The 57671-nt window shown below is 49.2% G+C and carries 53 protein-coding genes and 3 pseudogenes (1 of these 56 running past the window's edge); 14 read left to right on the top strand and 42 right to left on the bottom strand.

What is annotated here, in order from left to right; translation table 11 throughout:
- The 5 genes from QN379_RS13415 to QN379_RS13395 form a co-directional block, all read right to left on the bottom strand.
- On the bottom strand, positions 1–189 hold the 5' portion of the coding sequence (locus QN379_RS13415) for a chromate transporter (protein ID WP_322236863.1). It extends 339 nt beyond the left edge of the window; only the first 189 of its 528 coding nucleotides appear in the window; the start codon lies at positions 187–189; the stop codon falls past the left edge of the window.
- Positions 186–818 carry a chromate transporter gene (locus QN379_RS13410; RefSeq protein ID WP_323506845.1) on the bottom strand — a complete coding sequence of 211 codons (633 nt, stop codon included), beginning with the start codon at positions 816–818 and terminating at the stop codon, positions 186–188. Before QN379_RS13410 ends, QN379_RS13415 begins: the two co-directional genes overlap by 4 nt.
- Before the next feature lie 455 nt (positions 819–1273).
- Positions 1274–1852 (bottom strand): YceI family protein, encoded by a 579-nt coding sequence (locus QN379_RS13405; protein ID WP_323506844.1) that lies wholly within the window; start codon positions 1850–1852, stop codon positions 1274–1276.
- 134 nt (positions 1853–1986) lie between these two features.
- On the bottom strand, positions 1987–2496 hold the full coding sequence (locus QN379_RS13400; protein WP_416348549.1) for a YceI family protein: 510 nt from the start codon (positions 2494–2496) through the stop codon (positions 1987–1989).
- 150 nt (positions 2497–2646) lie between these two features.
- Complete coding sequence (locus QN379_RS13395; RefSeq protein ID WP_322236855.1) at positions 2647–3198, bottom strand: cytochrome b; 552 nt, start codon at positions 3196–3198, stop codon at positions 2647–2649.
- Positions 3199–3511: 313 nt separating this feature from the next.
- Here QN379_RS13395 and QN379_RS13390 point away from each other — a divergent pair, with 313 nt between their 5' ends.
- Entirely contained in the window at positions 3512–4513 is a 1002-nt protein-coding gene (locus tag QN379_RS13390; RefSeq protein WP_323506842.1) for an NAD(P)H-quinone oxidoreductase, read from the top strand.
- A gap of 132 nt (positions 4514–4645) precedes the next feature.
- On the opposite strand, the gene QN379_RS13385 is transcribed toward QN379_RS13390, so the two are convergent.
- The 5 genes from QN379_RS13385 to QN379_RS13365 all read right to left on the bottom strand — a co-directional run bounded on the left by QN379_RS13385 (position 4646) and on the right by QN379_RS13365 (position 9248).
- A complete protein-coding gene (locus QN379_RS13385; RefSeq protein WP_322236851.1) occupies positions 4646–5971 on the bottom strand; it encodes a c-type cytochrome in 1326 nt (441 codons plus the stop codon).
- 12 nt (positions 5972–5983) lie between these two features.
- Entirely contained in the window at positions 5984–6763 is a 780-nt protein-coding gene (locus QN379_RS13380) for a c-type cytochrome (RefSeq protein WP_322236849.1), read from the bottom strand.
- A 486-nt stretch (positions 6764–7249) separates the two neighbouring features.
- Complete coding sequence (locus QN379_RS13375) at positions 7250–7477, bottom strand: hypothetical protein (protein ID WP_322236847.1); 228 nt, start codon at positions 7475–7477, stop codon at positions 7250–7252.
- A gap of 425 nt (positions 7478–7902) precedes the next feature.
- Positions 7903–8331 carry a glycine zipper 2TM domain-containing protein gene (locus tag QN379_RS13370; protein ID WP_322236845.1) on the bottom strand — a complete coding sequence of 143 codons (429 nt, stop codon included), beginning with the start codon at positions 8329–8331 and terminating at the stop codon, positions 7903–7905.
- A 344-nt stretch (positions 8332–8675) separates the two neighbouring features.
- A complete protein-coding gene (locus tag QN379_RS13365) occupies positions 8676–9248 on the bottom strand; it encodes a DUF4142 domain-containing protein (RefSeq protein ID WP_323506841.1) in 573 nt (190 codons plus the stop codon).
- A 331-nt stretch (positions 9249–9579) separates the two neighbouring features.
- Between QN379_RS13365 and QN379_RS13360 the strand changes: the two genes are divergently transcribed.
- Positions 9580–9795, top strand: a complete 216-nt coding sequence (locus QN379_RS13360; protein ID WP_322236841.1) for a glycine zipper 2TM domain-containing protein — start codon at positions 9580–9582, stop codon at positions 9793–9795.
- Between the two features lie 135 nt (positions 9796–9930).
- Here QN379_RS13360 and QN379_RS13355 read toward each other — a convergent pair whose 3' ends face one another.
- Positions 9931–11286, bottom strand: coding sequence for an NAD(P)/FAD-dependent oxidoreductase (locus tag QN379_RS13355; protein WP_322236839.1), 1356 nt, complete (start codon positions 11284–11286; stop codon positions 9931–9933).
- Positions 11287–11625: 339 nt separating this feature from the next.
- Between QN379_RS13355 and QN379_RS13350 the strand changes: the two genes are divergently transcribed.
- Positions 11626–12057 (top strand): universal stress protein, encoded by a 432-nt coding sequence (locus tag QN379_RS13350; RefSeq protein ID WP_322236837.1) that lies wholly within the window; start codon positions 11626–11628, stop codon positions 12055–12057.
- A gap of 234 nt (positions 12058–12291) precedes the next feature.
- Here the strand turns inward: QN379_RS13350 and QN379_RS13345 are convergent, their stop codons facing one another.
- The 16 genes from QN379_RS13345 to dusA form a co-directional block, all read right to left on the bottom strand.
- Positions 12292–12477, bottom strand: coding sequence for a CsbD family protein (locus tag QN379_RS13345; RefSeq protein ID WP_323506840.1), 186 nt, complete (start codon positions 12475–12477; stop codon positions 12292–12294).
- A gap of 250 nt (positions 12478–12727) precedes the next feature.
- A complete protein-coding gene (locus QN379_RS13340; protein ID WP_323506839.1) occupies positions 12728–14821 on the bottom strand; it encodes a PAS domain-containing sensor histidine kinase in 2094 nt (697 codons plus the stop codon).
- Positions 14822–15099: 278 nt separating this feature from the next.
- Positions 15100–15552, bottom strand: coding sequence for a response regulator (locus tag QN379_RS13335; RefSeq protein WP_323506838.1), 453 nt, complete (start codon positions 15550–15552; stop codon positions 15100–15102).
- Positions 15553–15737: 185 nt separating this feature from the next.
- On the bottom strand, positions 15738–16370 hold the full coding sequence (locus QN379_RS13330) for a response regulator transcription factor (RefSeq protein WP_322236830.1): 633 nt from the start codon (positions 16368–16370) through the stop codon (positions 15738–15740).
- A 297-nt stretch (positions 16371–16667) separates the two neighbouring features.
- On the bottom strand, positions 16668–16982 hold the full coding sequence (locus tag QN379_RS13325) for a BON domain-containing protein (RefSeq protein ID WP_322236828.1): 315 nt from the start codon (positions 16980–16982) through the stop codon (positions 16668–16670).
- A gap of 159 nt (positions 16983–17141) precedes the next feature.
- A complete protein-coding gene (locus tag QN379_RS13320; protein ID WP_323506837.1) occupies positions 17142–17354 on the bottom strand; it encodes a CsbD family protein in 213 nt (70 codons plus the stop codon).
- A gap of 129 nt (positions 17355–17483) precedes the next feature.
- Positions 17484–18044 carry a ferritin-like domain-containing protein gene (locus tag QN379_RS13315; protein WP_322236824.1) on the bottom strand — a complete coding sequence of 187 codons (561 nt, stop codon included), beginning with the start codon at positions 18042–18044 and terminating at the stop codon, positions 17484–17486.
- 153 nt (positions 18045–18197) lie between these two features.
- Positions 18198–18500 (bottom strand): DUF883 family protein, encoded by a 303-nt coding sequence (locus tag QN379_RS13310; RefSeq protein ID WP_322236822.1) that lies wholly within the window; start codon positions 18498–18500, stop codon positions 18198–18200.
- 696 nt (positions 18501–19196) lie between these two features.
- Positions 19197–21053, bottom strand: coding sequence for an ABC transporter ATP-binding protein (locus tag QN379_RS13305; protein ID WP_323506836.1), 1857 nt, complete (start codon positions 21051–21053; stop codon positions 19197–19199).
- Positions 21054–21308: 255 nt separating this feature from the next.
- A complete protein-coding gene (gene maiA, locus QN379_RS13300; protein WP_322236818.1) occupies positions 21309–21971 on the bottom strand; it encodes a maleylacetoacetate isomerase in 663 nt (220 codons plus the stop codon).
- 327 nt (positions 21972–22298) lie between these two features.
- Positions 22299–22991 carry a fumarylacetoacetate hydrolase family protein gene (locus QN379_RS13295; protein ID WP_323506835.1) on the bottom strand — a complete coding sequence of 231 codons (693 nt, stop codon included), beginning with the start codon at positions 22989–22991 and terminating at the stop codon, positions 22299–22301.
- Between the two features lie 204 nt (positions 22992–23195).
- The gene (locus QN379_RS13290) at positions 23196–24362 is read right to left on the bottom strand and encodes a pyridoxal phosphate-dependent aminotransferase (protein WP_323506834.1); all 1167 of its coding nucleotides are present in this window, start codon (positions 24360–24362) and stop codon (positions 23196–23198) included.
- A gap of 293 nt (positions 24363–24655) precedes the next feature.
- Positions 24656–25138 (bottom strand): transcription antitermination factor NusB, encoded by a 483-nt coding sequence (gene nusB, locus QN379_RS13285; protein WP_322236812.1) that lies wholly within the window; start codon positions 25136–25138, stop codon positions 24656–24658.
- Between the two features lie 251 nt (positions 25139–25389).
- Entirely contained in the window at positions 25390–25878 is a 489-nt protein-coding gene (ribH, locus tag QN379_RS13280; protein WP_322236810.1) for a 6,7-dimethyl-8-ribityllumazine synthase, read from the bottom strand.
- Positions 25879–26070: 192 nt separating this feature from the next.
- Positions 26071–27180, bottom strand: a complete 1110-nt coding sequence (gene ribBA / locus QN379_RS13275; protein WP_322236808.1) for a bifunctional 3,4-dihydroxy-2-butanone-4-phosphate synthase/GTP cyclohydrolase II — start codon at positions 27178–27180, stop codon at positions 26071–26073.
- A 284-nt stretch (positions 27181–27464) separates the two neighbouring features.
- Entirely contained in the window at positions 27465–28496 is a 1032-nt protein-coding gene (gene dusA, locus QN379_RS13270; RefSeq protein ID WP_323506865.1) for a tRNA dihydrouridine(20/20a) synthase DusA, read from the bottom strand.
- A gap of 94 nt (positions 28497–28590) precedes the next feature.
- Here dusA and QN379_RS13265 point away from each other — a divergent pair, with 94 nt between their 5' ends.
- From QN379_RS13265 to QN379_RS13255, 3 genes and pseudogenes are all read left to right on the top strand, one after another.
- Positions 28591–28770, top strand: coding sequence for a hypothetical protein (locus QN379_RS13265; protein ID WP_322236710.1), 180 nt, complete (start codon positions 28591–28593; stop codon positions 28768–28770).
- A 678-nt stretch (positions 28771–29448) separates the two neighbouring features.
- Entirely contained in the window at positions 29449–29931 is a 483-nt protein-coding gene (locus QN379_RS13260; protein ID WP_323506864.1) for a DUF4082 domain-containing protein, read from the top strand.
- 423 nt (positions 29932–30354) lie between these two features.
- Positions 30355–30570: pseudogene (locus tag QN379_RS13255) on the top strand (hypothetical protein); the annotation flags it as partial.
- On the opposite strand, the gene QN379_RS13250 reads toward QN379_RS13255, so the two are convergent.
- Positions 30521–30856 carry a type II toxin-antitoxin system death-on-curing family toxin gene (locus QN379_RS13250; protein WP_323506833.1) on the bottom strand — a complete coding sequence of 112 codons (336 nt, stop codon included), beginning with the start codon at positions 30854–30856 and terminating at the stop codon, positions 30521–30523. The pseudogene QN379_RS13255 and the gene QN379_RS13250 sit on opposite strands and share 50 nt — an antisense overlap.
- A 195-nt stretch (positions 30857–31051) precedes the next feature.
- Between QN379_RS13250 and QN379_RS13245 the strand changes: the two genes are divergently transcribed.
- Positions 31052–32449 carry a DUF945 family protein gene (locus QN379_RS13245; RefSeq protein WP_323506832.1) on the top strand — a complete coding sequence of 466 codons (1398 nt, stop codon included), beginning with the start codon at positions 31052–31054 and terminating at the stop codon, positions 32447–32449.
- Between the two features lie 45 nt (positions 32450–32494).
- Here the strand turns inward: QN379_RS13245 and QN379_RS13240 are convergent, their stop codons facing one another.
- Together QN379_RS13240 and QN379_RS13235 are read right to left on the bottom strand one after the other, a co-directional pair.
- Positions 32495–32779, bottom strand: a complete 285-nt coding sequence (locus tag QN379_RS13240) for a cupin (protein WP_322236702.1) — start codon at positions 32777–32779, stop codon at positions 32495–32497.
- 311 nt (positions 32780–33090) lie between these two features.
- Positions 33091–33546 (bottom strand): hypothetical protein, encoded by a 456-nt coding sequence (locus tag QN379_RS13235; protein WP_322236700.1) that lies wholly within the window; start codon positions 33544–33546, stop codon positions 33091–33093.
- Positions 33547–33580: 34 nt separating this feature from the next.
- Here QN379_RS13235 and QN379_RS13230 point away from each other — a divergent pair, with 34 nt between their 5' ends.
- Entirely contained in the window at positions 33581–33817 is a 237-nt protein-coding gene (locus QN379_RS13230; protein ID WP_323506831.1) for a hypothetical protein, read from the top strand.
- A gap of 576 nt (positions 33818–34393) precedes the next feature.
- On the opposite strand, the gene QN379_RS13220 is transcribed toward QN379_RS13230, so the two are convergent.
- The gene (locus tag QN379_RS13220; RefSeq protein WP_416186868.1) at positions 34394–35884 is read right to left on the bottom strand and encodes a PLP-dependent aminotransferase family protein; all 1491 of its coding nucleotides are present in this window, start codon (positions 35882–35884) and stop codon (positions 34394–34396) included.
- Between the two features lie 209 nt (positions 35885–36093).
- Here QN379_RS13220 and QN379_RS13215 point away from each other — a divergent pair, with 209 nt between their 5' ends.
- The 5 genes and pseudogenes from QN379_RS13215 to QN379_RS13195 all read left to right on the top strand — a co-directional run.
- Positions 36094–37224: an ABC transporter ATP-binding protein gene (locus QN379_RS13215; RefSeq protein ID WP_323506830.1), complete on the top strand. Its 1131-nt coding sequence runs from the start codon at positions 36094–36096 to the stop codon at positions 37222–37224.
- A 257-nt stretch (positions 37225–37481) separates the two neighbouring features.
- Positions 37482–38462, top strand: a complete 981-nt coding sequence (locus tag QN379_RS13210; RefSeq protein ID WP_416348548.1) for an ABC transporter substrate-binding protein — start codon at positions 37482–37484, stop codon at positions 38460–38462.
- 323 nt (positions 38463–38785) lie between these two features.
- A complete protein-coding gene (locus tag QN379_RS13205) occupies positions 38786–40045 on the top strand; it encodes an ABC transporter permease (RefSeq protein ID WP_322240517.1) in 1260 nt (419 codons plus the stop codon).
- A gap of 3 nt (positions 40046–40048) precedes the next feature.
- On the top strand, positions 40049–40882 hold the full coding sequence (locus QN379_RS13200) for an ABC transporter permease (protein WP_323506863.1): 834 nt from the start codon (positions 40049–40051) through the stop codon (positions 40880–40882).
- Between the two features lie 127 nt (positions 40883–41009).
- Positions 41010–41258 (top strand): annotated as a pseudogene (locus QN379_RS13195) (Tn3 family transposase); the annotation flags it as partial.
- Between the two features lie 46 nt (positions 41259–41304).
- Here QN379_RS13195 and QN379_RS13190 read toward each other — a convergent pair.
- The 10 genes and pseudogenes from QN379_RS13190 to uraH all read right to left on the bottom strand — a co-directional run bounded on the left by QN379_RS13190 (position 41305) and on the right by uraH (position 55575).
- A pseudogene (locus QN379_RS13190) lies at positions 41305–41967 on the bottom strand (aldo/keto reductase).
- A 265-nt stretch (positions 41968–42232) separates the two neighbouring features.
- Positions 42233–44068, bottom strand: a complete 1836-nt coding sequence (gene typA, locus QN379_RS13185; RefSeq protein ID WP_322236692.1) for a translational GTPase TypA — start codon at positions 44066–44068, stop codon at positions 42233–42235.
- Between the two features lie 251 nt (positions 44069–44319).
- On the bottom strand, positions 44320–45288 hold the full coding sequence (gene truB / locus QN379_RS13180) for a tRNA pseudouridine(55) synthase TruB (RefSeq protein ID WP_322236690.1): 969 nt from the start codon (positions 45286–45288) through the stop codon (positions 44320–44322).
- Between the two features lie 216 nt (positions 45289–45504).
- A complete protein-coding gene (gene rbfA, locus QN379_RS13175; protein WP_205319526.1) occupies positions 45505–45894 on the bottom strand; it encodes a 30S ribosome-binding factor RbfA in 390 nt (129 codons plus the stop codon).
- A 171-nt stretch (positions 45895–46065) separates the two neighbouring features.
- Positions 46066–48939 (bottom strand): translation initiation factor IF-2, encoded by a 2874-nt coding sequence (infB, locus tag QN379_RS13170; RefSeq protein WP_323506827.1) that lies wholly within the window; start codon positions 48937–48939, stop codon positions 46066–46068.
- Between the two features lie 50 nt (positions 48940–48989).
- On the bottom strand, positions 48990–50549 hold the full coding sequence (nusA, locus tag QN379_RS13165) for a transcription termination factor NusA (protein WP_322236686.1): 1560 nt from the start codon (positions 50547–50549) through the stop codon (positions 48990–48992).
- Positions 50546–51034, bottom strand: coding sequence for a ribosome maturation factor RimP (gene rimP / locus QN379_RS13160; protein WP_322236684.1), 489 nt, complete (start codon positions 51032–51034; stop codon positions 50546–50548). The genes nusA and rimP overlap by 4 nt, the downstream gene beginning before the upstream one ends.
- Before the next feature lie 344 nt (positions 51035–51378).
- The gene (gene rluB / locus QN379_RS13155; RefSeq protein WP_322236682.1) at positions 51379–53790 is read right to left on the bottom strand and encodes a 23S rRNA pseudouridine(2605) synthase RluB; all 2412 of its coding nucleotides are present in this window, start codon (positions 53788–53790) and stop codon (positions 51379–51381) included.
- The gene (gene scpB, locus QN379_RS13150) at positions 53777–54781 is read right to left on the bottom strand and encodes an SMC-Scp complex subunit ScpB (RefSeq protein ID WP_322236680.1); all 1005 of its coding nucleotides are present in this window, start codon (positions 54779–54781) and stop codon (positions 53777–53779) included. Before scpB ends, rluB begins: the two co-directional genes overlap by 14 nt.
- Before the next feature lie 440 nt (positions 54782–55221).
- Positions 55222–55575, bottom strand: a complete 354-nt coding sequence (gene uraH, locus QN379_RS13145; protein ID WP_322236678.1) for a hydroxyisourate hydrolase — start codon at positions 55573–55575, stop codon at positions 55222–55224.
- A gap of 250 nt (positions 55576–55825) precedes the next feature.
- On the opposite strand from uraH, the gene puuE reads away from it, so the two are divergent.
- Positions 55826–56773 (top strand): allantoinase PuuE, encoded by a 948-nt coding sequence (gene puuE / locus QN379_RS13140; protein ID WP_323506826.1) that lies wholly within the window; start codon positions 55826–55828, stop codon positions 56771–56773.
- A gap of 165 nt (positions 56774–56938) precedes the next feature.
- Here puuE and QN379_RS13135 read toward each other — a convergent pair.
- Positions 56939–57671 (bottom strand): aromatic amino acid ammonia-lyase (locus QN379_RS13135; protein ID WP_323506825.1); only part of this gene is annotated, 733 nt, incomplete at its 5' end.

Below are 57671 nucleotides of genomic sequence, written 5' to 3'. Positions count from 1 at the left end.
CACCATCATGTTTGGCCCCGGTGCGGCCTGCGCCAGCGCGAACATGGCACTGAACTCCTGCGCCGACATCCAGTGATGAATATGGACAACCTGACGCTGCATCTCTGGCAGTATGGTATTGCCACCGCCAAAGGCAAGCAATGAAAGTTCTGAAAAAATGGCAGCAAGGGAAAGAAGAACTGCAATCATGCCGCCCACCGCCATGTAACAAGAATACTGACAGGAACCAAGACCAACATTGTTGGTAATAACGGCAAACGCAACAACGCAATCGCGACGAAGAAGGTGGCTGCTATCAAGATCCCTAACGGTTTGCGGCGTAGCGGTGTTGCCATCTTTAAAGCGGTCGATATAAGTAACCCCGCCGCCGCCGCCGCGAGACCGGCAAACATATGCGCGATATGGGTATCATTCTGAAAGCGCTCGTAAATAACCCCAAGGGCAATCACAATGGCAGTCGGCGCCGCGATCAATCCCAGCAGAGCGGCAAGCGCACCTCGGATACCACGAAACTGCAATCCGATCGCTACCGAGAGATTAATGATATTGCCACCGGGCAGAAACTGACACAGACCAAGAAGATCAGTGAACTCCGCATCGGTTAGCCACCGACGCTGCTCAACCAACATACGGCGTGCCAGAGGTAGCACTCCACCAAATCCGATCAATCCCAACCCGAGAAACCCTAAAAATAATGCCCGCACCGATGGCGGTTCCTGTGCGGGATGATTATTGTGCGCAGGGTCAGATTGTTGTGCCGCCCGTTCGGTTTGCACCTTCGTTGGTATCACCGCCTGCATTTCCGTTTGCGTCACCACTCGTATCACCATTTGTTTCACCACTTTTTTTGATCGGAGTATGGGAGATTTTTGGATCACCCTAATCGCTAAGCACAACCAGCTACCCAGTTGGCAACGGTTGGCGATTTAGTCGACATCTCATTTTTTTAAAATCTAAAAGTTGCAGCGGTCCTCTAATCCATCGGATAGCGATTATTCACATTCTGACGATATAGATGAGTTTTGCTGGTTAGCCGTATTTTATATTGATACAAACTCTGCCGCACGGCACTTAAAAGGACGTCAGAAGGAACAGGAAGCGCTTAATGGGGAGTGCGAGTGCAAGCCGGTCTGACGTCAACAAAATAGGGCACGACCACCATTGCCTCGCCTCGCGGGTCGACAACATTACTGGTGAAGCCTGGATTCAACATTAGAGGAAATAAAAAAACCGCTGCAATAGATGGCAACGGTTTTTTTAGAAAAATACAGCATTAGTTCTGATTGATACCTTCAACCTGAATCTTCAATTTTACTTCCTGTTTGAAACCCATTTTTTTGCCGTAGTCGATGCCAAAATCATCACGATTAAATTTACCGTCAACGTCGGCACCGCACACTTCACGCTTCAACATTGGGTTGATCTTGCAAAGAAAATCGTCAATCTTAAGATTCACTTTCTTAGTGACGCCGTGCATCGTCAGTTCGCCCTCAACTTCTTTCGGGACGTCGCCGTCAAACTTGATAAACTTTCCTTTATAGGTAACCTCAGGAAATTTAGCGACGTCAAACATATCGGCGCTTTTAGCGTGATCGTTCAGCTTGGCATTACCAAAGTCGATTGATGCAGGATCAATTTTGATCTCGATTGATCCTGTTTTGGCAGCACGATCGAGCAACACGGTACCGCTACTTTTCGTGAATTTGCCACGCCATTTAGACAAACCGCCCATGTGATCGGCCTCAAAACTTGGATACGTATGAGTCGGATCCAGATTATAGGTCGCGGGAGCAGCCATTGCAGCGGTTGCAAACAGTGCCGCAAAGGCAGCAACCAAAGTACGTAGTTTCATCGTTTTCCTTTTCGTTGAATGAATGGCCTCGAAACTTAGCCGTGTGTCATAAAAATTCTTAGCGCATCAACTTAATGCATCAACTTAGTCCCTCAAAATTTGCAGACCTTTTGCTTACGAGGTTTGACGGACACTTATTTTTTTACTGCAGTGACAATACGAAATTTGATCTGTACTTCATCAGCGACAACTGAGGTATCTTTCCAATCGCCCTCGCCTATGCTGAACGCGTTGCGTTTAATCGGCAATACGCCTTCAAACACGTTACCCCCAGCATCCTGCTTATAGCTCGCACCAATTACAACATCTTGCGTCCGGCCCTTGATGGTAAGTTTACCGACAACGTCATATTTGCCAGACGCGCCCTGCTTAATACTGCTGGAAACAAACGTCGCTTTAGGATATTTAGCAGTATCAAACCAGTCCTTACCGCGTACTTCTTTGTTGTACTCTTCCGCGCCAATGTCGAAACTCGCCATATCGATATCGACCTTGGCTGTTGATTGCGCCAACTTAGCTGGATTGAAATCTACCGTTGCTTCAAATTTTTTAAATTTACCGTCCATCGGCACGCCCAATTGTTTGGCTACAATGCTGACCGAACTTTTAGCCACATCAAGTTGTGCCCAGGCAGTATTAGCCATCCCGGCTATCGCACCAATCAGAGCCAGTACTATCGTCGATTTTGCTATCGTCGATTGCATAAGAAAATTTTTCACTAACATTACTCCTTCATTATTTTTCGAATCATTTCAAGGGCGTTTCTTTTATCCCTGATCAGGAAGTGAAAAAACTTACTTTAGAAATGGCAGCATACGACTCAACGTACCATCACGGTCAATCAACTGATGCTTCAATGCAGCCAGAACATGCGCTAACACAATTGTCGCCATCAAATAATTCAACCAGACATGCGTCGGTCCCAAAATAGATTTTAGCTGATCATTTTTTTCAATCAGCATGGGCATTTTAAACAAACCCAAATACACCACAGGAATCCCTGATGCGGCGCTGTAAAAATAACCCGTCAGCGGAATCGCGATAATCAACACATACAACAGTTGATGTACCAGATGCGCAGCTTTCTGCTGCCAACGAGGAATACCCATCGGCAAAGGCGGGGCTGGATGTAATAAGCGCCATGCAACGCGGATCACCGCCAAGCCAAAGACCGTCACGCCGAGCCATTTATGCCACGAAAATAACTTCAGTTTTTGCGGCGTAAGGCCGGGGATGCCGGTCATATACCAGCCCATCCCAAACGCTGCAAAAATTAATAGTGCGACCAACCAGTGCATCCTGATAGCGGTTGTTGTATAGCGAATAGGGGTGTTTGAATTTTTCATACGCTCATGGTTGTTCGTTGCCTCTGAAGCAATGCATTGACTGTACCGTAAGTAGCAAAGTTCCGCATCGACCAAAATAGACTCATTCAAATTTCTTAAATGATATTTTAATATCATCGGATAGCGTGGCGACAGCGTAGGAACAGAAGTCGTCATACAATAACGCATCCCATTATCAAACAAACCATGGTTATTGGTCGGGATCGAATTTAAGTGCACGAAATTAAGTGACTCAACTTAAGTGGAGATATGAAGACATCGCCGATAAAGTCTTCGATACTACCCATCTAGCCAAGAAAAGAGAGAAATCCCAATGCGCGTTATTGAAATTACACAACATGGTGGGCCAGACGTATTACAAATCCGTGAACGCCCTATTCCCGTTTTTAAGGCCGGTGAATTGCTGATCAAGGTCCAGGTAGCTGGCGTCAATCGTCCAGACGTGTTTCAGCGCAGTGGCAACTACGCGCCCCCACCTGATGCCTCGGATTTGCCCGGACTGGAAGTCGCCGGCGAAATAGTCGATGGAGACTTTTCTGAAACACACTTTAAAAAAGGCGATCTAGTTTGTGCATTGGTTCCTGGCGGCGGATACGCGGAATATTGCACCACGCCTGCTGTGCAATGTCTACCTATTCCCAAGAATTGGACCGTGCTCGAAGCCGCCTCCTTACCTGAGACCTTCTTTACTGTATGGAGTAATGTTTTTGAGCGGGGCAGATTAACGGGAAATGAAACCTTATTGGTTCAAGGCGGTAGTTCGGGAATCGGTGCAGCCGCGATACAAATTGCCACAGCGCTTGGACACCAGGTTTTTGCCACCGCTGGTTCGGACGAAAAATGCCGGGCTTGTGAAGATCTGGGTGCTGTTCGGGCTATCAATTACCGCACTGAAGATTTTGTAGAGGTGGTGAAATCATTGACCGCTGGGAAAGGCGTGGATGTCATTCTGGATATGGTGGCAGGTGATTATGCACCGCGCGAAATAGATTGCATGGCTGAAGACGGTCGTCTCGTTTTCATTGCGACGCTAGGTGGAAATAGTGCCAAGCTGAACTTTAGTAAAATCATGATGCGCCGTCTGACCATCACCGGCTCAACGTTACGACCGCGGCCGATTGCTTTCAAAGGTGCTGTCGCGGCCCAACTACAAACGCGCATCTGGCCGTTGTTGGCAGCTGGAAAAATTAAGCCGGTGATCTTTAAAACCTTCCCGCTCGAACAGGCTGCGCAAGCGCATGCTTTGATGGAGAGCAGCACGCATATCGGCAAAATTATGCTGACGATCGATGGGCCAAAGGATCAGCAGCAATAATGGATATGCAATAATTGAGACTATCAATTGAGACGAAGCGTTGCTTATGGTACCAATTAAAAAAGCAGCCATCTGGCTGCTTTTTTAATAACGACAATACTTATCTAACACTATCTTACACTACCGAAACCATTAATCTAAGGGCACACTGCGATACCGATTCACTTCGGATGGTGATACCAACGTAGCGCTGTTACCCCATGAGTTGCGAATGTAGGAAACTACGGCCGCAACTTCTGCATCCGTTAAATCCTGCGCGAACGGCGGCATTCCGTAAGGGCGCGGATTGCCAACCGTTGTCGGCGCAAAACCACCGTACATGACAACCCGTATCGCGTTGACCGCAGATGGCATCGTAATAGCACGATTACCCTTCAATGGCGGATAGGCTGAAGGCGCACCTTTGCCGGAAGTAAGGTGACATGCAACACAATTGTCTTTGTAGACCTTTGCGCCTAATTCAAGGACTTGATCGATCTCATGCGGCCGCGCATATTCCTTCTCTGCAACCGGCCGGCCATCTGAACGAGGTAACGTTTTTAGGTAGACCGCCATTGCAGTAATATCCTTATCATGCAAATGCTGCAAACTGGCCGACACCACTTCGGCCATGGGCCCAAACACTGCACTGCGCGACGATACACCCGTCTTTAGCAGCGCCGCGATATGTGATATCTCCCAATCACCCAAACCGATCTCGACGTCGGACGTTAATGATGGTGCATACCAGTTCACGACAGGAATAAAGCCACCGCCGAGTTCGCCTTTCAGATTGAGTCCTCCCAGCGCGTTACGCGCTGAATGGCAGGCGCTGCAATGGCCGAGACCCTGAACCAGATAGGCACCGCGGTTCCACTCCACCGATTGCGCACTTTCGGGCTGATACACACCAGGCCGAAAATATAGAGCGCGCCAACCATAAAGCAAAACACGATTGTTATACGGAAATCGTAACTGTGGCGCAGTGTTCTTTTGCTTTACTGCTGGCATGCTTTGCAAGTACGCAAACATGGCATCGGCGTCCGATCGCGATACTTTTGTGTAATTGGTATAGGGGAAAGCGGGGTATAACAAACTGCCATCCTTCGACTTGCCGTTATGTAGCGCGCGCCAAAAATCGTTTGCGTTCCAACGCCCGATTCCGGTTTGCTGATCAGGTGTCAGATTCGGTGCGTAAATCGCGCCGAATGGCGTAACAATTGCTCGCCCGCCCGCATATTTTTGCCCACCGCGAACGGTGTGGCAAGCCATGCAATCTCCGGCACGGGTGAGATAAGCACCGCGCGCAATTTGATCGGCAAGTTGATGCGGTGCTAGTGGTGCTAGCGGCGCTGCTATCTGCGTGGCGCGGGGATCAGCATCGTCGATATTCATAAACGCCAGCCACCCGATGATGATAATCGCCAGCAGGACCAGGCTGCCAATACTCCATAACAAAATACGCTTAAAACGTGTCATGCATCTCTCCGCTCAATGTGGAACGCTGCCACAGGCAAGCGGAAGTTTTAGCGCTGAGGGAGCGGCCGCAGTCGCGCCTTCAGGAACAGGTTGCGCAGCTAGCCAGGAGGCGACCGCACCGATATCGGCAGCGCTTAGTCGCTTCGCCACTTGCGACATACAATCCGGTACCGCAGCGTGCCGCACGCCGGTCTGCCAGGCACCGATCTGCGCGACCAGATAATCACGCGGTAAGCCAAGTAACCCCGGAGTTGCCGGCAGAACGCCAGTCATTGCCGTGCCATGACAGGCAATGCATGCGGGGATTTTTTTGCTAACGTCGCCATGTTGCACCAAAGTTTGTCCACGCTGAAAATCGGCAGTCGATAGCGTAAATGGTTGTGGTGGCGGATAAGGTGGATGTTGATCTGAAAAGTAATCGGCTATTTCGCGTAAATAAGTATCAGACATATGATCGACCATATAAGTCATCATCGGATATTGTCGGCGTCCGCTGCGAAAGTTGACGAGCTGGTTGTACAGATAGCCTGCCGGTTTACCGGCGATACGCGGGTAATAACCGTCGCTGGCGGCGCGTCCTTGCTTGCCGTGACACGCGGTACAGGCCAACAATCGCTGTCCGATCGTATCCGGAACCGATGCTTGATCAACATCCACAACGGGGACGGCATTGGCTCCGATAGCCTGCGCGGCAAAGCCAACGCAACTACAGGACAAAACAACGCATATGCTAACGCGCACTACCGCATGCCACGCACGATGTAACGCTTGCGTGTTGAGACGAATTAACATTGGTTTAACCATCTTTCGGGCGATTACTTTGCATGTGGGAAGTTGCCTGTTTTACAGTGTTTTGTGATTTGCGCCATCCAAAAGAGCACACCTTCTTCTAACAACCTAGCTAGCCTCCCCGATCTCGTATTGTTTGCGGCGCACGCCAAGCCGTGCCATTGAACAAGAATCAGTGAGCGAATAGAGAGTAAGGACACAATCACAGAATATGAAATAAAAACAGTCTCGGAGTATACCAATGTTCGGCAAATAAGACGGTGCACTGTATTGTGAAATCGCAGTCGCAGCATATGTCGCATGCAACATATCGCGATGACATAGCGGTCAATGATGATAACGACGGCGTAAAAACCGCGCGATGGGAGGATGATAGATGAAATACTGCACGTCATTAAAAAACGTACAGCATCAAGCTGTCACAGCAAGCGGGGCGGGGCGAGCCGTAACTATTCAGCAAAAATAACGTGCCATGGTGACAGGCGCACTCTACTTTTTATCGGAATCGCGTACTTCCGTTGACACCATGGGACGATCCTTACCGGGTGCGTCGGTATTCGCGTAGACCTGCTCTTCCAGGATATCAAGCTGCTGACTCCCATCCAATGCGTGACCAAACGCAGATTGACGATGTGATGATGCCCGTCGTGACGAGTTGGTTTTCTCTACTTCAGTTGGTATGACTGCGGACTTAGGCGATTGTTTACTTTCAGGCATGAGATCCTCCTATTGATATAACAATGGCAATTCGATACACAGGATTTTTTCTTCCAAAAAGTCCGCACTGAGACTGTTCAGGCTACCTTTTTACTATATCAAAAGCCATAAAACAACATAATCAGGACTTACGCAAAATTGTCCCAGCAACGTGCTTGCCAACCATGCCGGCGCAGACAGTACGCTAGTACTGCGCCACGTTGACGGCAAGGAAAGCACAACGACGCTAGAGCATTTTTGCGTAAGTCCTGACAACTAAGTATCCTCCGAATACGGTCAATGGCAAGCACTGCTTATAAAAACGAAAATGCCGATGCGGGGGCTTCCCAGATCGGCATTTGTTGTATTACGTCATTTCTTATTAGCTACCAGGGTGAAAACGCCATTACGCAACGACGCACTCATCCTTTAATAATCACCCTGCTTTAACGCTCGTAATAGCCATGATCGTAGCGCGGTTCATAGTCTCGATGATTATAATCTTGACGCTCATAAACCCGTGCTGGTTGATAATAGACTTGCGGTGCCGGGCGATAATAAACTGGTTCAGGACGCACATAGACTGCGGGAGGCGCGTAATAAGCAGTTGAACGGCGGTTGTAATCGCCGCGATCATAGTAACCACGATCGTGATAACCTCGACCTTGATTGCCACCCGCGCTCGCGCCAACCACTGCACCCAGCACACCACCTAAAACCGCGCCATTCCGACCACCAACGACGCTACCAATAGCAGCTCCCGCGACACCACCGATTACCAGATTAGTCCCTTGGTCATACGCTGACGCCGAGACAGAAACAGTAGTAGCTGCAGCAATAAACAGCGCGGAGATGATTACTTTTTTGGTTAACATGAAATAGTCCTTTCAGGATCGACATACGGTGCGACTCTTATGGTTAACTCAGCCAGGCTGATATTCCCAAAAACATCGTTGATAAGCTTTAAATTACCTATTCACGATGCGTTGAATTGAATATAGCAGTGTTAGAACCAAGTAAAGCGCTTCGAAACAGACTATTACACCTGCGAGAGATTGGTTACGTTTTGATGCTTTTTACGATTTACCGCGTCTAGCTACATTTTTAACGTGCCAGAGCGTGTTGAGATATGAGTTGAAATTGCGAACGAGTAGCCGCCTTAGACGCAGCAAAATAACAAACGTCCACATCGAACAGAGCAATGAAGACTAATTTAAGACTAATTTCGCACCTTGCGTTTATCGACGATCAGCTTCAGCAGTTGCCCCTGTGTCAATTGCTGCTCGAGCATTGGCAGCGTCTTAATCGCAAACTCCTTAACATCGGCATCTTTCGCTCTTTTTTGCGCCTGCTCAAACAATGCGATCCGGTCCTTGTGCGCCAGGACACCGATCTCTCGACTGAATTCTTTATCAAAACGAATTCCGCTAAGTTTTGATAATTTCAAAATGGTTGCCCGCTGCATCTTATTGGGATTCAAGGGAAGTATCACTCCCTTGGCCAAGGCCAATCGTCCCAATTCTGTTGTTATTACATCTTGATCAGCGATTAGCGCGGCAGCAAATTTTTTCACTTCAGGACTACTAAGACGCGTCTGTGCTAACTTACTTGCCTCTACTTCGGTATAGCCGCCCTCGGCAACGTGACGCAGAAACAGACCTTCATGGCGCGACAAGTCAGCTGCGCTAACGCCACCAGCACATGCCATTGCCAGCACAAAAAATCCGCCCCTCGACTGAAGGGCGAAGCGGGATAAGTATTGTGTAATTGGTTGGATTACTGCCACCTTCATATCAACTTTGCAACTTTCCATAAGTTAAGATTTATACAAAAATAGATACAGCCATTCACGTCCCCTCACGCCCAGTCAGCATCTCGGCTATCAACACAAAAACACCTCAGCATTACAACAAAATAGCGTGATCTTTATACGACTAATCATTTTCCATGAGGGAAAAGTCCTACAAAGCAATGCGTGGTTGACCGATAGCCATTGCATCTGCAAAGGCAAATAATACGAATATAAACCGTCATTCTCAGAAAATATCAAAAAATGTCAGTTAGGCCTGAATGCAATTTTTTGTCGGGAACCCTCCCGATCACTTTCCCTAAAAGGATGCATCATGAAAACTCTACACCACATGTTAGTTGGGACTCTTGCTTTAGCATTTGTTGCGTCACTAAGCGGTTGCAGCGGCATGTCTCACCGCGGCGCTGATACGGCCGTCGGTGCCGGAGTTGGCGGAGTTGCTGGTGCTGTATTAACCGGCGGTAGCGCACTTGGTACTGTGGGTGGTGCCGCCGTTGGTGGCGTGGTTGGCAATCAAATTGGAAAATAAAGTGTTAGCTCCTAAACATGCCGCACTCAATCAGCTACGCATACAATAACGGGCCGACATCCGGATACCATCCAACCGGAAATATCCACACATCAACCCCGTACACGTGCAAACGTGTACGGGGTTGATGTGTTTTTAATGCAGTTTGACCGAAGGTTTAGCGTGCTTCATCAAGCTGCTTGCGGTCGCCGTAACACCAGTGCGAATCGGCCCTAAGAGTGCGTTCAAGTGCAACAAATGCAAACTGGTGTACATCATGCGCGCAAAAAAACCATCAACAAACCAGCCCAGTTTTGATAGCGAACCCATTAAAGTACCAACCGACGTACTTCTCCCAAAAGACACAAGCGAACCGTGGTCTGTATAAACGTAGGCGGCCGTATTCACTGGTTGACCTTTATGCTCACGAACAAATATCGCTAACAAATAGTCGGCTTGTTGATGCGCCGCTTGCGCTCTGGGCGGCACGAGTCTGCCATCAGCGCTCACGCAGGCAGCACAATCGCCTAATGCGTAGATATTCTTACTATCTTTCACCTTTAAACCGCCGTCAACCTGGAGTTGGCCCAACCCGGTTACGGGCAATCCCAATGTTTTTAATAAATCGGGTGCCTTGATGCCGGCTGACCAAACGCAGAGATCAAAAGCGTAATCGTTACCGTTTGCGTCAGTGACAAATTGTTCCGCAATACTGGCTACGCGACAGCCCGTGACTACGCGCACATCCCTCTCCCTCAGCAACTTGGTTGCCGCATTAGCGACACGTTCCGGTAAAGGGGCCAGCAGCCGCGGTGCGCCTTCAAGGATCGTAATACGCACATCCTTATCGGGATGCAATCTCGGAAAATCGTAATCTGTATACACGCCGCTGGCTTCACGTAATTCTGCTGCTAGTTCAACACCGGTAGCACCGCCTCCCACGATCACGATATCAATACCGGCATCCGGTGAAAATTCCTTTTTGAGGTCGGCCAGCGTCAGCAATTTGAGCAATCGCCGGCGAAAATACTCCGCGTCCTCGGTTGAGTTAAGTGAAATGGTGTTTTTCTCGGCGCCGTTCAGCCCGAAATAATTGGAGACACTTCCCACTGCAATAACCAGTCGGCCAAAGGCAATTTGTCGTGGCGGCACGACCTCTACACCAGCCTCGTCATTGATCGCATCAACTGTAATGGTATTGTTAATTGCATCAAGGGCGGTCAAAGCACCATACACAAAACGGAATTTATTATCATGCGCCAACATCTGGTAGGACAAACCTTCCTGGTGGATATCACGCGTTCCCGCCGCAACCTCATGCAAAGAGGGCTTCCAGATATGATAAAGGGTACGATCAACCAGAGTGACATGACCATGCCCCAGTTTACGGCCCAACTTACAAGCCAGTTCAAGGCCACCTGCGCCACCACCGACTATGACGACTTCGTTGGATGCTGCTGTAGTCTGGTTCGCAACCTGCGCCAGCACCAGATTCTCATTTTCATTTGACATCGATTTCCCCTTCTCTTGATACATTACTACCTTAGTACATTGAATTGTTGTCCAATATCACTACCAACAGTGATTAGCTTAAAAATCGATGCCGAAAATAGCGCGCTATAACCTTCCCAACCCTTTCACCGCCATAGCCCTTTAGTGTTATCTTGAGATACCGCTAATAGTCTACGTTGAACAGTCTACTTTGAGATATGCAACCAAGGCAATAGAAGCATGCTGTTAGATCAAACCAGCCGCACCCGCAGCATACGTCTGGTGACTACTCCCAGTCTGCGCTATGATTAGCAGGACTAGTAAGAAACTGCTAAAAAACCGACCACCACCGGAGGGCATATGTACCGAAAAATTCTTATCGCTTACAATGGCACACCCGAAAGTCGCTGCGCGCTCCACGCGTGCATCCGCCTTGCTCCCGGTTCTGAAGTAGAAGTACATTTATTAGGGGTTATAAATCTTGCGACCTACCTGATGGCTGGGGAATTCGTCGCTGAATCCGCTATTACGTCAGAAAAAGCTTTATTGGAACAAGAGCTCACCAAAGGACATAAGCTGCTCAGCGATGTCGGCCTAAATGTCATCACCCATTTTGAAAGCGGTGAGCCGATCAATGTCATTAGCGATTTAGTGACGCAACTTGGGATTGATTTGGTGATCATTGCTCATTCACGCAAGAAGCCGTTGGCGTTACGATGGTGGCGTGGCTCCACCGATAGCCTTTTAGTAGAAAAAATTCCGTGCAGTATTCTCGTGGCGTCAGATTCCTGAGTATAAATGCAAAGAGCCCGTTATCACACGGGCTCTTTTTTTGGGCTTTTTTTTTCGACGGTCAAATCCTCATATAAATAAAACGTGGGCCGCTAATCGTATCTTCAAAACGCGTTAAAAAAAATGTAACAAATAGCGCGTTTTTTTATCGAGTTTAGTTAAGCGTAGAGAGCTAACGAACACAAACATCCTGCTGCTTTCTTTGTGCACGTTAATTCGTCACCCAACCAAGGATTAATGACCCTTTTGTGTATTCTTTACGGACTCTTTAACGTCACCAACAGTTTTTTGGACTTTACCAGAAACTTGTTTTTCAAGACCTTTTGCTTGTTGATTGTGGCTACCAACCAATTTTCCAGTTTTTTCCTGGATTTTCCCTGCAGCTTCTTTGACGTTACCTTTGACTTGGTCTTTATTCATTTTTTACTCCTGAGTGAATAAAACACATTGGGAGAAACCAGCTACAACCATACTGAGTATGGCGATATTGCTGGATATAACTTGGTTTCGTTACACATAAAGGCTTTTGGCAAAATTTACATCGCCGTGTAATCTCGGCCCTGAATGTACTCTTAGGTTAATTAAACTGCGCAGTAAAATCCATCAGACATCCTCCGATAAGCACGTAGGAGATTATGAAGTCCAGTCAACATTAACTTTTATCGATCCGCTAATTGAGGTGTTCACCATCGCTGGCGTCACCCAACCGCGAAACCAGTGGCACCTCGATTTCTACTCTCGTGCCCACCTCTAATCCATTAACCCGACCCGGCTTAAACATCACCCGTCCACCGAGAAAACTTGCGCGTTCTTTTAACCCGCGCAACCCATGCGTATGGGTATTGTCAATACACTCTTGCGACATGCCGATACCGTCGTCACAAATTGTCAGCGCCAGCCGATCTTCATCCACATCGAGTACTACGTTAATTTTGGTAGCTTGCGCATGTTTGGCGACGTTATTTAATATCTCCTGAAGCATGCGATAAACAGCGATTTCGATCTTATGATTAATGGAAATATTTTCGTCAGGCAAACTGGCGCGGCAAATAATTCCTGTACGTTGCCCGAAATCTTCCAATTGCTCGGTGATCGCTGCCTTCAGCCCAAAAAGATCAAGCATATTCGGACGAAGTTCAGTTTGAATACGCCGCGTAGTAGCAACCAATGACCTGAGTAATTCTTGAATACGGGTTTGGCGCTCTTCCCATACAGGATCATCCGGGAAAACTTTATAGACGCCTTCCAAATGCATACTTAATGCGGTAAGCGCAGCCCCCATGTTGTCGTGCAACTCCCGTGCAATGGCGCGCTTCTCCTCTTCGCGGACATCTTCAATATGATTCGTCAGATCGCGCAGTAAAGCGGTACGTTGAAAAATGGTGCGTTCCAGTTCCAACTCCCTTCGCCTGAGTGAATCTTCTGCATGCTTCCGCTCAGTAATATCGGTCGCAATGCCGACGATTCCCATGATCTTTCCTTGCGAGTCGGACCAAGGCGACTTGGTCACTTGAAATGTCACAATGCCGCTTTTGAGAAGAATTGTTTGCTCTATGGTTTGGGACACACCGGCTTCCATAATGCCTACATCGTCATGATCTATCCGGTCGGCATCTTCCTGACGCAAAAATAGATCACGACTCCGCCGAAGCTTAGCCTCACTCCAACTCATATCGAATTGTCGAAGACACGCCGGATTTGCAAAAATTAAATTCCCAGTCCGATTTTTAACAAATATTGGATCGTTAGTATTGTCACTAACCGCGATTAATAAGGCGCTCGCTTCCGCTAATTCGGCAGCACTTTTTAAACGCGCGCTATATTCTTGATCGACCTTTCCTGCCGTTCGCCAAAAAATAAACAAGAACAGTCCACCGCCAATGATAGTCAATAAAGGTGGCACCAAATTGTAGTCATATAATTCTTCGCGGGCGCCCCAATCTACACACCAATTCAACACCGCTAACAAAATCAACATCTGCGGTAATGAGCGCCGCAATATTTGTCCACCAGGCGCATGCCGCGTAATAATCGCCATCAATAAATGGCGTGGACGAGACATTAACAAGGCCAATCCAAATAACAAGAAACACAACTCAGCGACTAACGGCACGCCTCTTTCGTACATCATATGAGTCAAGACGTCGACATCATATAGATAGCCAAACAATGGAATTGTGCTCAAAAAAATCAAAACACTTGCCAGATATTCAGCCGGATAATGTTGTCTCTGAGTTCGATAGTCGAGGACCAGCAAAGCGACCCCAGAAAAGATAAAACCAACCGCAACGAATGGATGCATTTCGGCAAAGCCGGACATCCCGCTCCAGGTAAATAGCAGAAAAAAATGTTCGAACTGGCTAGCAGACCCAAGCAGTTGCTCGGCCAATACAGCGATGGCTGGCACTAGCATCAATACGGCCAATATTTGCGTCAAAAACTTGATCGGCCACTTGTCGGCTAACGGCGAACATTGAAGTAGAAGAGCTGCCCCGCCCATCAAGAATCCCAGGACAACATTGGGTTGCAAAGTACTAAACTGCAACAGTACTCCGCTACCTTTCACCCCGTATAAAGCGCATACCAGAGTCAGACACGAAGCCACCATGACAACCAATATTAAGGTTACTGCGGTGGCGATAGTACGAGATACGTAAATGCCGGATAGCGCAAAGCGCTCAAGTGCGCGGCTTTTAAGCAGATATTGGTAATGCGGATGGTCGTCGCTTATTTCCTTTTCATCTGGCGATTTTTTTTTATTCATATTTTCTTGCCCCTCTCGTCCAACTGATCACCATCGCAGATAAACATCATCTCTATAATCCGGGGTTTTATGCTAAGGCAAACAGTATCACTCATGCAACTAAAATACGGGGGATTTTGCGCGCACAAAGAAAAAAACCGCAAACGCCTAATGAGCGTAGCTGAACGTTTTTCACTACATCATACTGTGGATTTTTTTGCTACTGCGCAGCGTATGAACGACTGGCGTGTATCATAAGACTGATAAACAGAATGCACTGCTATCGTAACAAAAGCACATCAATGCATACTAGAACCTAATTCTTCAAGTAGCGTGCGCAACTTGGTAAATTCGGAAGTTTTGTCAAAAAAGAAGCGGACACCGTATTGCTCTCCAGCCCGCCGGTAGACCTGGCTGACATTGTTACTGAAAATTATCTTAAGATGGTTAATACTTTTATTCGATTTGGATAACGTCTTCAACAGGTTCATACCATTGCCTTGCCTCAACTCTATATCGAGGATCAAAATATCATAACTTTCAGCATCAATTTTCTCAAGCGCATCATTTTCCTCCGCCGAAAATCCAGCCAATATCACCCCTTGAATACCATTGACGGTTTCAATAATCCAATCGCGTACATCGACGGAATCTTCCACCAAAAAAATTCGCAGCGGTGCTGAGTGATTTTTTTCAGGCGCGGAAGTGAGAGTTTTTTTCATGAGTATTTGACAAACTTCAACGGCATCCATAGTTATCTTTAGCATTGATAATGGCGCTTCCCGAGCCGTAACGGAAACCAACATTACGAATAATAAAGCACACTAAATAGAGCTGAGCCTATCTGCAATCGCCTTAGGTTCTGGAACATTTTTCAATTGTCTTTACATCAAATTTACCGCGCAACTAAACTACTTCAATGCATCGATCAATCTTATCAATCGATCAAATTATTCTTAATTGCATAATAAATAATGTCAGCATTGTTAGTCATACTCATCTTTTGTAAAACACGGGTACGATAAGTACTCACAGTCTTCACACTAAGACATAGCTCGTCGGCGATTTTTGTTACTCCCTCGCCTAGGCTTAGCTTGTAAAAAATCTCATATTCACGCTCAGACAATAACTCGTGTAACGGCTTCTGATCATCTGTATCAGGATCAGCGGTTAATAGCTCCGCGACGCCATAACTAATGTATTTATGCCCATCCAGAATTGTATTAATCGCTTTGACCAATTCCGTGGCAAGGGCCTCTTTCTGCACATAACCATTTGCGCCACTACGAAGTACTTGCACCGCATAACGGCTTTCGGGATGCATGCTGAGTATTAAGACTGGAAGTTTTGGCTTCTCACGTTTGATCTGCTTCAAAACTTCAACCCCGCTTTTGTCGGGCATCGCAATGTCCAGCAGGACAATATCCCACTCATGTGCGCGCACCATCCGGATGGCCTCCTCCGCGCTGGCCGCCTCGCCTCCTATTTCCATATTGGGCACATCCGCAATAAAGTAATGGACGCCTGCGCGCACGACAGCATGGTCGTCAACCACTAAAATTTTTATCATAGTTTCAACATTTTTTAAAACCCCGATCACGACAACTGTTCACAGGTTGATAATTACTTTTAAAAAGTTATTTATTTTAATCCATGATCAAGCAGATTCTTTCGCCTTATCAGTTTTACACCATTTTGTGTTAATTGACCTAAAATAAATGTAAATCCTATAAGTATTTTTAAGTCATATCTGTTCTTTCCAATTGCAAAAAGTCCGGGAGTCTTCTATCGAAGATCCCGGCGCGACCAAACCATTCAGCGTTGTTTTAGCTCTGCTTGATTTGGCTAGCTTGATTTAGCTGAATTTTTAACGCAGACGAATGTCGTTTTTCACAGACTGAACACCCTTAACGCCAGCTGTTACATTTGCCGCGGTCGCCGCATCCTGACGCTGCGCCACAAAACCACTCAACTGCACTATGCCCTTATAGGTTTCCACATTAATTTCAGCCGACTTCAATGTTGGCTCATTGAAAATTGCCGCCTTCACTTTGGTCGTAATCACCGCATCGTCGACGTAACCACCAGTGCCTTCATGCGTAGCTGTCGCTGCGCAACCTGCCAGAGACAACATGAATAGCGCGAAAAAGAAACCAGCGAAACGTTTGGTGATTGATGTCATAGAATTCTCCTAAAAGTAATATATAAAACTACAAGGTCGTACAAAACTACGCATGCCGCATCCCTCACAATGGGTCTTTAATCTAGCTTCTAACTATCACGCCAGTGCAAGAGCTGGGTTGCTTTCATCATCAACAGATCAACGCGAAACCTGAACCAGTTAGGGACGATAGTCTTTATGGTTCTCTTCAAATGCTTTTATTTGCTTTTCAGCTTCATCTTTATTAACCCCATAAGCCTCTTGGATTTTTCCCGAAAGATCATCGCGTTTACCCGCAATCATATCGATATGGTCATCTGTCAATTTGCCCCATTGCTGTTTAATGTTGCCTTTCAGCTGCTTCCAGTTACCCTCAATAATGTCCCAATTCATCGTCATCTCCTGCAGTGAGTGGTGCTGATTACTGGTGATCGTCAACCATCAGTGAATACTTCTTGCTGGTGTCAATGCCAAATCAGCCGGTGATTTACAATGCGATTGAGGCCGCTATAGCGAATTCAACTAGCCAAGTAAATCGCGCATGTCATCGGCATGCTCTTCTTCAACCGCCATAATATTTACTAACATGTGGCGTGTTGTTGGATCAGTGTCACCAATACGCTCAATCATTTGGCGGTAGGTTTCGATCGCAATCCGTTCTGCAATTAAATTTGCTTTGATCATGCTCTTTATGTCGCTTGAATCGTCATATTCGGCATGACTCCGCTCAGCAATCCCGACAGGATTAAAATCTGGTTTACCGTTCAGTTGCACTATCCGTTCTGCAAGCATATCGGCGTGTTGCTCTTCCTCTCCGGCGTGCGCTAAAAACTCCGCTTTGATAGCGCTATTTTCAAGTCCGCTTGCCGTAAAGTAATGCCGCTTGTATCGCATTACGCACACCAACTCTGTCGCGAGAGCACTGTTCAACAAAGCGATGACTTCTTCACGATTACCTTGATAGCCGGATGTTACCGCGCCATCATCCAACTTTTGCGCAGCCGCTCTGATCGCCGCCGTGTCAATAGGCGTTGCGGTAGTCACGCGAGGCTTGCTACTAGCTTTGTTATTTTCGGCATTCATAACCATCCTACTTTCTTTAAATAGTCGACTAACTAACGATAGCTTTAGATTGGAATGTGGTTGTCATTGGTCGTAGTGTAATGGGACAAGAACCAAATACATTAAACGCAAATTGCAACTATCGGCAAACGGATTTAACGCACTTAGCCTTTTCTATTTACGTGACACACAGACGCCTGCAAGTACCCCAACCGCTAAAGAAATCGCGATTACACGCCATGGGTTTTCATGAACATATTCGTCTGTTGAAGTAATCGCCGCCCGCCCACCATCTATGGCAGCGCTTTGCACTTGCTGGGCTTTAGCCAAGGTATCATCAAGTAAACCAATCCCTTTATTGATCAGATTAGTCGCTTTTTCACCTGTCTCGAACGAAGCTTCCCGTAGAGTCTTAAGTGCTTCGCGCACCAAACTTTGCATGTCTTGCTCGATGTTTTCTAAAGAATTATTGCGCATGATTGAGCTCTTTCATCAGAGACAGTTAACAAGGCGATGTGGACAGCTGCGTGAGCAGGTCTTACTCGATTTTTAAAATAACTGAGCGCAGTTCAGATATCACCTCAAGTAACGTTAAAAAATTTTCGAGGCAAAGCATGGGAAAGCACTAATGCGATGGAATAAGTCTAACAACCGACGTACCTACCTGAAATAGGACAGGCGCTGTTTACTTTGTAGGACAAGCGGAAAAAAACAATGCTCATGATGATCAGCGGCACGCAACAATACGCAGAAAATACAGGGGTTTTGCGGCCCACAAAAAACCTATTATGTAGATATTGAAGGAAGCAGGGGACGCTAAATTTGTGACCGAAAAAGTCGTCATTTCATACTGTTAAAAGTACGTACTGAAGAATTGTGCTGAGGGATTTAGATAGATTACTTAAACCTGCAAACAAACCTTGAAGAAGTCACTTTCAAGATTTTATGTACCTTATAAAAAATTGTTCGACAGAACATATGATGCCGAAAAATTCGGTTTAATCCTCTTAAGTTCACTTATTGCGCCATCGGTAAGCACGTTATAAAACACCGACACACTTTGAGATTTCAAAGTAAATAGTCATCGGTTACGCACATAAGTTACCTACATGGGTTAATAGCCCTATTTATACGACTTAATTACGTACCTTAAATACACGCATAAGCTAACTATTAAGCCGCTTCCGCCACAGATTCATCCTCTGCCTCTTCCCCCAAAAATCCGCCACTTTGATGTGCCCACAACCGCGCATAAAGTCCCCCACTAGCAAGTAATTCACGATGGCTTCCCTGTTCTACAATCCGCCCTTTATCCAATACAATCAGGCGATCCATCGCTGCGATGGTTGATAGGCGATGCGCAATGGCGACCACGGTTTTACCTTCCATCAATCGGTACAAACTCGCTTGAATGGCGGCCTCGACTTCAGAATCGAGTGCACTTGTAGCTTCGTCGAGCAACAAAATCGGTGCGTCTTTCAACATCACGCGAGCGATCGCAATTCTCTGCCGTTGACCGCCCGACAATTTAACACCACGCTCTCCAACATGCGCATCGTAACCAATACGACCCTTAGCATCCATTAGGTTCAGTATAAAATCATGCGCCTCCGCGCGTTTAGCGGCGGCGATCATATCCACATCGGTTGCGTCAGGACGCCCATAGAGAATGTTATCGCGCACAGAACGATGCAACAAAGACGTGTCCTGAGTCACCATACCAACCTGCGCTCGCAAGCTGTCCTGCGTAACATGATGAATATCGGTACCGTCGATGAGTACGCGCCCTTGCTCGACATCATAAAACCGCAATAGTAGATTGACGATGGTCGATTTGCCTGAACCAGAACGTCCCACCAAACCGATTTTCTCCCCGGGTAAAATACGCAACGACAGATTTTGAATCACCGGACGAGGGCCGCCGTATGAAAAATCAACATCTTCAAACCGCACTTCACCCTGCGTAACGATTAACGCCTTTGCATCGGGAAGATCATTAATCGTATGCGGGCGCGATAGCGTATTGATACCGTCCTGAACCGTACCAACTTGTTCAAATAAGGATGCCATTTCCCACATAACCCAATGTGAGATACCGCTCAGACGCAACGCCATGGCGGTGGCGGCTGCGACCGCACCGATTCCAACCTGTCCTTGCGTCCAGAGCCACAGAACCATCCCTGCGGTACTGATAATCAACAACATGCTAAGGATGTGGTTGACGATCTCAAAGCCGCTCACCAGTCGCATCTGGCGGTGCACTGTTTGTAAAAATTCCTGCATCGCGGAACGCGCATAGCCAGCCTCGCGACCGGCATGTGAAAACAATTTAACCGTCGCAATGTTGGTATAAGCGTCCGTAATGCGCCCGGTCATCAGCGACCGTGCATCGGCTTGCGATTGCGCTACGCGACTGAGGCGCGGCACAAAATAGCGCAAAGCGAATCCGTAAAGCACAACCCAACCAAGAAACGGTAACAACATCCACAGATTAAAATTGCCCACGACCGCAACCAACGTGACGAAGTAGATCAGCACAAATACGAGGATATCCCCCAAAATCATACAAATATCACGTACGGCTAACGCAGATTGCATGACCTTGGCAGCGACACGTCCGGCGAACTCATCCTGATAAAATTCCATGCTTTGATTGAGCATCAGACGGTGAAAATTCCATCGCAGCATCATCGGAAAGTTACCTGCCAAGGCCTGCTGTTTAAATAGCGTCTGGAAAGCTACGACGACAATACTAGCGATCAGCACGATGCCAAGCAATATTAAATTATTCCGTTCCTGCGTCCACAAAAGCGAGGGTTGAACATGGCTGAGCCAATCAACAATTTTCCCCATCATCGCAAACAATACGGCCTCAAATGCACCAATCGTTGCTGTCAGCAAGGTCATTGCAATAATGTAACGACGCAGGCCTTTAGTGCATGCCCAGATAAACGCGACAAATCCGCGTGGTGGAGGTGCAATGACTGTTTCAGGATAGGGGTATATCAGTTTTTCAAACAGGCCAAACATACGAATACTCCAATAAATTCTGTAGAAACGTGACTCTCAGGCCGATGGATGCGCAGTAGATAAAGACAGCAGGATCAACGGTGAGCCGAAAGTCGACGAAGCAATGCTATCGCCATGTACCAATGAGGCGAAATAAGAAGGCGTTATAGCAGTCAGCTGGTAACAATGATGCGGCGCCTCGGTGTTGTGCTGAACATGCACTTCATCATGGATGCATAATGAATACGTAATTAATACGTAATGAATGGCCAAAACTCAGATTTCAGCGTCTATCTGATTTTCTGGTGCAGCCATAACGAAAGCGTCAAGTTGGCGGCAGTTATCATTAATGCGTAGCAATGTCGGAAAGGCCGACAAATCACACTTCTGCCGTTGTGCGTTAAACAATTGCGGAACCAGACAGCAATCGGCCAAAGTCGGCGTATCACCAAAGCAAAACTTGCCCACGCGTGCGTCCGCGGCGAGCGTCGTTTCAAGCGCTGTCAAACCCAACTCACACCAATGACGATACCAGGTATTTTTGGCTTCCTCTTCAACTTTCAAGTCGCGCACCAAATACCGTAAAACACGCAGATTATTAACCGGATGAATATCGCATGCGATCATCAGGGCAATACTACGCACAAAAGCGCGATCCAGCGGTGTTGGGGGCAATAACGCCACGTGAGGATACATTTCATCCAGGTATTCAATAATCGCCAACGACTGGGTAAGAACTGCTCGCCCCTCGGACGCTTCTTCATCGACCATTGTTGGCACCTGGCCACTTGGATTCAGTTGACGATACATCGGGCTTAACTGCTCTCCACCATGCTTCACCAAATGCACAGGAACGATATCACAAGGCAACTCTTTCAAATTTAACGCGATGCGCACCCGATAGGCGGCAGAGCTGCGAAAATAACTATAGAGTTTCATCCATTTTCCTATGAACTGGTGATGCATATCGTTGCGCAAAGAAGCACTAATATCGTGGCTTATGATTCAAACGGGCAGCTTAACGCTCTACCGGAGCACATTATAAAACGCTTATCTGGCGCGGTTTGATGGAAGTAACGATGAACAATATGACTTGTTTGGTCTATTGCCTTGCTATCAAAAATGATGCCAACTCAACCATTCACTCGCAAGGCGCATGGTCTCCTTATTTATGACCTGATTAGATGATGCGCAAACTTCAAATGCGCTCACTTAGGTTGCGCTAAGTCCGCTGGCGCCAAGCTGGCATCGTGAATGCCTTAATAACTATACAAGGCGCAAACGTAAATCACCGACACCCTCAACGCTGCCTTCCAGCAGATCACCTTTGACAACGGCTGCGACTCCCGCTGGCGTGCCGGTAAAAATCAGATCGCCCGCATGCAGTTCATAGAAGTTGGAAAGTTGTTCTATCGTTTCTGCGATGCTCCAGATTAGCTGATTGATATCGCCTTGCTGACGTAGCTGACCATTGACGTTAAGTTGGATTGGACCACGCTCAATCGGGCCGGTAACGCTAATCGGACGAATGGCTGAAATCGGCGCTGACTGATCAAACCCTTTGCTAGTACACCAAGGCCGACCAAGCTTTTTAGCTTCAGCCTGTAAATCACGGCGCGTCATATCCAGACCGACGGCGTAACCATAAATGTGTTTCACCGCTTCGGCAGCAGAAATATTTTTTCCACCGCTGGCGAGCGCGACGACCAATTCAATTTCATGATGCAGATCTTTAGTCATCGTTGGATAGGCCATCTCGCCGACGCTTCCCTGCGCTACAGGCAATACCGCATCCGCCGGCTTCATAAAAAAGAATGGTGCTTCGCGTCCGCTATCGCCCATTTCTATTGCGTGCTCTGCATAATTACGCCCGACACAATAAATCCGATGAACCGGAAATAATTCACCACTGCCCTCAACCGGCACGACCGCTTGCTGCGGTGAAAAAACGAATTCCATGAAAAGCTCCTTTAGTTACAAGAGGATGCTGCTTTAAGTACAGCAGCATAAAGAACAGATCAAATAACAGGCTTACACAAAATTATTCCAACTAGACTACGAACCTGCCGAGCCTGCGAAGAATACAGCATGTCAGTATCAGGCCGCGTAGTTGGCTAGAAAAGCGCAACACTGCTGGGCGATTTTGCGTAAGTTCTTTCCCTGTTATTTCCCGAAAAATACTGCCAAGCGCCGCACTGCTTCTCGCAAATTGTCCATCGAAGTTGCGTACGACAGTCGGATATAGTTACTCGCAGTGAAAGGACCAAAATCCAGACCAGAAACGACTCCGACTCCGACCTCGTTAAGAATCTCTTTTGTCAACCGGTCGGCGTCATCACTCAGGTCACTGCAATCGGCATACACGTAAAATGCGCCATCTGGTGTTACAGGGACCTTGAATCCTAGCGCGATCAATGCCGGGACGAGATAATTGCGACGCTCTTTAAACTCGGCCTTACGCGCCTCATAAATTGCAATTGACGCTGGTTCAAAGCAGGCAATGGCCGCGTGTTGCGCAATCGAAGAAGCGCATATAAATAAATTCTGTGCCAGTTTCTCAATATGCGGCACAAGTGTCTCTGGCAAAACGAGCCAGCCCAGTCGCCAGCCGGTCATATTGAAATATTTGGAAAAGCTATTGATTACAATAATATCGTCGCCTAACGATAGCGCAGAAAATGGAGCAGCATCGTAGGTAAGGCCCTGATAGATTTCATCCACGATGGTAAAACCATTGTGACTACGCACCGTTGCAACGATCTTCGCAAGTTCTGAAGCGAGGATGGAAGTGCCAGTGGGATTAGACGGTGAAGCCAACAATACCCCACGGGTCGCCTCACTCCAATGCGATTGCACGGCCGCGTCGGAGAGCTGAAAGCGTTCAGCCGGACCGCTTGGAATCATTTTTGCCGAACCTTCAAACGCCGCCACAAAATGCCGATTGCAAGGATACGACGGATCGGGCATCAAAACCTCGGTGCCCTTTTCCACCAATGCGGCGCAAGCCAACAGCAATGCTGCCGACGCGCCCGCAGTCACCACAATGCGCGATGGCGCAATATCCAGTCCATAGACTTGGGCGTAATGCTTGGAAATAGCTTCTCGTAAGGCTGGCAATCCGGTGGCGGAAGTGTATTGCATCTTGCCGGCTTGCATCGCTGCGGTAGCGGCCTCAACGACCATTGGCGGTGCCGTGAAGTCCGGTTCACCGATACCCATATGAATAATGTCGCGACCCTGGTGTTCGAGCGCCACCGCCATTTTTGCCAACTCCATGACATGAAATGGCGCTATGTTATCTAGCCTTGAAGCGAGGTTGGAGAGGTTCATTAAAACGTCTTTGCAATTAACTAGAGGAGGAAGCGCAATACGATGCGCTTACAAAGCGGTTACGAAGCGGTTACGAAGCGCTACGATAGCGAGTAATTCTGAACTACTCCAATGAATGGAAGTCGGCAGCATCAGCTGCGCGTCATATCCGTTAAAAAGGACTGAAAGAGGTAAAGGAGCGCAACTAACAGGCATCACAGCGTGCACCATTAAACGACGATGCCTATGCCCTCTATCAACTACCTGCGTCGGCTTGACTTAAGCATTCGGCTTATCGTTTAATCGAAAAATAATTAAGAACGGCGACCAGCATTGACTTCCGCTTCTCTGGCCTTAGCCGCAAATTTGTCCAAAACGCCGTTGACATATTTATGACCGTCGATACCGCCAAAAGACTTAGTCAACTCTACCGCCTCGTTGATCACAACTTTGTAAGGAATCTCAAGGTGATTCTGTAACTCAAACGCACCGATTAACAGTACTGCGTGTTCTACCGGCGAGAGTTCGCTAATTTTTCGATCGATCAATGGTGCTAGTTCGCCACGTAAAGTGGCCGCATCCTTAATCGCACCGTACAACACCGAATTAAAATGCTCGGCATCGGCTTTATCGAACCCGTGCGCTTCACGGATGTTCGCCTGAATGGCATACACATCTTCATTATTGAGCAGCCATTGGTAAAGTCCCTGCAAAGCGAACTCACGCGCTCGATGACGCGGTGTACGGCTTTTGCTTGGGTTGGCGTGCTTAGGATGTTCTTGAGATTTGTTGGTCATAAATTTTCCGACTTATATTCCAGCCTCACGGCTAGCGGTAATCCATTTAAATACGCACGACTGTTGCGCAACTTATTACTTATTTATTTTTATTGCTTTTTTTATTGGTTTATTTGCATTGATTACTTCTATAAAATCCTTTTGGCACACGCAATAACGATCTCTTTGACGCAATATAGAAGCAGCGCATTTTTTGCGCCGATTCATGCTCAGACCGTCACAGCTATCTGTTATCGATTAAATATCAGACCTTAGTCCTCATCGCTGGTCGATTCCGCCAACTCTTCCAGCGCGATCGACAAATTAGCCATTTCGACGGCTACGCGCGCGGCATCGATACCCTTTTCTGCCATCCTGACTTCGGCTTGCTCGTCATTTTCAGTCGTCAATACAGCGTTTGCTATAGGAATACCAAACTCAAGACCAACACGGCTAATTCCGGCACCTGCTTCATTTGAAACCAGTTCGAAATGATAGGTCTCGCCACGAATCACTGCGCCGATTGCCACCAATGCATCAAATTGTGCAGTTTCAGCTAACTTTTGTAACGCCAGTGGGATCTCCAATGCACCCGGGACGCTGACGTGTAAAACGTCTTCATCCACAACACCCAGATGTTTCAATTCACCTAGACAAGCCGATAGCAACCCGTGGCAAACATCCTCATTAAAACGCGCCTGCACAATACCGATCCGCAGACCGACGCCATCCAGATTAGGTTCGTAAGTTCCGACTGTCATGGTTTTTCCTTTATGCGCACTGCGCGTTGATACGTTAACAAATGAACACAACAAATAAAGACAACTAATATCAAAAATCTAGGTGGAACGCTTATAAGTTGCGTCGAACGCTCTCCACCAAGCAAAAGTACAAAGCGAAAGCTAAATTTCCGAAATTCCTTAAAGCAATGCAATTACTTACCATCGCATCTTTTAGCTATTCGGCTTATTTTGGTAGCCAGTAACTTCAAGCTCAAACCCGACCATCGATGGCATTTTTCTCGGGCTGGCTAAAAGCTTCATTTTGCCTACTCCAAGATCTTTTAAAATCTGCGCGCCAATTCCGTAAGTCCGCAAATCGAGGCGTGGCAAGGAAACATTGCCATCGGCACAATCGGCTAACGCTGCAAACTTCGCAAATATCTGCTCCGACGATTGTTCGCAATTCAAGAGAACCACAACACCACAAGGTGAAGATGCAATCGCTTCTAATGCCGATGTCATATTCCAGGAATGATTGGTCGCCTGAGTTTCCAGCAAATCGAGTATTGAAACCGGTTGATGGACCCGAACCAACGTCTCTACATCGGGGGTTGGCGTACCATGCAACAAGGCCAAATGCGCGCCACCGCTAGGCGTGTCGCGATAAGCAATTGTCTTGAACGTTCCTTGTGCAGTATGCGTGGTGCGCTCAGCCAGACGTTCAATCACACTCTCATGATGGCTGCGGTAATGAATCAGATCGGCAATTGTACCAACCTTAAGATTATGTTCACTGGCAAACACCAACAGGTCTGGTAAGCGCGCCATACTACCGTCGTCTTTAAGAATTTCACAGATGACTGAAGCTGGCGTCAATCCCGCCATATGAGTCAGATCGCACCCCGCCTCAGTGTGGCCGGCCCGCATTAAAACGCCGCCTTTCTTTGCCTTAACTGGAAAAATATGTCCAGGCTGAACAATATCGCTAGCCTTGGCATTTTTTGCAACCGCGACCTGAATCGTGCGCGCCCGATCTGCTGCGGAGATACCGGTGGTCACACCTTCTGCGGCTTCGATTGAGACAGTGAAATTGGTTCCGTAAGCCGTACCGTTTCGACTGGTCATCATTCCTAAGTCTAGTTGGGCGCAACGTTCCTCTGTCAGCGTCAGGCAAATTAAACCACGCGCGTATCTCGCCATGAAATTAATAGCTTCAGGCGTCACAAAATCCGCAGCAAGAACTAAATCGCCCTCATTTTCTCTATCTTCTTCATCGATTAAAATCACCATGCGACCAGCGCGCAATTCGGCAATGATTTCTTCTGTTGGTGCAATTGACATGTTATTGCCCTGAAATAGGCCTGTATTGAACGGATATAACCTAATGGTAGGTCGCTATTTTAATAGATTTATCCGTCAAGGACGCTTAGCGAATAAGCGCTTACTGACAATCACGCTTCGAAATCGGAAAAAATAGTGCGTTATAGCAGGCTTTATAGCACGCTAAAAACACGGTTTGCGAAGAATAGACAAAACCTTCATTAGCAATACCAACATTTTCTGAGAAGCGAAAAACGACATTTAATTTCAAAATTCATAACTCTTTGCGGAATTAATAGCTGAACTCACGCAGCCACTAATTGCATACGTTTCAAAGCCTCTAACAATAGCGCAGGATCACCTGTCGCCAGCTTTTTCGAGTCTGACAACACTTGCCGAAATCCTCGCGCGCCCGGCAAACCAGCCATTAAACCCAACATATGACGCGTAATACTGTTTAAACGCAGGCCACTACCATCGCGACCATATAACTCAAGCTGACGACGAATGTAAGGCATCATCGTTTCCACGACTTCAGCACGGGACTTCGGAGTTACTTTTTCATCATCGTAGTAACGTGCGTCGAAATCCGCCATCAAATAGGGATTGTGATACGCCTCGCGTCCCAACATAACGCCATCCACGTGTGCCAGGTGAAGGTCGATTTCAGCGGTGGTTTTGATTGCACCATTGATGATAATTTCAAGATGCGGAAAATCGCGTTTTAACTGGTAAGCAAAGTCATATTTCAGCGGAGGAATCTCACGATTTTCCTTCGGACTCAAGCCCTTTAAAATAGCGTTGCGCGCATGGACAATAAACGTTTGACAACCCGCCTCCGCTATCGTGCCTACAAAATCACGGACAAAATCGTACGACTCAATTTGATCAATCCCAATTCGGTGCTTGACCGTTACGTCGATATCAACGACATCACGCATTGCCTTCACCCCGTCAGCGACAAGATCCGCTTCAGCCATCAAACAAGCGCCAAAAGCACCCTTTTGTACGCGTTCAGAGGGGCAACCGCAGTTTAAGTTGATCTCATCGTAACCCCATTGCTCACCCAGTTTGGCACTTTTCGCCAAATCAGCCGGATCGCTTCCACCTAACTGCAAGGCAACCGGATGCTCTTCGTCGTTGAAATCAAGATGACGCGGCACATCGCCGTGCAACAACGCTCCCGTTGTCACCATTTCCGTATAAAGCCAGGTATGACGCGTGATTTGACGGTGGAATACGCGACAGTGTCTATCGGTCCAGTCCATCATGGGCGCAACAGATATTTTACGCCCCCCGTATTTCGGCGCTTTATCAAGCGTGGCAAGGGTTTCCAAGGGATTGATAACTATTTTAGAGCTCACGGAAATTCACGTTATTTAATGGTTTAACATCTGTCATTGGACACAAATTGGACAACAATTCATATTAATGGCAACTATACAAAAGATCGGTAAGCGCTGGCGCGCTCGGGTGCGCAAGCAAGGCTTTCCTGCTGTAAGCGACATGTTCGATACTAAAGCGCGTGCCCAAGAATGGGCATCTAAGGTCGAATCCGACATGCGCTCATTGAAGTTTCAGGACGGACGTATCATAGCAGAGATGACATAGGCACTCTTATCGACCGTTATACTATAGAGATTGGGGCAAAAAAACCCTTCGGCAAAAATAAAGCCGCGGTATTGGGATCGCTCAATATAGCGCTCGGTGACGTCCTCTTGCCCGATCTGACGACAAACAGGCTGGTCGACTTTATCAAGATGCGCAGCACGGCTACTTCTGATCGCCCGGGCGCTAGGGGTGTCACTATTGGCATTGATCTAACTTATTTAGGTTCCGTTTTAAAAGCAGCAAAACAATTATGGGATCTATGGTGAGCCGAAACCGGATGATTCGAACCATTGTCGCCACTCCTTACAATTAACCATCAAAGTGGCACTTCTATTTTGTTCTTATTTCGGCGGGAACTATCGATGCAAAGGTATTAACTACTTGTAGTGTTTGATTGTCGGAATTCTTTACATGTGGCTTCCTGTCGATCCTGAGTAAGTCGGCTAAGCATCTGATTTGTATAGTATTTTTCCTGTTTTATATTATGGCATAAGAATTGCTTTATAAACAGCACTCACTGCCCAATCCAGAGGAAAAATTATGAACACAATCAAAAAGAAACTGCTACTGGCCGCTATTGGACTGATGTTGGGATTTGCAGGTTCGTCGCACGCTAGCGTGATACCCGCCATCAATTCTTGGCAGAGCAGCTAAGGCTATTTTGGCGGCAACTGGACGATTGGCTTTCAGTTTTCCGCAAGCCAAAATCTGAATGTAACCGCGCTTGGTACTTATGACGTCAATGGCCTGACGGCACCGACAACGGTCTCCCTGTGGAACGATACGGGTACCTTGCTTGCGTCAGCGGTAGTTCCGGTAGGTGGCAACGTGATCGGCGATTTCATTTACACAAACTTGAGCAACACGGTTTCACTCACCGCTGGTCAGCTGTATCGGATGGGCGTTGGTGTTTCCCAGGCGAACTGGCTGTATCAGGTGAACGGTATCAATACTAGTTCCGACATTTCCTACCTGCAGGGTGCTTGGAGTAATGGGCAAGATACGTTCGTCACCTCCTTGAATGGCGCTTCCAACCGATACGTTTCGGCCAACTTCCTGTCGACGAATGCAAATGTGGTTCCGGAACCTGCTTCGCTGGCCTTGTTGGGCATGGGCCTAGTTGGCTTGGCCGTGGCGGGGCGCCGTAAGCTGGTCAAGTAAACCTGCTGTTCGCATGAACAAAGGCTCCACGCGTTGGGGCCTACATTTACAACATCTTTGATAACGTCGAATGTTATTTCCATTTATTTATTGCAGCTACGAACACTACTCAAACTAAGTAATATTTGTAACTACATTTAGTAATATGCAGTTTTGCTCATCACAATAACAGGCTCCAGGTGCATCAAACTGCGTCACGCCATTGCAAAGTTATTCCCTCCGCGCCCGGCTCAGGGCGCTATCAGCAAGTCGCTCCCGACCAAAGCAATGGCGCAAGAATGGACGCGCAAGATCGAACATGAGATGGATACCTCCGATTTAAGGACGGTCGTACTTTGTCCGCCTTTACCGTTTCAAAGCTAATTGATCGTTACAAACGAGAAATGCAGGCCGTTAAACCTTTTGGCCGCACTAGCTCAGAAAATTGTTGACCTAAGATTCCATGATTTACGTCATGAGGGAATTTCACGTCTATTTGAGCAAGGGTATCGGATCGAGCAGGTCGCACTTGTATCAGGTCACAGGTATTGGAAGATGCTGGCTAGGCACACACAAATACGAGCGAAGGATTTGCTTAGGCACTCCGAAATTATTCAACAATACGCTGCCGAAACCACTGTGCCAGATCTTGCTCGCTGAGCGAGCCAGCTGCGGTTTGTTCCATCGCACGAATCGCCTCGATTGCGGAAAACAGTAGTTTGATGCCATTGTCAGCAAGAAAAACCCGCACAACAACCCAAGCCGTGCGTTTGCTTCCGTCGCTATACCCATGGTTGAGCACTAAACCATGCGCATAAGCTGTAGCTAGGTCGGCGGCATCCGACTTCGGCTCGCTATAGGTTTCGAGTTGCTCGGGCCGAGCTAAATCGGACTCTACTGCATTTTTATCGCGTATTCCATCTAAGCCGCCGTGTGTCGCGGGCACAACATTACGCGAGAACTGAACAGTTACCTTCGCGTACAGGTCCTACAATGTTGGCTTTGCCCCGAATACAAATTCGTTGGCGCATTGGGCCAGCAAGGCTATCCTAGGCGCTGTACGCGCTGCAAAACACCAAAACATTTACCCAATGCAATACTTAAGTTATTATTAACTTTTATTCTTTCAAAAAAAGAAAACATGAAGCGTTCTCAAATAGCCATCGCCGTCGGCGTCGTCGTACTTGCGTGGGTTGCCGTGGTTCCTGGCATAGTCGGCATGCGCGCCAAAGCGGAATTTAGCAAAATTGGCCAGGACACATCGGGCAGTAGTTCCTTGCCGATCAGCACCAAGCTGGCCTCGTTCCAGCGCGGCTGGTTCTCGTCGACAGCCAAGACTGAATACGCGATTTCGATGCTAGTGCCGCCGGTCCGCCTGACGGTAACTCACAAGGTCAATCAATTCGCCATTCCGTTTTACCGTTGGGCCAAGATCACGCACACGATCGCGCTGGTAGACGACAAAGGAGTGGAAACACCATTACCGATCAAGCTCAATGCCAGCACCGACAAGCTATTCTTCGGCGGCCTGTCGACCAGCGTTGCAGCACCGGAAATCGATTGGAAGAGCCAGGAAGGCCTGCATATCGTTGGTAAAAACCTTAACTTGAACTTCCATGGGAAAAGCGGCGAAACGCAAAAATACGATCTCAATCTACCATCCCTCAGCGCCACTGCTGCTGGTAGCCAGATCAACGTCAGTCTGAGCAATCTCAACCTGAGCGGTACCTACAAGGACGAGAAGAGCGCCACTGACACCTGGCAACAAGACGGGCACATCAAACTAGATAGTATCGAAGCTACCAAAAACGGTAACGCCGTCCTGAAACTACAAAACCTGGTCATGGAGACCGACCTGAAAGACCACGGCAACAATTTCGATCTAGTTTACCAGACCAAGATAGACAAGAGCATCTTCGGCGATGCCAACGGCGTTGTTGCCGACGACATCCATTTCGATTTTTCCTATCTCAACCTGAACAAGGATGGACTACTGAAAATTCAGGCTGCTTCCAAGGCGTTTTACGAAGCGGCTGCGAAAGCCCCGCCAGTCGCCGGTGCCGACGTTGCTGCAGTCGCAGCGCCAGCAGCGGGCAACGACAGCACCGATGCCAAGCTAGCCCAGAAAAAGGCACAGATGACCATGCTGATGCAGCATGCCGGCGAACTGGTCGCCAGCTCCCCCAGCTTCCGCATCGACCGCCTCAGTCTGAAGACTCCTAACGGCGAAGTAGCCGGCACCTTTGAAATAAATATGGATGGTAAAGGCTTGACGCCGGACGCGCTGATGGGTGACAACGTGATGGTGCTGCTGAAGGAAAAAATTTCCGGCAAAGGTTCGCTGACGCTCGCGCGCGATGTGTTCCTGAACGCATTCGAACAAAAAAATGCCGCAGCATCTGCACAACGGCAGATGAAGGAAAACCAGTTGAAGATGTATGTCGACCAAGGTTATATCAAGGACGATGGCAAGCAATTGTCGCTGGAATCGACCTTTGGGCCGCAAGGCGTTGTCGTCAACGGTAAACGCATCATGTGACGCCGAAATCGCCCAGTCTTAGCCGATTTACCCAAAATAACATTTCTACGACTCGCTAGCCTCTTCTTTCCTGCCGACCAGGTACTGAAGGCCTTCGGGACCGTAGAACTCCGAATGGGATACGTTTGCTAACAAGTGAAACACACTTCCAGGTGTATAGACTTGTTCTACTTCTCCGACCCGCATGCGCAATTCGCCTGCAAGGATGAGTGCTTTTGCTTCAAAGGAATGCACGTGGGCTTCGAGAAATCCATTGGATTCCCTCTCTACAATTACGCCCTCTGCGAATCCTTCTTTGGCAATCATTTCTACAAATTCATTTCGCTCCATATCGTATCACCTGTCTTTTTATCAGCTGTTTGTTGGTCTTATTTTGTTCGCATTCATCAAACCCGACAGCACGGTCAAGCAGCGCCGAACATCCTCAAGCAATGAATAATTTGCTGATTCATCAAACTTGAGAGTAAGCATTTTTTTAGCTGTTTGCTTAAAATGTAAGCCACCAAACATTATCACGTTCTTTGCCATAGGAATGCTTCGCAACCCACATTCCAAAAGGCAACTTGGATTTATGTGATTCCACATATTGACGAATCAGATAGATATTTTAGAGGGTATAGGCATCCCGCGTTTGCGCGGCGTCAACCTTTAAAAGATTGCTCGCTTAATGGCGTGAAAGCTAATGTTTCGAAGTGTGATTTTAAGGCCATAATTTCTCGGGATACGTCCACCGGAAATCCTTTGCGATGACCTCTTTGATCCATCAGAAGTTGGATAAATAAAGTTTCGCAGATTAATTGTTTTGTCCATGTATTGGCAAATTGGTTCGCAATACGGGGGAAATATTTCATTAACCAAAGAGGCCAAACCTCAACGGGAAGCGTCAATACCCACTGATAAGTTGTCTCGTTCAACTTCAAGTCGGCTGGAATCTCCAACCTACGCGCAGTCTCCCAATGCTCTTCTTTAGCCGCTACGCTAGCTATATCAAGGACCGCTTTTGCTTCAGAGATCGTGACGACTTCAAATGGAATGAACTCCATACCTGCCCCCAATAAAAAATATCGCTGAAGAGGGGATGCGGTGGAGGTTCTCAAAAACAAGACACCATCACATGGGGCCACTCAACAGATGAACATAGCAATTTTATTGCCTTTGGGTATTTTACGCCGTTTCTGGGACTTGGGAGCAATGGAACAGCGAACCGACTTAAGGATTTATGGAGGCCGGAATCCAGCGGTACAGGTCGTGCCCAATCTGGACTTGATGGCTGTGATCACAGCGAGTTGCTACGAGGAAAATGTAAAAACTCCCGCCCACCGTATTAATGCATTGTTCAAAGAGACCACCTACACGGTTCAAGAGTGAACAACAATTGCGGCTGGGGAATGTACTATTCGGCGCCTCAACCCCGGCCCGACTACGCCGAGCCGGATAACTTACATCGTTGACCGTCCGCTTTGTACGGTCTCCGATCTCGAAGCGGTCCCACAGCGCCTTGACCCGCTGTGGTTCAAATACTTCGTACAATGCATCTTACGTGTGGGTGTTGATGTTGTCCGTGACTAATGTGATGCGTGGTGCCTGATGGCTCTGCTGAGCGATGTCGTGCAGAAACTGTGCCCATTCCACCTTGGTCTTTTGCGCTGTCACCTTCGTGATGCGCCTGCCTGGCTAAGTATTGGGTTTTAAGTGCCAATTAAAAACCCCTCTAAAGCCCGTAAGGAATGTAGAGGTTTTTTCGTCTGAAGATTGTGAAACGCCGGCTAATGCTGGCGGCCGTATTGAAAGAGTTAGATGCGCAATTAGGCATCTGACACGCCAGTCTGCACCGCATATTAGAGAACAGTTTGGCGCTGATTAAAAAAATCACGCAAACGATTTGGGCACTGCTAGCGCATGATCGCTTGTAGGAGAAGAAATACGTCAGTATCGTGCCGGAGTTCACTTCCAGTGTGCCTTGATAATCGTGGCCAGCTTATCGAAAGCAGGTCGTATCTGTTCGCTCGGCACGCAAGCGTAGCCCAGTAACAAGCCTTTTTGCGAGAAGGCCGGGTCCATATAATATCGTGATAAAGGACGGGCGACGATACCGGCCTCACGCGCTACGCGACTGATGGCCAGGTCGTCACATTGCGGCGGCAGGCCCATCGCCAGATGCAAACCGGCCTCGCCGCCGGTCAGCGTGATGCGATCGCCGAAATGGTGTGCGATCGCATCCTGTAGCAGTTGCAGGCGCTCCGCATACAGCATCCGCATGCGCCGGATGTGAGAGGTAAAATGTCCCTCGGTCATGAAGTCTGCCATGATCGCTTGCATAAACACCTGACTGCCGCGATACAGTTCGGACACGCCGGTGGCAAATGCGCCCGCCAGTGACTCTGGCACCACCATAAAGCCGATCCGCATACTGGGAAACATGGTTTTGCTAAAGGTCCCCATGTACAGCACCCGGTCATGCGTATCCATCCCCTGCAAGGCTGCCAATGGACGGCTTCCGTAGCGGAATTCGCTGTCGTAATCATCCTCGATAATCCAGACTTTGCGGCTTGCCGCATACTCCAGCAAGGCGCGCCGCCGCGACAGGCTCATTACCATCCCGAGCGGATATTGATGAGATGGTGTGGTGCAGATAAAACGCGGCGGTTGGCGCAGGTTGGCCAGCCGCATGCGCATACCTTCGGTATCTACCGGAATGGCGACCGGCTTGATCCCGAGCGAGTTGAGCACGCTACGGGTACCCCAGTAACAAGGATCTTCGACCCAGGCGCTATCGCCATGTTCACCCAGCAATTTGACAACAATATCCAGCGACTGGTGGATGCCGGTAGTAATGATGACCTGATTAGCATGACAGTTGACCGAGCGCGCTATACGCAGGTATTCGGCGATCGCTTCGCGCAGTGGCATATAGCCGCCCGCTTCACCGTAGGTTAGCAAATCGGCACGCGAACGCCGCCAGTGCTTATTTTGCAGGCGGCTCCATATTTTGTTCGGGAACAACGTCACGTCCGGAACGCCGGGCATGAACGCGCCCCATTGCAAATCGCTGACACCCGCTTGTTGAATCAATTGCGCGCCATGAGCGGAGAGCTCCGATTGACCGCTGGGATCGGTCAGTGGCGGTTTGTTTAAGCGGCCACCGGGAATCTGATTTGGCGTGGTGTCGGCGATGAAAGTGCCGGAGCCCGCACGCGTTTCCAGATAGCCTTCGGCAATCAATTGTTCATAGGCGTAAGTCACGGTATTGCGTGATATTGCCAATTCGCGCGCGAGATCGCGCGATGATGGCAATTGCAAACCGGATGGCAACAGCTGCGCAAGGATGGCTTCACGGATGGCTTGATAAATCTGTCGGTTCAGTGGCGCGCCGGCGCTTGAGGTGGAGGAGCCGCTTGAGAGCCCGGATTTCGGCGTATTGCGCGGCTTTACCAAAGTGCTATCCAAAAGACGCTCAATACGTATCAGCAGAAATTCAGAGAGAGAGGCGATGCGCAAAGTGGCTCCGTTAAATAATTGAAAGTGGCTCTATATTGTAAGTCCACGAAAGCCTTAGTATTCGAAATGCATTAGAAAGTGCGCAAAATAGATACTAACGGAGCGGCGCAAAACCGCTGGCATTCCATATTTGGCAGGAGTACAAGTTGAAACAAGGAAATTTATCCCCCCATCTGGCCGATATCGCACGTAACGGTGTGGATACGCTGGTGCAGTTTTCGGGTGTCAAGAAAACCTATGACGGCGAAAGTCTGGTAGTCAAGAATCTCAATCTGGATATCAAGCGTGGTGAATTTTTGACCTTGCTCGGGCCGTCCGGCTCCGGTAAGACAACTTGTTTGATGATGCTGGCCGGATTTGAGTTTCCGACGGGCGGCGAGATTCGTCTTGACGGTCAACTGCTCAACAAAGTACCGCCACACAAGCGCAATATCGGCATGGTGTTTCAGAATTACGCGCTGTTTCCGCATATGACGGTAGCGCAAAACGTCGCCTATCCGCTGCGGGTGCGCAACATAAACGGTAGCGAACGCGCTGACAAGGTAAAGAAGGCGCTCGACATGGTCCAGATGGGCAAGTTCGGCGACCGCTATCCAGCCCAGTTGTCAGGTGGTCAGCAACAGCGCGTTGCATTGGGACGGGCACTGGTATTTGATCCGAAACTGGTGCTGATGGATGAACCATTGGGTGCCCTCGATAAACAGTTGCGCGAGCACATGCAACTCGAACTGAAGGCGCTGCATAAAAGCCTCGGCGTCACCTTCGTGTATGTGACGCACGATCAAAGCGAAGCCTTAACGATGTCGGACCGGGTCGCGGTGTTCGATCAGGGCATCATCCAGCAACTGGCGGTGGTCGATCGTTTATACGAATATCCCGAAAATCAATTCGTCGCCGGTTTCATTGGCGATAACAATCGCTTCAACGGCGTCATCGCTTCGACCGAAGGAGAGCGCTGCACGGTGCGCTTGCCTAACGGCGCACAACTGACCGGCGTCAATGCCAACCAGGCCAGAGCTAATGAGGCGGTAGTCGCCTGCATACGACCAGAGCGCATACGCCTACTGCCATCCGATAGTGCCCATCCGAGTGCGCTGCGCGCCAATGTCACCAGCCTGATTTATTTCGGCGATCACGTGCGCGTGCGCTGCGCAATCCCGCATCAGGCGGACTGTTTTGTCAAACTGATATTGAACGATCCGGCCTTGGCAGGTTTACATGAAGGAACTCAGGTGGTACTGGACATAAATCCCGACCATCTGCGTATTTTCATTTGAGGCATCTCTAAAAACCTGCCGAGGGATTCGACAACTGCGCCGATCCCCGCGTTGCAAGAAACCGGATAGCACGTTGCCGTACTCCTTGGGCAAGGTCAGCGTCAGCTGAGGCGGCGGTTTTTTGAGATACCTTTCATTTGGCAATAGTAAGCACTTAATTATCTGTACTTCCACATTTGCACCCATTAGGAGACGTGATGAAATTGTTATTCAAACCTGTTCTGACCAGTATAGTTTTGTCTGTGGCAGCAGTCGGCATGACCCACGCGGCTAACCTGACGATTGTCAATTTCGGCGGCGCCAACGGTGCTGCGCAAAAAGTTGCTTACATCGAACCGTTTTCCAAGGCCACCGGCGACAAGATTACCGTGGTGGAATTCAATGGCGAACTGGCCAAAATCAAAGCCATGGTCGAAGCCAAAAAAGTCAGCTGGGATGTCGTGGAAGTGGATGCTGGAGATATTGGACGCGCTTGCGAAGAAGGCTTGCTGGAAAAAATCGACGTGAAAAAACTCGGTAACAAAGCCGATTTCCTGCCCTCGGCAATTAATGAATGTGGCATGGGCGCCTTCGTTTGGTCAACCGTGCTGGCTTACGATGCCGACAAACTGAAAGTGGCACCGAAGGATTGGGCCGATTTCTGGAACGTCAAAAAATTCCCTGGCAAACGTGCCATGAAGAAGGGCGCCGAGTACACGCTGGAATTCGCATTGATGGCCGATGGCGTGGCCCCGAAGGATGTCTACAAGGTGCTAAGCACCAAAGCCGGTGTCGATCGTGCCTTCAAGAAACTCGATGAATTGAAGCCGAACATCCAGTGGTGGGAAGCAGGCGCACAACCGCCGCAATTCCTGGTGGCCGGCGATGTCGTGATGTCGACCGCGTTCAATGGCCGTATCGACGCGGCGCAACGCGAAGGCAAAAACCTGAAGGTGAGCTGGCTCGGCAGTATTTACACGCTAGACTTCTGGGTCATTCCAAAGGGAACGCCGAACAAGGAGCAGGCAGAGAAATTCATCGCATTTGCCAGCACCCCTGAATCGCAAAAAAATTACGCTAGCAACATTGCCTACGGTCCGGTTAACAATAATGCGCTGAAGATGCTGGATGCCAAAACACTGGCGAACCTGCCGACATCTGCGGCCAATGCCAAGGATGCGCTGCAACTCAATTTGTCGTTCTGGACCGACCACGGTGAAGAGCTGGAACAACGTTTCACTGCCTGGGCTGCCAAGTAATTTTTTTTATATCAAACGTGCGTTTTAGGTCCGCTCTTGCCCATGGATGTATAGGGCAGGAGTTATCCTTGCCATGAATAACGTGTCCTTAGCTTCGTCGCGTTCACCTTTGATGTGGAAATGGAATAATTTGTAGTGCTATTTAAGCTTCGAGGAAAGGTGGCGAGGAGTGCTTTTCAAAGAGGTACGCCGCAGGCGTCCTGTGACCACTGCTCGCCATGTTTCGGTCGCCTTTTTGCCATTGCGTACATCATGGCAGCAGTATTTTTTGGTAATACCAGATCACTATGAATTCTATTCCATCCGGCGCTGCCGTCCCTAATATGACGACCGAGCCCACCAGCCCTCAGCCGAATACGCAGCTCAAGCGGGAATTGCGTCAGGCACTGTTTCGCAAGCGTACTGCTGCGCTGGCGCTGATTGCGCCCCTGGCGATATTTTTGCTGCTGACATTTTTGGTTCCAATTGCCATGCTGCTCAAGCGGGCAGTGGAGAACCCGGAGATTGTCACTACGCTTCCGCATACCGTCGCCGCATTGGCGAGCTGGGATCGCAAGAGTACGCCGCCGGACGCCGCCTATGCGGCGCTGGCGGTCGATTTACTGAAAGCGCGACAGGATAGTGCTACTGGTGCGTTGGCACGCCGCCTGAATTCGGAAATCTCCGGTGCCCGTTCTATCATCATGAAGACCGCGCGAGCATTGCCACTGGTGGATGCCAACGGTCAGCCCGTATCTGCCACGCAAATAAAACCGGCCTTGATCGATATTGATCCACAATGGGGTGAACTGGATTACTGGCGGGCGATCGCCAAAAACGGTACGCCTTATTCGCCTTATTATTTATTGGCCGCGCTTGACCTTAAGCAAAATCCCTACGGCCATATCGAAAAAGTCGACGACAGCGCGTCGGTATATCAAAAGATCTTTGCGCGTACTTTGTGGATGAGTCTGGTGGTGACGCTGGCCTGTGTGGTGATCGGTTATCCACTGGCCTACTGGTTATCCAGCATGTCGGACCGACGCGCCAATTTGTTCATGATCCTGGTCTTGATCCCGTTCTGGACTTCCGTGTTGGTGCGGGTTGCCGCCTGGATTGTCTTGCTGCAATCGGAAGGACTGGTCAACAAGGCGCTGATGGCCATCGGCGTGACGCAGGCACCGCTGGAGTTGCTGTTCAACCGCATCGGCGTGTATATCGCCATGACTCATATCCTGTTGCCGTTCATGATTCTGCCGCTGTACAGCGTGATGAAAGCTATTCCACCTACCTATTTGCGCGCGGCAATATCGCTCGGCAGTCATCCGTTTGCCGCCTTCTGGCGCGTGTATGTGCCGCAAACTTATCCCGGGATTGGCGCTGGCGCATTACTGGTATTTATTTTGTCGGTCGGTTACTACATTACCCCGGCCTTGCTGGGTGGCCCGAACGAGCAGATGGTGAGTTATTACATTGCTTATTTCACCAATGTCACCATCAACTGGGGCATGGCTTGCGCACTCGGTGCATTGCTGTTTGCTGCTACGCTAGTGTTGTATACGGTATATCGCCGCTTTACCAAAATTGATGTGAGCATGGCTTAAATGATGAAGATATTTCCGCAATTCCCTCCCTATCTCTCGTTCATCGAGCGCGCCTGGTTTTTCTTGTCTCGCGGAATCAATGTACTGGTGCTGGCGTTCCTGTTGCTACCGATTCTGGTGATCATCCCATTGTCGTTCAGCGATAGTACCTTCCTGGTCTATCCGATTCACAGCTACTCATTTCGCTGGTATCAGAATCTGATCCATTCGGATGAATGGATCAGCGCCGCCAAGAATAGTTTTATCGTGGCACCTTCAGCAACCGTACTGGCGACAGTACTCGGCACGCTGGCGGCGGTCGGATTGAACAAGGCGGAATTTCGCGGCAAGGGTTTGCTGATGGCGGTGCTGATCTCTCCGATGGTGGTGCCGGTTGTTGTAATCGGGGTCGGGGTTTATTTGTTCTTCGCGCAGATCGGCTTGTCCGACAGCTATGCCGGCCTGATTCTGGCGCATGCAGCGCTGGGCGCACCGTTTGTAGTGACGACGGTATTAGCAACGCTGCAAGGATTCAACCACAATCTGGTGCGCGCCAGCCTCAGCCTGGGCGCCAATCCGCTGATGACGTTCTTCCGTATTACATTGCCGGTCATTGCGCCGGGGTTGATTTCAGGTGCGTTGTTTGCTTTTGCGACGTCGTTCGACGATGTCGTGGTGACCCTATTTGTTGCAGGTCCAGGGCAGGCCACTTTGCCGCGGCAAATGTTTACTGGCATCAAGGAAAATATCAGCCCGACGATCGCCGCGCTGGCAACTATTCTGATCATATTTTCTACCTGTCTGTTGCTGACGCTGGAATGGATACGCGGCCGTAACAAGGCGTTGGCCAAAATATAGCGTTGCAGCGGTCAGCGATAATGCCATTTCAGATAAAAAGACCTGGCGAGCAATGGAACAGCGAACCGACTTAAGGATTTATAGAGCCCGGAATCCAGCGTCACAGCGCTTCCATCGCCCTCCAGATCTGGCTCAGGCTTGCAATACCGGTTTCGAGTCGTTCACCAGTCAGGACATCGCATCGTTACGGCGCGATCGAGTGACGTGGGTCGAGCAGAACTTCATGCGCGATGAAACGCTGACCGATGGCAACGCAAGGTTGGTCTCTACCCAAAATAAAGTCGCGTTGGCGCGTACCTGGGACGGTGGCGATGTGGCATCGGCCGATAGCATGCGTTTTATTGTGCTGGTGCGCACCGTCCATACCGTGCCGAATATGCTGCTATGAAAGGGGCGGTTATCTAGGTTGCACAGTCAGCGTCTTAACTTTCGGCACTGGCAAGATTTAATAGTGAAATCGCTTCGACGTCTAACGTCAGTCGGGTCGCGGCGACCAAGTCATCCAGGTGCGCTAACGTCGTGGCACTCGCAATCGGTGCCGTAATACCGGGTCGCGCAAATAACCAAGCTAAAGCAACCCGCGCGGGATTTGCATTGAGACGTGCCGCGACCAGATCGAGCGCATCCAGGATGCGCAGACCACGCGTATCCAGATAGCGTTTTACCGCCTGCCCGCGCGGGTTCTTGGTCAGATCGGCGGTTCCGCGGTACTTGCCGCTCAGAAAACCACTTGCCAATGCGTAGTAATTGATAACCCCAATCCCATGTTCCAGCACCAGCGGCTGCAGCGTTTTTTCATAATCGGCACGATCGTACAGATTGTATTGCGGTTGCAATGTTTGATAACTCGGGTAGTTTTCTGCTTTGCTGACCTGAATAGCTTCCAGCAGGCGCGCTGCCGAATAATTCGATGCACCTTATCACTCTGACCTTGCCTTGCTCGATCAGACGCGCGTACGCGCCCAGCGCGAATACACATCGGCGGTATCAATGAAATTCAAGCCTGCATCGACCATCTTGTCGAGCAACAAGAACCAAGTCGGTTCGTCGACGGTCCAGCTGAATACATTGCCGCCACATGTCAGAGGGGGAACGTGTAGAGGGGGAGTTGCCCAGCTGACGTGAAGCCTTGATGGGAGTGGTTGTCATGGCATTTTCTCCGGTTAGAAGCGGGCAATGCGATTACCTCATTCGCTGTTTTCGCGCGTAGCACAGCCCGTCGGACCATTCCTACAGACGTAAAAAAACCCGACAAACCAGTGTGGCGCTAGCCTCACAAATTGATCGGGTTGATCATCGCCCTCAGTTCAATCAGGCGCTGGCGAGTTGATCACCAGCAGCCATCTCAAATCAAGAATCGCGCGATGCTTTCTTACGGTCTGTTTCTTTCAAATGACGTTTGCGCAAACGAATACTCTTCGGTGTCACTTCAACCAATTCGTCATCTTCAATAAATTCAACCGCGTATTCCAAAGACATTTGGATCGGCGTTACCAGACGCACCGCTTCATCAGTACCTGATGATCGCACGTTAGTCAGTTGCTTGCCCTTGATCGGATTAACGACCAGATCATTGTCACGTGAGTGAATACCAATGATCATGCCTTCATACACTGGATCATTGTGGCTAACGAACATACGACCACGCTCTTGCAGTTTCCAGATAGCGTAAGCAACGGCTGCGCCATCGTCTTGTGAAACCAATACGCCATTGCGACGACCGCCCAATTCAGCCTTGGTATTGTCAACTGGTGCGTATTCATCAAACACGTGACTCATCAAGCCAGTGCCGCGTGTCAATGTCATGAATTCGCCTTGGAAACCGATCAGACCACGTGCAGGAATACGGTATTCAAGACGTACGCGACCTTTGCCATCCGGTTCCATGTTTTGCAAATCACCACGACGACGACCCAACTCTTCCATGACGCCGCCCTGGTTTGCTTCTTCGACATCGACGGTCAGGTTTTCATACGGCTCTTGACGAACACCATCAACCATTTTGTAGACAACGCGAGGACGCGAAACAGCCAGCTCGAAACCTTCGCGACGCATGTTTTCGATCAGAATCGTCAGATGCAATTCGCCGCGACCTGATACTTCATAGGTCGAATCGTCGTTTTCAGCCGGGACAACACGTAATGCCATGTTACCCTTCAATTCACGGTCCAGACGATCACGAATCTGACGTGTCGTCACAAACTTACCTTCACGTCCTGCCAATGGTGAGTTATTGACCATGAAATTCATCGTCAAGGTCGGCTCATCCACTTTTAGCATCGGCAAACCTTTAGGCGCATCCGGAGCACAAATTGTCGTACCGATACCGATCTCTTCGATACCATTGATCAGGACAATATCACCAGCCAATGCTTCGTCAACCAGTACACGGTCCAGACCTTTGAACGTCAGTACCTGATTGATACGGGCGCGGGTCGGCTTGTCATCAGGACCATTTAAAAGAACAACATCTTGCAACGCTCTGACGCGTCCGCTCAAGATGCGACCAACGCCGATCTTACCAACGTAAGACGAATATTCCAGCGACGTAATTTGTAGTTGCAACGGACCATCCGGATCGTCTTCGCGTGCAGGAACGTGCTCTAACACCGCGTCGAACAATGGTGTCATCGTGCCTTCGCGTACAGTTGGGTCCAGGCTGGCGTAACCGTTCAGGGCCGAAGCATAGACGACTGGGAAGTCAAGTTGCTCTTCAGTTGCACCCAGCTTGTCGAATAGTTCAAAAGTCGCGTTGATGGCCCACTCGGCACGCGCAGTAGGACGGTCAATTTTATTGATGACAACGATCGGCTTGAGGCCCAGTTCCAGCGCTTTACGCGTAACGAAACGCGTTTGTGGCATTGGTCCTTCAGACGCATCCACCAACAGCAATACGCTGTCAACCATTGACAGCACGCGCTCGACTTCACCACCGAAGTCGGCATGGCCTGGGGTATCAACGATGTTGATATGCGTGCCTTCGTATTCGACAGCGCAATTTTTCGACAAAATCGTGATGCCGCGCTCTTTTTCAATATCGTTCGAATCCATGACGCGCGCATCAACGTGCTGATTGTCGCGGAAAGTACCGGATTGACGCAAAAGTTGGTCAACCAACGTGGTTTTACCATGATCGACGTGAGCAATAATGGCAATGTTGCGGATAGCGCGTTTTGTGTTTGACATATTGTTATGGATATAGAGGAATTCAGTAAGGAATTCGGTAATTAACGCAGCAAGTGCGCGGTAAAAGCCCGCGCAGTACAAACCCTGAGAGGCCTGGAAAATGCAACGGAATTCGGGAGACCCAGTATTATAACATGATGCAGTGCAAAACCACCAAAAGCCTTCTGATTTCAAAGGGTTGGGATGTGTAGTTTTGCTTTATTTTTTCAGAAATACAATGTCTATAAAACCAGACCACAATTTAAAGATGACTATTTTGGTAATGCTGTCGACACCAATCGCTCTGGCGCCAGTACACCGTAGTCGTGAAATTGCGCAGTACCTAACAATTGCCGCAACGTCCCATCGGTTATTTCCGCAGTATGCGCGTACTCGCGATAAACCCGTACGCGCCCTATTTGCGCTGGAGGCAAAACGCCTTCTTTATCCAGCGTCAGACGTTGCCCTTGCAAAAACCGCTGCGCCAATGGCTCGGTCAATACCACCTCTGGAAATGTCAGTAAAAGACTATCCACGGAAGCCAGCAATGCCGCCCGCTCATCCTCGGGTATTGCAGTCAACGTCTCCAAAGTAAGGCAACCCGACAATGTTAAATGCCCAACTTGTGTCCGTCGCAATGCGTTTAAATGCGCACCGCAACCCAGAACGGCACCAATTTCTTCGCCTAAAACGCGAATATAAGTACCTTTGCTGCAGACCACACGGACACTCAAATATGGCGCTTGATAATCGATAAACTCAAGTAGATGGATCGTTACGTCACGCGCTTCACGCTCTAATGTAATACCGGCGCGGGCGTATTCGTATAACGGTTTTCCATCGCGCTTAAGCGCTGAATACATCGGTGGAACTTGTTTGATATCGCCGCGAAATTGTGCCAGCGCGGCATCAATTTTCTCACGCGTCACCTCCACATCGCGGGTCTCTAATACATCGCCTTCGGTGTCCCCGGTGGCGGTCGTCAAGCCCAGATGGATCACGGCTTCGTATGTCTTGTCAGCATCCAACAGGTCTTGAGCAAACTTTGTCGCTTCGCCAAAACACAATGGCAAAACGCCAGTCGCAAATGGATCAAGCGTGCCGGTATGACCTGCTTTTGTCGCATTCATTAACCGCTTGGCTTTGATCAGCGCATCGTTGCTTGACCATCCTACTGCTTTATCAAGCAACAAAACGCCATTGAGAGGCACGCGAATTCTTTTGGGCGAGGTTGACGCCATAAGGGAATGTACTTTGAAGGTGGTAATACTTATTTAGTTAGGATTGCTTAATGAGTAACAATATCGCGGTTTGAAGTGCGCGCTCACACCTGAGTCGGCGCTTAAAAACCTTGTCTCATCAAATATGCATAAGCTATTAAACCTATATTAAGCCTAGCATCACTAAATCCTTGTTACGAACAGAGCTGACAGTAAAGAGAAATCCTTGGAAGGACCTCAGTCTTCGCCGTCATCCTTAGCCCGTGTTGCGTTCGCCAATGCGATCAGCTGTGACATTTGGGCACCGCGTGCAGTCGAATTATCGTGGTGAAAATGTAATGCCGGCAATGTATGAATTGTCAACCGTCGACCTAGTTGATTCCGCAGGAATCCAGCCGCTTGCGTCAAGCCAGCCACCGTCAGGCGAATTGCTTCAGGATCATCATTCAGCATGGTGAAAAAGACTTTCGCATGCGCGTAATCAGCCGTCACTTGCACTTCAGTGATGGTGATCATTCCGACACGCGGATCTTTTAATTCGAACACGATGATTTCCGACAAATCGCGTTGAATCTGGTCGGCGACCCGCAATCCGCGTCCGGGGATGGATTTACTATGTTTAGCCATATCTCTTTACTTAGCCGTAGCTTTCACTGATGGACTACTTTAAAACTGTTTAACTTCCAGAATACACCAAAAGGAAATCGGGCACGAAGCCCGATTTCCCTGATTTAAATCATTTATGCTAATGCATGCACACTTTCATGTGCATGCTGCATCTGTACCTGACGCTTAAAGTTACAGCGTCCGTGCAATTTCTTCGACTTCAAAGATTTCGAGTTGATCGCCTTCTTTGATATCGTTAAAGTTCTTCAGAGTCAGACCACACTCAAAGCCAAACTTGACTTCTTTAACATCGTCTTTGAAGCGCTTCAGTGAATCCAGTTCCCCGGTCCACAAGACCACGCTGTCGCGCAACAATCGTACTGATGCGCCACGCTTGACCAAGCCTTCGAGTACATAGCAACCCGCAATTGCGCCAACTTTGCTGACCAACAGAACCTGGCGAATTTCGACCAGACCCAATGATTGCTCACGCTTCTCTGGCGACAACATGCCAGACATCGCCGCTTTGATCTCATCTACAGCGTCATAAATGATGTTGTAGTAACGTAGATCAACGCCATTGGCTTCTGCCATCTTGCGCGCCTGTGCATCAGCACGGACGTTAAAGCCAATGATGACTGCTTTCGAAGCCAACGCCAAGTTGACATCGGACTCGGTGATACCACCCACTGCAGCGTGTACAACCTGAACCCGTACTTCGCTGGTCGACAGTTTTTGCAAGGACTGCACCAACGCCTCTTGCGAACCCTGAACGTCGGTCTTGATGATCATCGGCAGATTCTTGACTTCGCCTTCGGCCATCTGATCGAACATGTTTTCCAGCTTGGCAGCTTGTTGCTTAGCCAACTTAACGTCGCGGAATTTACCTTGACGGAACAGACCGATTTCACGCGCTTTGCGTTCATCGACCATGACCATCACTTCTTCACCCGCAACCGGCACTTCGGTTAAACCCTGAATTTCGACAGGAATCGAAGGACCCGCTTCGCTAATTGCTTTACCGTTTTCGTCTAGCATGGCGCGAACACGTCCGTAGGCTGAACCAGCCAGAACTACGTCACCACGTTTCAATGTACCGGACTGAACCAAAATAGTTGCCACTGGACCGCGACCTTTATCGAGTCGTGCCTCAACCACCAGACCACGTGCTGCTGTGGTGATCGGTGCTTTCAGTTCCAACACTTCTGCCTGTAGCAGAACCTGTTCCAGCAAGGCTTCAATACCTTCACCGGTCTTAGCTGAAACGCCAACAAAAGGCGCGTCTCCGCCGTATTCTTCAGGCACAACTTGTTCGGCGATCAGTTCTTGCTTGACCCGATCCATATTGGCACCTGGCTTATCAATCTTGGTAACGGCTACGACGAGCGGCACGCCAGCTGCTTTCGCATGGGCAATCGCCTCTTTCGTTTGCGGCATCACGCCATCGTCACCAGCAACTACCAGAATCACGATATCGGTTGCTTTTGCACCACGTGCACGCATGGCCGTAAATGCTTCATGGCCTGGCGTATCCAGGAAGGTAATCATACCGCCTGGCGTCTCAACGTGGTACGCACCGATATGTTGCGTAATTCCACCGGCTTCGCCAGATGCCACTTTAGAACGACGAATGTAATCCAACAGCGAAGTTTTACCATGGTCAACGTGACCCATGACAGTCACGACTGGGGCACGAGACACCAGTTCTGCATCTGCCTGCTCTTCACCATCCACCAGCAATGCTTCTGGATCGTCTTCTTTGGCTGCATGTGCCGTATGGCCCATTTCTTCCACTAAAATCATGGAAGTTTCCTGATCCAGCACTTGGTTAATGGTGACCATTTGACCAAGCTTCATCAGATGCTTAATGACTTCCGATGCTTTCACTGCCATTTTGTGGGCCAGCTCAGCAACGGTAATGGTTTCAGGAACATAAACGTCCTTCACCACCGCTTCAGTCGGCACCTGGAAGTTCGTTTCGTGATCATCACTATGTGAATTACGACGTCCCTTACCACCACTGCGCCAACCATCGCGACCGCCGCCAGTGTTACCACGCGTCTTGATACCAGCGCCGCGTTTTTTCGCGTCGTCAGACCAAGTCGAGGAAACATTTGCAGACTTAATCGATTTCTTGTCGACAACAACTTTCTTGTCGTCTTTTTTCTCGCTTGGTTTCTTATCCGCAGGCTTGTGTAGCGTTCCAGCTGGTGCAGCTTTGACAACAACTGGAGGAGCGACAGGTTCAGGAGCCTTGATGACGCGACGCGGCGCATTCATCATCGCCTTGATCTGCGCAACTTCATCTTGCACCGCTTTACGGGCGCGCTCAGTTGCAGCCGATTTTTCTGCAGCTTCCTTCGCGGCTTCCGCCACTTTCTTCTTCGCGTCTTCAGCAGCTAAGCGCTTCTTTTCTTCCATCTCAGCATCGTCAGCAGTTTTCACTGGCGCCGGAGTCGGTGTAGAAGATGCAGCAACAGGCGCAGCCGCAACAGCAGCTTTTTTGGCGTCTATCTCAGCCTTTTTGGCTTCGCTTTCGATCTTTTTTGCATCACTTTCGGCTTTTTGCGCAGCTTTTGCCTGGGCTTCTTTCTCGGCTTCGAGTTTTGCCAAATGCTCCTGCTTTTCACGCAGCTCTACTTCTTGACGCGCCATTAATTCAGCATGCCGACGCGCTTCGTCTGCACGACGCGCCAGTTCTGCTTCATCAACCACTGCGGCAACAGGCTCAGCTGAAACCTCAGGCGTTTCCGCCGCAGGGTCATCGCGCTGAACGAAAGTACGCTTCTTACGGACCTCAACCTGGATGGTGCGCGATTTTCCTGTCGCATCAGCCTGCTTGATTTCTGTGGTTTCCTTGCGGGTCAGCGTTATTTTCTTTTTCTCGCCAACGGTCACTGCGCCGTGCGAACGGCGCAGATGTTCCAACAAACGATCCTTGTCTTCTTTTGACAAGGAATCATCAGTCGAATCTTTAGAGACACCTGCTGAACGCAACTGCGTCAACAACAAATCTGCAGGCATCTTTAGCTCGGTGGCAAATTGGGCTACATTGTTACTCGCCATTCAGTCCTCTTTTCTATGTGGCGCGGTAGACGACATTGGAACCTCGCGGATCACTTGGCTTCCGCGGTATTCCATGCTTTAGCCTGTAAGGCTTTAGCACGATCATCATACTTGGCATCGATAAGTTTCATCTCATCGTCGGTCACATCTTTAAATTCTTCTTTAATCAATTGACGGGCACGGTCAGTAGGCAGAGCCAAAATCGCGCCAAATTCGTCATACGCAAGACCAGTGAAGCCAGCCAGAGTCTTGATACCTGCCAAGCCCAACTTACCAGCAACAACACGGTCCATGCCATCAAAATTGGCCAGCGCATCTTCCATGCCTTCCAGGCCTTCTTCCGAGGCAATCGCTTCGGTCACCAATGCATCGCGCGCACGGTTACGCAATTCATTGACAGTTTCTTCGTCAAACGATTCGATTTCCAGCATTTCGGTAATCGGCACATAAGCGATTTCTTCAAGGCTGGCAAAACCCTCTTCCACCAGAATGTCAGCAACTTCCTGATCGACATCAAGCTTTTCCATGAAGAGCGCACGGACTGCTGCGGTTTCAACAGCCGACTTATCCGCTGACTCTTCAGCAGTCATAATGTTAATCTGCCAACCAGTCAACTCTGCTGCCAGCCGCACATTCTGACCACCGCGACCAATTGCGATAGCGAGATTTTCTGCGTCAACAACAACGTCCATCGCGTGTTTTTCTTCATCTACCACGATCGACGAGACGTTAGCCGGAGCCAGTGCGCCAATGACGAATTGCGCAGGATCTTCAGACCACAACACAATATCGACACGCTCGCCACCGAGTTCACCAGTGACGGCTTGTACGCGTGAACCACGCATACCAACACAGGTACCGATTGGATCAATCCGGCTATCGCTTGTATAAACAGCAATCTTGGCGCGAACGCCGGGATCGCGTGCAGCCGACTTAACTTCGAGAGAACCTTGCTCGATCTCAGGCACTTCAAGTTCGAACAATTTTTTAATGAAATCCGGCGCGGTACGTGAAAGAATCACTTGCGGGCCGCGTGCATTGCGATCAATCCGCAAAATGAAAGCACGGACACGATCACCGATACGCAGGTTTTCCTTAGGAATTGTCTGATCACGTGGCAGACGCGCTTCAATCTTGCCCGATTCAACAATTGCATCGCCACGCTCCATGCGCTTGATGGTGCCAGTGACTAAAGAATCTCCGCGCTCCAGAAAGTCGGCAAGAATTTGCTCACGCTCGGCGTCACGTATGCGCTGCAAAACAACTTGCTTGGTATCCTGTGCGAAACGACGGCCAAAATCAACCGATTCAATCGGCTCTTCAATATGGTCATCGACTTCTACGTCTTCGATTTGCTCTTTTGCTTCGAACAGCAAAATTTCCTGATCGGGCAATTGCAAACCTGCTTCATCCGGCACGACGTGCCAACGACGGAATGACTCAAATTCACCGGTTTCGCGATCAATCGACACACGAATATCCACGTCACCTTCGTAACGCTTTTTAGTCGCCTGACCAAGTGCATGCTCGAGCGCGCCGAACACCACGTCTCGGTCGACGTTTTTTTCATGCGCGAGCGCATCGACCAACAATAAAATTTCGCGACTCATGCTTTGCGACTCCTAAAATTCACCTGCGGCACCAAGCGTGCCTTGTCGACATCAGCGAGCGTAAAATCCAGCACCGCTGACGACCCATCGTTTGCTTCAAATTCGAGTTTTAGATTATCGCCATCCGGTATCTGCAAAATACCTTGAAATGTCTTCCGATGTGCAGCGCCGGGCATCGGCAAACACAACTTGATGATCACTTCTTTGCCAGCGAAACGGAGATAGTCGGAATATTTTTTTAACGGACGATCCAAGCCTGGCGAAGACACTTCAAGCCGCTCGTAGACAATATTTTCAACTGTCAACACGTGCAGCAATTGATGCGTTACTTTTTCACAGTCTTCGACCGTGATCGCACCTTGCTCGGCGTTTTCGGGCGTAATGTCGATGAACACGCGCAGTAAACCACCTGCGGCCTTTTCAAGCTCTACCAACTCGTAGTCCATGCCTACAACGGTTTTTTCAATCAGTTCCAGCAACTGCAAGGCGACTCTCCATTAAATAGCTACGCATACCATCAAATTAAACCCATGCACAAATGTTTAGCAAAAAAAAAATGGGCATCAGCCCATCTTCTTATTTCTTGTTATTTGATGCAGCCTTTCGCGCTAATATGCGAAAAGACTTTTGTTAACCTATAAATTATAAGCGATTAGCACGGTTCCCGCAATGTGGAAACCGTCTTTTGTTGCTAACCCATATTTTTACATCGTTTCAACCGTTGTCAAATCGAAACTTTCAACGATTCGGATTTTGGTCTGACTTTCTCACTTGCACTTAACGAAAAACATCCCACCAGGCGCTCATCGCACGCTAGCGGGATAAGTGCTTACCGCGGACGGCGACGCGGCGAACCGGGTACACCTTGATAATCCGCACCCGGCGTTCTGCCACCAGGAGGACGGGCAGGACGTGAGTTGTTGTTGCGTCTCTGTCCTGCGTCTGGAAAACCTAATGCCGTTTGCATTGGATCCGGCTGGCGACTACGCTGACCTTGCGGAGGACGTCCACCTTGGCCAGAGCCTTGTCCACTCTGACCGCCCTGACCTTGATTTGGACCACGACCCTGATTTTGGCGCGGTTGTCCGTAACCTTGACCTTGACTTGGGGCGCGGTTAAATCCTGGGCCTTGGCCTGGATTAGTCGGATAGCTGCTACTGGCACGGTTCCCGTTTGGCTCACGATCACGCTCTCTTGCGTCGTCGCGCCCCTTATTGCCAGCGCCCGGTGCGGCTATTTTTTCCAAGCCGTTAGCGGCCATCATCGCTCGCACAGCATTTTCGTCCAGCTCTTCCCATCGACCGCGTTTTAAACCACGCGGCAATGTCATCGCGCCGTAACGGGTACGAATCAGGCGGGAAACAGTTAAACCAATTGCTTCGAACATCCGACGTACTTCGCGGTTACGGCCTTCGCCGATCGTCACGCGATACCATTTGTTGATTCCTTCGCCGCCGCCATCAGCAATCTTCGAAAACTGCGCTGTACCGTCGTCGAGCTGAACGCCTGCCAGTAATTTCTGGCGCATACCTTGCTCTAACTCACCAAGCGTACGTACTGCGTACTCCCGGTCAATGTTGTAGCGTGGATGCATCAATTTATTGGCTAAATCGCCGGAAGTCGTGAATAGCAATAATCCTTCAGTATTGAAATCGAGTCGACCAACAGCCAGCCATTTGGCGGCCTTCATGTTGGGCAAGCGATCAAATACCGATGGGCGCCCGTCTGGATCGTTATGACTGACGATTTCACCTGATGGCTTGTGATAGACCAAAACCCGGGGTGGACGTTTTGAAACTTTACGTTGTAACAACTTACCATTAATACGTACTTGATCAGTTGGCAAGATACGCTGCCCGATATGGGCAGGTTCGCCGTTGACCGAAACGCGGCCAGCGATAATCAACTCTTCCATATCGCGACGCGAACCCAAACCTACGTCAGCCAGAACTTTGTGAAGCTTCGGCGCATCGTCTTCAGCAGTGAGATCACGACGCACATTTTTTTGAGGGGCATTGCGACCAGCACGTTCACCGGCCTCATCTTCGGTCACCAAATCATCGAAATCTTCCGATGTAACAAACGAAAACACTTCATCCGCATCAGCGACACGCGGAGCGCCTTGCGGCCCTTTTTGACCTGGACGACCCGGCTGATTGTGTGGCTTCTTAGCTTGCTGGCGATCACGTGAGTTTGTACTATTGAGGCTATTACCGTTACGGCCGTCGCGACCAGGCGTGCGGCCTTCGTTGCGACCACCGGCACGCGGATTGCGGTCTGAATTACGTTCACCACGTGGCGAATTCGTAGCGTTCGCGGGCAGTTCACGATTTCCGTTTGGCTCGGAAGCCTCTGAAAACTCAGAGCCTTCAGGCGCTGGTGTCGGCTTTGAGTAAGGTACCGCAGGCGTTTGAGCAGCCAGTTCTTGTGCACGTGCGGCACGATTACTACGCAGAGCACGCGGTCCACGCACACCACGTCGGGGTGGCTTGTCAGTAGGATTAACATCCAGTGGTGAAGCAACTGGTACAAACGCCGCCGACGCACTTACAGTCACACTATTTATCGATGGCGCTGAGGCTATTGCCTCAATGATGAACGCCGGCTTCTGTGGAGTTGGCTTGCGCGGTCGTTTTGCGACCGTAAAGGTTTCTGGAGCGACTTCAATGACGAGTTCTTTTGGCGCCGGCTTCTTGCGAGGTGCGCGCTTAACTAGAGCCACTTCAGGAGCCACTTCAACTACGTTTTTTGCCACAGGAGGCTGTGCGGGAGGTTTAGCAATCACTGGTTTAACAACGACTGCCTCGGCAACAGTGCTCTTTGCCACAACCGGCTTGGTTGGCGCTTTTGCTGGCTCTACAGCAGCTACAACGGCAGCTTTAACGGCGGCTTTAACGGCAATCGGCTTGGCGACTTTGGTTTTCGCAGCAACTGGCTTTGGCGATATAGGCGCAGCAACCGCAGCAACCGTCTTTGCCGCTGCAGTTTTTCTGGCAACTGGCTTGGCAGCGACTGGCTCGGCAACCGCGGCCACAACCTTTGCCTTCGGGCTCGCTGCTTTCGCAGCGGAAGTTTTCTTGATGGCCGGTTTCGCGGCTGTTGATTTAGCGGTTACCTCCACCGTCGATGGTGCCTCAATGGGCGCCACTTTGCGCGCTCTCGGCTTTTTAGCCGGCTTCGACTCGGGGGTGGTAGCGGTAGCGTCGTTCATCGGCGCATCATTGGAACTAGGTGGATTCATTATTTAGATCGTCGTTGTACGGACCGGGCTTGACATCATCAGCTGACTCAGGCGTTGGGTCGTTGGTAAAAACTTCATTAGGTGCAACTGATAATTCAGCCGGCTGTATATGTGCGAGTTCATCTGAGATAACTTCCGTAACGCCCGCTTCTGCCGCATGTTTAGGAGTTGCTTCTTGTATTTCTATGACTGCCGCAATGTGGTTGCCAGACGCCTCGATCGGATCAATCAGTGCTGTTGAGATGCTGTTCTGCTCAATATCGTTCACTAGATCATGCGAAAAGTTGTCTTGGTCGCCCTTAACTTCCGCAGATTCGACCACGCTCCCAGGCGCGCTGTTACTAACTGATTCAACGGTTTCAGCACGCACCGGTGCATCGCGGTTTGCTGCCAGATTTGCTTCAAGATCCGCTTCTAATGCCTGCAGTTCCAGCAAAGTGCCTTCCTGCATATCATTTTTAGCGACTTGTTGCAAAGGCGGCAATTGATCCAGGGATGTCAGCCCCAGATCATCCAAAAACTGTTTAGTCGTGGCAAATAAGCCGGGGCGGCCCGGTACATCACGGTAACCGATTGGCTCAATCCAACCACGCTCTTCGAGCATTTTCACAGTCTGAGAATTTACCGTCACTCCGCGAATCTCTTCAATATCGCCACGCGTCACTGGCTGACGATAGGCAATAATAGCTAGGGTTTCAAGGGCAGCACGTGAGTATTTGGGTGGCTTCTCCGGATTCATACGCTCCAGATAAATCTTCATCTCTGGTCGGCTTTGAAAACGCCAACCGGTTGACAGTGAAACTACTTCAATACCTTTGTCCGACCAATCTGTGCGCAGTTCTTCCAGCATCAATTTGATCGTGTTTGCATCGACTTCACCGTCAACGTCGTCATGCACCACATAGAGCTTCTTCAAGTCATTAATTGACAAGGGCTCATGGGCACAGAGTAGCGCTGTCTCGAGGACTTTCTTGGCCTCAACAATATCCATGTACGACGTGTATTCGTTAAATTTGTTAATAAATGTGCAGAATGTAGGCTCAAAGACGGCAATGTGCCGTCTGCGTCCTGATCAAATCGAAACTCGTTGATACTGCCGTCCGGCGCCCGTTAGAGGAGGTACAGAATTGGGCGGGACTAGAAACTTGATGGTGAGGCGAGATCATCGCTTGCCTTGCATCAGTCTACTCTTTTCTTTCGGGTAGTCGGCAATTTTAAAACCTGCGGGACTATTTTTCCAAAAGATATTGCGCAGAGTTTAACACAAGCTTTTGTAAGAGGGTTGTTGAATTGCAGATGTTATTGGTTATTAGCATTGGTGACCACCCGCCTGAGCTAACATAGCAGGCAGAGAAAGCGGAATTGATATCGATGAAAGGCCTGATTCAATACCATGTACGCCCAAATATCAGGCATACATGGTCAATTCAATCAACTACCACGATAAGTTGAGTAGGACCACGGCGACACCACCAACGGTACGTGATAATTCTCATCAGGATTCGCAATCCCGAATGCCAACGTGACACGATCAACAAAGCGTGGAGTCGGCACAGTCACTCCTTGGGCGGCAAAGTAATCACCTGCTGAAAAAATTAACTCATATTGTCCAACTTGCATTTCTTCACCCTGCAACAACGGCACATCGCAGCGGCCATCGGTATTCGTGACGACATTTTTCAACAGTGTTTTATCATTATCGTTTACGAAATACAACGCAATGCTGACTCCTGCGCCGGGCTTTCCCTGTGTAATGTCCAAAACATGCGTGCTCAACTTCCCCATTATTTTTCCTTAGGTCGACGACGAAATATAAATTCAGATTAAATGATATACCGCAGGATGAAGGTCAATATACTATCCCGCATATATTAATCATGACATCAGGCCACATAATTCAAAATATTGTCTTCCATCGCTAACGAGCAATGGGACCGCCGTGCAACAATTGACGGGCGCGTGCAATAGAAGTGTAAAAAAAATTCGTCCAGGTTATTACAGGCCACCTAATAAAAGATATTTACAAAAAAACGCTATGAGTATGCCTAATAATTATCCTCGTGATCTGACCGGCTATGGTCGCACTCCCCCACACCCGCAATGGCCCGGTCAAGCCCGCGTCGCTTTGCAATTTGTTCTCAACTATGAAGAGGGCAGCGAAAATTGCGTACTGGACGGCGACGCAGGATCGGAAGCGTTCCTCTCGGAAATCATTGGCGCTCAAAGCTTTCCGGCGCGCCACATGAGTATGGAATCGTTGTATGAATACGGTTCCCGCGCCGGATTATGGCGTTTGCTACGGTTATTTGAGGAGCGTAAGTTACCACTGACAATCTTTGGTGTCGCGCGCGCGTTACAACGCAATCTGGAGGCAACCGCCGCTTTTCAGGAACTTGGCCATGAAATAGCCTGTCACGGCCTACGCTGGATCAGCTATCAAAATATGGATGAAGTCACTGAACGTGCCCATATAGCCGAAGCAGTCATCATCATCAAACAGTTGACCGGCGAAGCACCGCTGGGATGGTATACCGGACGCGACTCACCCAATACCCGTAGATTGGTCATGGAACATGGCGGTTTTAGCTATGACTCAGACAACTATGGCGATGATCTGCCCTTTTGGGAGCAAGTTACCATCGGCGGCCATGCTGGCGAAGCGACGACAAAACCTCAGCTCATCATTCCTTATACGTTGGATACCAACGACATGCGTTTTGCTGCCGCTCAAGGTTTTAATTCCGGAACGCAATTTTTTGACTATCTGAAGGACGCGTTCGACGTTCTCTATAGAGAAGGCGATCCTGAAGGATTAAACCAGCCCAAAATGCTATCAATCGGTTTGCATTGCCGCATGGTTGGGCGCCCGGCTCGGGCTGCAGCGCTGGAACGTTTTTTAGATTATGTGCAATCCCACGACAAGGTCTGGATCACACGCCGCATTGACATCGCCAATCACTGGCGCGCTACACACCCCTTCTGAAGGCCACTTTTACAGGGCATTTAAATAGCCGAGCCCTTTCGCTCGTGGTCAGAAATATCCGCCATCGCTTCTGATCGCAGAATTTTTAGATAGCAACAAAGTAAAAAATCGTTATCGCACAGCGTTGTAAAACGCCATGCGGTAACGATTTTCTTGCTTGGGTAGCTACACAAACGCCCCAATTTTCTCCACCACGGCATTACGTACCGATCCGGTGACCACAAACGACTGCGCCATCAGAATATCGTCATGGAACCAGCGGTCACCGTCCAGGCAGGCCGGAATCTGGCGGCGGATTTCCTCGTAGGCGGCTTGCGTGCCTTGGCCCAATACAAAGTCTGGAAGCAACGTTTCGGTCATCGTCAGGGCTTGTGCGGCTAGCAACATTTCAACGCCGATAATATATTGCGTGTTTGCCACGACTGTGGCGGCCTTGCGGGCACACCAGGTTGAATTGGAAACGTGATCTTCGCTATTGCCTTTGGCCGGAATACTGTCAACGCTGCCGGGCATACACAGCGTACGGTTTTCCATCACCAGCGAACTCAACGAGCATTGCACCACCGGATAGCCGGTATTAACGCCACGCACGCCGCTCATCAGATTGCGCGGCAAGCCCCATGACAAGGTCGGATCGATCAGGCGAGCGACGCGACGTTCGCAAATACTACCCAAATCCGTCATCACCATCGCCATCAAATCCATCGCCTGCGCCAGATATTGGCCATGGAAATTGCCGCCGGAAATGATTTCAAAGCCGCCACCTTCTTTGCCGAATATCAAGGGATTATCGGTGGCCGAATTGATTTCCTTGTCGACGATGTTATCGATGTAATCGAGCGCATCGAACACCGGTCCGTACACTTGCGGTGCACAACGCAGTGAGTAGACATCCTGA

This window comes from Glaciimonas sp. Gout2 (assembly GCF_035018905.1).
Lineage (GTDB): Bacteria > Pseudomonadota > Gammaproteobacteria > Burkholderiales > Burkholderiaceae_D > Glaciimonas.
Note: the sequence above shows the minus strand (reverse complement) of the source record. Positions and strands in the feature narration are given on the sequence as shown.

Excerpts from the sequence above, each read along its gene's own strand:
- QN379_RS13350 (WP_322236837.1), top strand. The coding sequence starts at position 11,626 with ATGTACCGAAAAATTCTTATCGCTTACAATGGCACACCCGAAAGTCGC.
- ribH (WP_322236810.1), bottom strand. The coding sequence starts at position 25,878 with ATGACAGTCGGAACTTACGAACCTAATCTGGATGGCGTCGGTCTGCGG.
- scpB (WP_322236680.1), bottom strand. The coding sequence starts at position 54,781 with ATGGATATTGTTGAGGCCAAGAAAGTCCTCGAGACAGCGCTACTCTGT.
- truB (WP_322236690.1), bottom strand. The coding sequence starts at position 45,288 with ATGGCGTCAACCTCGCCCAAAAGAATTCGCGTGCCTCTCAATGGCGTT.
- QN379_RS13400 (WP_416348549.1), bottom strand. The coding sequence starts at position 2,496 with ATGGCTAATACTGCCTGGGCACAACTTGATGTGGCTAAAAGTTCGGTC.
- QN379_RS13295 (WP_323506835.1), bottom strand. The coding sequence starts at position 22,991 with ATGGAATTCGTTTTTTCACCGCAGCAAGCGGTCGTGCCGGTTGAGGGC.
- nusA (WP_322236686.1), bottom strand. The coding sequence starts at position 50,549 with ATGAGTCGCGAAATTTTATTGTTGGTCGATGCGCTCGCGCATGAAAAA.
- QN379_RS13290 (WP_323506834.1), bottom strand. The coding sequence starts at position 24,362 with ATGAACCTCTCCAACCTCGCTTCAAGGCTAGATAACATAGCGCCATTT.
- QN379_RS13355 (WP_322236839.1), bottom strand. The coding sequence starts at position 11,286 with ATGTCAAATGAAAATGAGAATCTGGTGCTGGCGCAGGTTGCGAACCAG.
- puuE (WP_323506826.1), top strand. The coding sequence starts at position 55,826 with ATGAGTATGCCTAATAATTATCCTCGTGATCTGACCGGCTATGGTCGC.
- maiA (WP_322236818.1), bottom strand. The coding sequence starts at position 21,971 with ATGAAACTCTATAGTTATTTTCGCAGCTCTGCCGCCTATCGGGTGCGC.
- QN379_RS13200 (WP_323506863.1), top strand. The coding sequence starts at position 40,049 with ATGAAGATATTTCCGCAATTCCCTCCCTATCTCTCGTTCATCGAGCGC.
- QN379_RS13230 (WP_323506831.1), top strand. The coding sequence starts at position 33,581 with ATGAACATAGCAATTTTATTGCCTTTGGGTATTTTACGCCGTTTCTGG.
- QN379_RS13390 (WP_323506842.1), top strand. The coding sequence starts at position 3,512 with ATGCGCGTTATTGAAATTACACAACATGGTGGGCCAGACGTATTACAA.
- QN379_RS13315 (WP_322236824.1), bottom strand. The coding sequence starts at position 18,044 with ATGAATGCCGAAAATAACAAAGCTAGTAGCAAGCCTCGCGTGACTACC.
- QN379_RS13265 (WP_322236710.1), top strand. The coding sequence starts at position 28,591 with ATGGCAACTATACAAAAGATCGGTAAGCGCTGGCGCGCTCGGGTGCGC.
- QN379_RS13405 (WP_323506844.1), bottom strand. The coding sequence starts at position 1,852 with ATGAAACTACGTACTTTGGTTGCTGCCTTTGCGGCACTGTTTGCAACC.
- QN379_RS13395 (WP_322236855.1), bottom strand. The coding sequence starts at position 3,198 with ATGAAAAATTCAAACACCCCTATTCGCTATACAACAACCGCTATCAGG.
- ribBA (WP_322236808.1), bottom strand. The coding sequence starts at position 27,180 with ATGTCAATTGCACCAACAGAAGAAATCATTGCCGAATTGCGCGCTGGT.
- QN379_RS13365 (WP_323506841.1), bottom strand. The coding sequence starts at position 9,248 with ATGAAGGTGGCAGTAATCCAACCAATTACACAATACTTATCCCGCTTC.
- QN379_RS13325 (WP_322236828.1), bottom strand. The coding sequence starts at position 16,982 with ATGACATCAATCACCAAACGTTTCGCTGGTTTCTTTTTCGCGCTATTC.
- QN379_RS13240 (WP_322236702.1), bottom strand. The coding sequence starts at position 32,779 with ATGGAGCGAAATGAATTTGTAGAAATGATTGCCAAAGAAGGATTCGCA.
- QN379_RS13210 (WP_416348548.1), top strand. The coding sequence starts at position 37,482 with ATGACCCACGCGGCTAACCTGACGATTGTCAATTTCGGCGGCGCCAAC.
- nusB (WP_322236812.1), bottom strand. The coding sequence starts at position 25,138 with ATGACCAACAAATCTCAAGAACATCCTAAGCACGCCAACCCAAGCAAA.
- QN379_RS13340 (WP_323506839.1), bottom strand. The coding sequence starts at position 14,821 with ATGAATAAAAAAAAATCGCCAGATGAAAAGGAAATAAGCGACGACCAT.
- QN379_RS13385 (WP_322236851.1), bottom strand. The coding sequence starts at position 5,971 with ATGACACGTTTTAAGCGTATTTTGTTATGGAGTATTGGCAGCCTGGTC.
- QN379_RS13330 (WP_322236830.1), bottom strand. The coding sequence starts at position 16,370 with ATGATAAAAATTTTAGTGGTTGACGACCATGCTGTCGTGCGCGCAGGC.
- QN379_RS13345 (WP_323506840.1), bottom strand. The coding sequence starts at position 12,477 with ATGAATAAAGACCAAGTCAAAGGTAACGTCAAAGAAGCTGCAGGGAAA.
- QN379_RS13360 (WP_322236841.1), top strand. The coding sequence starts at position 9,580 with ATGAAAACTCTACACCACATGTTAGTTGGGACTCTTGCTTTAGCATTT.
- QN379_RS13370 (WP_322236845.1), bottom strand. The coding sequence starts at position 8,331 with ATGTTAACCAAAAAAGTAATCATCTCCGCGCTGTTTATTGCTGCAGCT.
- QN379_RS13245 (WP_323506832.1), top strand. The coding sequence starts at position 31,052 with ATGAAGCGTTCTCAAATAGCCATCGCCGTCGGCGTCGTCGTACTTGCG.
- QN379_RS13320 (WP_323506837.1), bottom strand. The coding sequence starts at position 17,354 with ATGAATTGGGACATTATTGAGGGTAACTGGAAGCAGCTGAAAGGCAAC.
- QN379_RS13205 (WP_322240517.1), top strand. The coding sequence starts at position 38,786 with ATGACGACCGAGCCCACCAGCCCTCAGCCGAATACGCAGCTCAAGCGG.
- typA (WP_322236692.1), bottom strand. The coding sequence starts at position 44,068 with ATGTCAAACACAAAACGCGCTATCCGCAACATTGCCATTATTGCTCAC.
- QN379_RS13305 (WP_323506836.1), bottom strand. The coding sequence starts at position 21,053 with ATGTTTGGCCTGTTTGAAAAACTGATATACCCCTATCCTGAAACAGTC.
- QN379_RS13375 (WP_322236847.1), bottom strand. The coding sequence starts at position 7,477 with ATGCCTGAAAGTAAACAATCGCCTAAGTCCGCAGTCATACCAACTGAA.
- rluB (WP_322236682.1), bottom strand. The coding sequence starts at position 53,790 with ATGAATCCACCTAGTTCCAATGATGCGCCGATGAACGACGCTACCGCT.
- QN379_RS13380 (WP_322236849.1), bottom strand. The coding sequence starts at position 6,763 with ATGTTAATTCGTCTCAACACGCAAGCGTTACATCGTGCGTGGCATGCG.
- QN379_RS13310 (WP_322236822.1), bottom strand. The coding sequence starts at position 18,500 with ATGCGCAATAATTCTTTAGAAAACATCGAGCAAGACATGCAAAGTTTG.
- uraH (WP_322236678.1), bottom strand. The coding sequence starts at position 55,575 with ATGGGGAAGTTGAGCACGCATGTTTTGGACATTACACAGGGAAAGCCC.
- rbfA (WP_205319526.1), bottom strand. The coding sequence starts at position 45,894 with ATGGCTAAACATAGTAAATCCATCCCCGGACGCGGATTGCGGGTCGCC.
- infB (WP_323506827.1), bottom strand. The coding sequence starts at position 48,939 with ATGGCGAGTAACAATGTAGCCCAATTTGCCACCGAGCTAAAGATGCCT.
- QN379_RS13335 (WP_323506838.1), bottom strand. The coding sequence starts at position 15,552 with ATGGATGCCGTTGAAGTTTGTCAAATACTCATGAAAAAAACTCTCACT.